This window comes from Pararobbsia silviterrae (assembly GCF_003628125.1).
Lineage (GTDB): Bacteria > Pseudomonadota > Gammaproteobacteria > Burkholderiales > Burkholderiaceae > Pararobbsia > Pararobbsia silviterrae.
The window spans coordinates 57672-115342 of the sequence record NZ_RBZU01000012.1; the positions used below are offsets into that span (position 1 = coordinate 57672).

The 57671-nt window shown below is 64.5% G+C and carries 42 protein-coding genes (2 of these 42 cut by a window edge); 18 read left to right on the forward strand and 24 right to left on the reverse strand.

The features are described from left to right. On the reverse strand, positions 1-555 hold the 5' portion of the coding sequence (locus D7S86_RS22345; RefSeq protein WP_121089506.1) for a ribonuclease T2 family protein. Its footprint begins 129 nt before the window's first position; 555 of the gene's 684 nt are visible here — the first part of the coding sequence; its start codon is at positions 553-555; its stop codon lies beyond the left edge, outside the window. 277 nt (positions 556-832) lie between these two features. On the opposite strand from D7S86_RS22345, the gene D7S86_RS22350 reads away from it, so the two are divergent. Beyond that, positions 833-1723 carry an alpha/beta hydrolase gene (locus D7S86_RS22350; RefSeq protein ID WP_420813300.1) on the forward strand — a complete coding sequence of 297 codons (891 nt, stop codon included), beginning with the start codon at positions 833-835 and terminating at the stop codon, positions 1721-1723. 148 nt (positions 1724-1871) lie between these two features. On the opposite strand, the gene D7S86_RS22355 is transcribed toward D7S86_RS22350, so the two are convergent. Further along, the gene (locus D7S86_RS22355; RefSeq protein WP_121089510.1) at positions 1872-2768 is read right to left on the reverse strand and encodes a DMT family transporter; all 897 of its coding nucleotides are present in this window, start codon (positions 2766-2768) and stop codon (positions 1872-1874) included. Positions 2769-2865: 97 nt separating this feature from the next. Between D7S86_RS22355 and D7S86_RS22360 the strand changes: the two genes are divergently transcribed. The 4 genes from D7S86_RS22360 (at position 2866) to D7S86_RS22375 (ending at position 5724) form a co-directional block, all read left to right on the forward strand. After that, positions 2866-3651 (forward strand): AraC family transcriptional regulator, encoded by a 786-nt coding sequence (locus D7S86_RS22360; protein WP_121089512.1) that lies wholly within the window; start codon positions 2866-2868, stop codon positions 3649-3651. 101 nt (positions 3652-3752) lie between these two features. Continuing rightward, positions 3753-4229, forward strand: coding sequence for a VOC family protein (locus tag D7S86_RS22365; protein ID WP_121089514.1), 477 nt, complete (start codon positions 3753-3755; stop codon positions 4227-4229). A 252-nt stretch (positions 4230-4481) separates the two neighbouring features. Continuing rightward, complete coding sequence (locus tag D7S86_RS22370; RefSeq protein ID WP_121089516.1) at positions 4482-4778, forward strand: hypothetical protein; 297 nt, start codon at positions 4482-4484, stop codon at positions 4776-4778. A 457-nt stretch (positions 4779-5235) separates the two neighbouring features. Then, entirely contained in the window at positions 5236-5724 is a 489-nt protein-coding gene (locus tag D7S86_RS22375) for a VOC family protein (protein WP_205962870.1), read from the forward strand. 84 nt (positions 5725-5808) lie between these two features. Here D7S86_RS22375 and D7S86_RS22380 read toward each other — a convergent pair whose 3' ends face one another. The 7 genes from D7S86_RS22380 to D7S86_RS22410 all read right to left on the reverse strand — a co-directional run bounded on the left by D7S86_RS22380 (position 5809) and on the right by D7S86_RS22410 (position 13233). After that, complete coding sequence (locus D7S86_RS22380) at positions 5809-6714, reverse strand: DMT family transporter (RefSeq protein ID WP_121089521.1); 906 nt, start codon at positions 6712-6714, stop codon at positions 5809-5811. A gap of 264 nt (positions 6715-6978) precedes the next feature. Then, positions 6979-8163: a GAF domain-containing sensor histidine kinase gene (locus D7S86_RS22385; RefSeq protein ID WP_121089523.1), complete on the reverse strand. Its 1185-nt coding sequence runs from the start codon at positions 8161-8163 to the stop codon at positions 6979-6981. 266 nt (positions 8164-8429) lie between these two features. After that, positions 8430-9488, reverse strand: a complete 1059-nt coding sequence (locus D7S86_RS22390; RefSeq protein ID WP_121089525.1) for an alkene reductase — start codon at positions 9486-9488, stop codon at positions 8430-8432. 47 nt (positions 9489-9535) lie between these two features. Further along, positions 9536-9832, reverse strand: coding sequence for an ArsR/SmtB family transcription factor (locus tag D7S86_RS22395; RefSeq protein ID WP_121089527.1), 297 nt, complete (start codon positions 9830-9832; stop codon positions 9536-9538). A gap of 196 nt (positions 9833-10028) precedes the next feature. Then, positions 10029-11264 (reverse strand): ferritin-like domain-containing protein, encoded by a 1236-nt coding sequence (locus D7S86_RS22400; protein WP_121089529.1) that lies wholly within the window; start codon positions 11262-11264, stop codon positions 10029-10031. Continuing rightward, a complete protein-coding gene (locus D7S86_RS22405; protein WP_121089531.1) occupies positions 11221-12087 on the reverse strand; it encodes a phosphate/phosphite/phosphonate ABC transporter substrate-binding protein in 867 nt (288 codons plus the stop codon). Before D7S86_RS22405 ends, D7S86_RS22400 begins: the two co-directional genes overlap by 44 nt. Positions 12088-12114: 27 nt before the next feature. After that, positions 12115-13233: an acyl-CoA dehydrogenase family protein gene (locus D7S86_RS22410; RefSeq protein WP_121089533.1), complete on the reverse strand. Its 1119-nt coding sequence runs from the start codon at positions 13231-13233 to the stop codon at positions 12115-12117. Positions 13234-13704: 471 nt separating this feature from the next. Here D7S86_RS22410 and D7S86_RS22415 point away from each other — a divergent pair, with 471 nt between their 5' ends. Continuing rightward, positions 13705-15003, forward strand: a complete 1299-nt coding sequence (locus D7S86_RS22415; protein WP_121089748.1) for an NAD(P)/FAD-dependent oxidoreductase — start codon at positions 13705-13707, stop codon at positions 15001-15003. A gap of 169 nt (positions 15004-15172) precedes the next feature. Here D7S86_RS22415 and D7S86_RS22420 read toward each other — a convergent pair whose 3' ends face one another. From D7S86_RS22420 to D7S86_RS22435, 4 genes are all read right to left on the reverse strand, one after another. Next, entirely contained in the window at positions 15173-16702 is a 1530-nt protein-coding gene (locus D7S86_RS22420) for a sensor domain-containing diguanylate cyclase (protein ID WP_121089750.1), read from the reverse strand. 290 nt (positions 16703-16992) lie between these two features. Continuing rightward, positions 16993-18270 (reverse strand): capsule biosynthesis protein, encoded by a 1278-nt coding sequence (locus tag D7S86_RS22425; RefSeq protein WP_121089535.1) that lies wholly within the window; start codon positions 18268-18270, stop codon positions 16993-16995. A gap of 91 nt (positions 18271-18361) precedes the next feature. Next, positions 18362-19792, reverse strand: a complete 1431-nt coding sequence (locus tag D7S86_RS22430) for a mannose-1-phosphate guanylyltransferase/mannose-6-phosphate isomerase (protein WP_121089537.1) — start codon at positions 19790-19792, stop codon at positions 18362-18364. Between the two features lie 152 nt (positions 19793-19944). Then, a complete protein-coding gene (locus D7S86_RS22435; protein ID WP_121089539.1) occupies positions 19945-21096 on the reverse strand; it encodes a glycosyltransferase family 4 protein in 1152 nt (383 codons plus the stop codon). Positions 21097-21239: 143 nt separating this feature from the next. Here D7S86_RS22435 and D7S86_RS22440 point away from each other — a divergent pair, with 143 nt between their 5' ends. Both D7S86_RS22440 and D7S86_RS22445 read left to right on the forward strand, forming a co-directional pair. Further along, complete coding sequence (locus D7S86_RS22440; RefSeq protein ID WP_121089541.1) at positions 21240-22415, forward strand: polysaccharide biosynthesis/export family protein; 1176 nt, start codon at positions 21240-21242, stop codon at positions 22413-22415. Positions 22416-22448: 33 nt separating this feature from the next. Next, positions 22449-23747, forward strand: coding sequence for a glycosyltransferase family 4 protein (locus D7S86_RS22445; RefSeq protein ID WP_121089544.1), 1299 nt, complete (start codon positions 22449-22451; stop codon positions 23745-23747). A 28-nt stretch (positions 23748-23775) separates the two neighbouring features. On the opposite strand, the gene D7S86_RS22450 is transcribed toward D7S86_RS22445, so the two are convergent. The 5 genes from D7S86_RS22450 to D7S86_RS22470 all read right to left on the reverse strand — a co-directional run bounded on the left by D7S86_RS22450 (position 23776) and on the right by D7S86_RS22470 (position 28913). Beyond that, on the reverse strand, positions 23776-25893 hold the full coding sequence (locus D7S86_RS22450) for a glycosyltransferase family 4 protein (protein ID WP_121089546.1): 2118 nt from the start codon (positions 25891-25893) through the stop codon (positions 23776-23778). A 36-nt stretch (positions 25894-25929) separates the two neighbouring features. Further along, the gene (locus D7S86_RS22455; protein ID WP_121089752.1) at positions 25930-26589 is read right to left on the reverse strand and encodes an ABC transporter ATP-binding protein; all 660 of its coding nucleotides are present in this window, start codon (positions 26587-26589) and stop codon (positions 25930-25932) included. 61 nt (positions 26590-26650) lie between these two features. After that, positions 26651-27445: an ABC transporter permease gene (locus D7S86_RS22460; protein ID WP_121089548.1), complete on the reverse strand. Its 795-nt coding sequence runs from the start codon at positions 27443-27445 to the stop codon at positions 26651-26653. A gap of 4 nt (positions 27446-27449) precedes the next feature. Further along, the gene (locus tag D7S86_RS22465) at positions 27450-28607 is read right to left on the reverse strand and encodes a KpsE/RkpR family capsule polysaccharide export protein (protein ID WP_121089550.1); all 1158 of its coding nucleotides are present in this window, start codon (positions 28605-28607) and stop codon (positions 27450-27452) included. A 51-nt stretch (positions 28608-28658) separates the two neighbouring features. Next, positions 28659-28913, reverse strand: coding sequence for a hypothetical protein (locus tag D7S86_RS22470; RefSeq protein ID WP_147432425.1), 255 nt, complete (start codon positions 28911-28913; stop codon positions 28659-28661). A gap of 77 nt (positions 28914-28990) precedes the next feature. On the opposite strand from D7S86_RS22470, the gene D7S86_RS22475 reads away from it, so the two are divergent. From D7S86_RS22475 to D7S86_RS22485, 3 genes are all read left to right on the forward strand, one after another. Then, entirely contained in the window at positions 28991-29776 is a 786-nt protein-coding gene (locus D7S86_RS22475; protein ID WP_121089554.1) for an SDR family NAD(P)-dependent oxidoreductase, read from the forward strand. A 157-nt stretch (positions 29777-29933) separates the two neighbouring features. After that, positions 29934-37748, forward strand: a complete 7815-nt coding sequence (locus D7S86_RS22480; RefSeq protein WP_121089556.1) for a type I polyketide synthase — start codon at positions 29934-29936, stop codon at positions 37746-37748. 108 nt (positions 37749-37856) lie between these two features. After that, positions 37857-39206 (forward strand): aminotransferase class I/II-fold pyridoxal phosphate-dependent enzyme, encoded by a 1350-nt coding sequence (locus D7S86_RS22485; RefSeq protein ID WP_420813301.1) that lies wholly within the window; start codon positions 37857-37859, stop codon positions 39204-39206. 24 nt (positions 39207-39230) lie between these two features. Here D7S86_RS22485 and D7S86_RS22490 read toward each other — a convergent pair whose 3' ends face one another. Next, positions 39231-40055, reverse strand: coding sequence for a formyltransferase family protein (locus D7S86_RS22490; RefSeq protein WP_121089560.1), 825 nt, complete (start codon positions 40053-40055; stop codon positions 39231-39233). A 94-nt stretch (positions 40056-40149) separates the two neighbouring features. After that, positions 40150-41970, reverse strand: coding sequence for a capsular polysaccharide export protein, LipB/KpsS family (locus D7S86_RS22495; protein ID WP_158602052.1), 1821 nt, complete (start codon positions 41968-41970; stop codon positions 40150-40152). 227 nt (positions 41971-42197) lie between these two features. Between D7S86_RS22495 and D7S86_RS22500 the strand changes: the two genes are divergently transcribed. Then, a complete protein-coding gene (locus D7S86_RS22500) occupies positions 42198-43184 on the forward strand; it encodes a DUF1796 family putative cysteine peptidase (RefSeq protein WP_121089564.1) in 987 nt (328 codons plus the stop codon). Between the two features lie 56 nt (positions 43185-43240). Here the strand turns inward: D7S86_RS22500 and D7S86_RS22505 are convergent, their stop codons facing one another. The 4 genes from D7S86_RS22505 to D7S86_RS22520 all read right to left on the reverse strand — a co-directional run bounded on the left by D7S86_RS22505 (position 43241) and on the right by D7S86_RS22520 (position 47130). After that, a complete protein-coding gene (locus tag D7S86_RS22505) occupies positions 43241-44332 on the reverse strand; it encodes an ornithine cyclodeaminase (protein ID WP_147432426.1) in 1092 nt (363 codons plus the stop codon). A gap of 225 nt (positions 44333-44557) precedes the next feature. Beyond that, a complete protein-coding gene (locus D7S86_RS22510; RefSeq protein ID WP_121089568.1) occupies positions 44558-45250 on the reverse strand; it encodes an alpha/beta hydrolase in 693 nt (230 codons plus the stop codon). A 378-nt stretch (positions 45251-45628) separates the two neighbouring features. Beyond that, complete coding sequence (locus D7S86_RS22515; protein WP_121089570.1) at positions 45629-46015, reverse strand: hypothetical protein; 387 nt, start codon at positions 46013-46015, stop codon at positions 45629-45631. 188 nt (positions 46016-46203) lie between these two features. Continuing rightward, a complete protein-coding gene (locus D7S86_RS22520) occupies positions 46204-47130 on the reverse strand; it encodes a LysR family transcriptional regulator (RefSeq protein ID WP_121089572.1) in 927 nt (308 codons plus the stop codon). Between the two features lie 172 nt (positions 47131-47302). On the opposite strand from D7S86_RS22520, the gene D7S86_RS22525 reads away from it, so the two are divergent. The 6 genes from D7S86_RS22525 to D7S86_RS22550 all read left to right on the forward strand — a co-directional run. Beyond that, a complete protein-coding gene (locus D7S86_RS22525; RefSeq protein ID WP_121089754.1) occupies positions 47303-47563 on the forward strand; it encodes a type II toxin-antitoxin system Phd/YefM family antitoxin in 261 nt (86 codons plus the stop codon). Next, on the forward strand, positions 47560-47823 hold the full coding sequence (locus tag D7S86_RS22530; protein ID WP_121089574.1) for a Txe/YoeB family addiction module toxin: 264 nt from the start codon (positions 47560-47562) through the stop codon (positions 47821-47823). The genes D7S86_RS22525 and D7S86_RS22530 overlap by 4 nt, the downstream gene beginning before the upstream one ends. Before the next feature lie 757 nt (positions 47824-48580). Continuing rightward, positions 48581-49864: an efflux RND transporter periplasmic adaptor subunit gene (locus D7S86_RS22535; protein ID WP_121089576.1), complete on the forward strand. Its 1284-nt coding sequence runs from the start codon at positions 48581-48583 to the stop codon at positions 49862-49864. An 18-nt stretch (positions 49865-49882) separates the two neighbouring features. Next, complete coding sequence (locus tag D7S86_RS22540) at positions 49883-53020, forward strand: efflux RND transporter permease subunit (protein WP_121089578.1); 3138 nt, start codon at positions 49883-49885, stop codon at positions 53018-53020. After that, positions 53017-56343 (forward strand): efflux RND transporter permease subunit, encoded by a 3327-nt coding sequence (locus D7S86_RS22545; RefSeq protein WP_121089756.1) that lies wholly within the window; start codon positions 53017-53019, stop codon positions 56341-56343. Before D7S86_RS22540 ends, D7S86_RS22545 begins: the two co-directional genes overlap by 4 nt. 78 nt (positions 56344-56421) lie before the next feature. After that, a protein-coding gene (locus D7S86_RS22550; RefSeq protein WP_420813302.1) for an efflux transporter outer membrane subunit crosses the window boundary here: on the forward strand, positions 56422-57671 show its 5' portion. It continues 247 nt past the right edge of the window; 1250 of the gene's 1497 nt are visible here — the first part of the coding sequence; the start codon lies at positions 56422-56424; the stop codon falls past the right edge of the window.

The window sequence follows — 57671 nt, forward strand, 5'->3', positions numbered from 1 at the left end:
GCCCGAGCCCGAGCATGTCATCGTGATCGAATCGGGCGTCATCGACGGATTCGCTTGCGCGATGTCGTGCTGCAGTTCCGTGATCGTCGTCCTGAACGGCTGCGCGGGTGCTTGATAGCGCGGCGGAAACTGCACGCTGTCCTTGAGCCGTTTCGACAACGCGAGATAGGCATCGGGCGCGAGTCCCGAACACGTGCCGTGCTTCGGCCATTCATGTGCCATGAGTTTGGGGCTCGGATAGAGGTCCGCATACTGGCGCGCGACGGCCGCGGGCATCGGCGCGTCCGAACACGATTGCGGATAGCCCCTCGAATATTGCGGCCAGAGTCCGTGCAGCACGAAACCATAGCGGCGCGCCCCGCATTGCTGCGTATCGTTCGGATGGGCGTCGCAATAGTCGGGCGACCAGCTCAGCGAAAGCAGGTAATAGTCGAAATCGCCGGGGGTGCCGCTTTGCGACGCATCGTCGTCTGAATGGCGCGGATGTCTCGCGTCGGCCGCATGGGCGGACAGGAGCACGAGGACGGCAACGAGCAGGCGTGCGAACAACTTCATCGGAGACTCCCGTGTCGGTGAAGGGGGGGCGTGCATCGAGTGCGAGGATTGTATAGCGCACGCATATGACAATGGCCGTCGGTTCCGACGCGACGGTATCGCTCGCTCCTTGCCTGTCGTTCATCGCCAAACGCCCATCGCCCATCGCCCATCGCCCATCGCGTCGCGCGCCGATATTCGAGCGCGGCCTCTACGCTCGGGCGTCTCCCTATCTTCAGCGTCGCACGTGTGGACTATGATGCGTGCGACCCATGACGCTGGAGCGCGTGCGATGCAGATGACTCAAGAATCCCCGCAAGCGGTGAAGCACGACGCGCCCGGCGATGTGCCGCGCGCCTGGACGTCGACGATCCGCACGAAGGACGGGATCGATCTCGCGATTTACCACTGGCCCGCGCACGGCGTCGCGCGCGCGACCGTCGCGCTCGTGCATGGCCTTGCCGAGCATTCGGGCCGTTATGCGCCGCTGGCCGAGCGTCTGAACGCGGCGGGCATCGAGCTGATGAGCGTCGATTTGCGCGGACACGGGAAATCGCCGGGCCGGCGTGTCTGGATCGAACGATTCGACGACTATCTCGACGATGCGCAAGCGCTCGTGAATTTCGCGTCGAAGCGCAGCACGCCGCTGTTTCTCATGGGGCACAGCATGGGCGGCGCGATTGCCGCGCTCTATGCGGTCGAGCGGCTCGAACCGAGCGGCGCGCCGTGCGCGGGACTGATTCTATCGAGCGCGGCGCTGGCGCCAGGACGCGACGTGCCGAAATGGATGCTCACGTTGAGCCATGTGATCAGCCGTCTGATGCCTTCGTTTCCGGCGCTCAAGCTCGACGAGTCGGTGTTGTCGCGCGATCCGGTCGCGGTCGACGCGAATCGCAACGATCCGCTCGTGTATCACAAGCCAATTCCCGCGCGCACGGGCGCGGGCATTCTCGGGGCCATGACGCGGATCGCGAACAAACGCGCCGAGCTGCGCCTGCCGGTGTTCGTCTTTCACGGCACGGCCGACAAACTCACTGAACCCGAGGGCAGTCGCGAGTTCGCGCGGGACGTCGGATCGGCGGATCGCACGCTGACGCTTTATGAGGGCGCATATCACGAGACGATGAACGATCTCGACCGCGATCGCGTGATCGATGCATTGATCGCGTGGATTGTCGCGCGAAGCTAAGGCGCGGACGCCGTGGCGCGCACCTTGTGTGGCCTCGACATGTTTCCAGCATGCGCCTAGCACGCCGCGAGCACCCCCTTAGCGAGTGCTCGCACGCGTGCCGTCGTGCTTCCAAGCGAGTCTTAGCGCTTTGCCTTTGCGCTTTTCGTTAGCGCACCCCGGCGAGCGCACGCCGTCCGAACAGCATCTTGACCGTGCCTTGCGTGAGGCTCACGCCGAGCAGGATCAGGCCGCCGCCGATCCAGTGATGAGACTGGATGGTTTCACCGAGCAGGACGCTCGCGAACAACGCCGTGAACAATGGGAGCAGATTCATGAGCACGGCGGTGCGTTCGCTGCCGATTCGCTCGATGCCGTGCATCCAGAAGTACGACGCGACGATCGACGACGCGATGCCTGCGAACAGCACGAGTCCGACGCCGGCCGCCGGCACGGCGAGACTGTGTGCCGTGAACGCGAGCGGGATCAGCATGACGACGGCGATCAATACCTGCACGTAGAGATTGATCCAGAGCCCGAACGGCGGCGCCCAACGTCGGTAGAGCACGCCGTAGAGCGCATAGGCCGTGGCCGCGACGAGCATCAGCATGTCGCCGCGCCCGATGCCCGACGCGAGCAGACTCGCGGGATGGCCTTTGCTGAGCAGCCAGACCACGCCGACGAGCGAAATGGCGACGCCGATCATGGCCATGCCCGTCACGCGTTGCCGGAAGACGACGCCATTGATGACGAGCACGAGCAACGGGATCAGCGCGCAAATCACGCCGATATTGGTCGCGCTCGTGCTATGCGCGGCGTAATACGCGATGCATTGATAGAGCACCATGCCCATGGCCGAGAGCACGGCATAGCGTCCGAGCCAGGGACGCACGGCGGCGCGTTTGCGCCAGAGCGGACGCGCGCAGAACGGCGTGAGCACGATCGCCGCGACGACCCAGCGATAGATCGAAATCGCGGCCGGATCGAGCACGCCCGCGGCGGCTTTCGACACGATCGTGTTAAGGGCCCAGATCAGGACCGCGAGCAAAGGCAGCAATACCGACATCTTCGAACACCGGCGGATAGGATGAGATCAGTGTAGAACTGTCCGTTCCGATTTATATAATGCAAATCGGACATTCCCATGAGTCAAAGGCGACAACGTGACGTATCGCGATCTGGAACTCGACCGGCGCCTGCCCGAGCCCAAGCCCGTGCATTTCCGCTATGACCAATTCGAACCCGATACGGATTTCGAATTTCACATTCATCCTTGGGGCCAGTTGAGCCGTATCAATCTGGGCTTGATGCAGGTCGATCTTGAAGACCGCAAGCTCACGGCGCCCGCCGAATATCTGATCTGGGTTCCCGCGCGGACGGCGCATTCGGCGTTTATCCGGCAGTCCGCCGAGTATGTGTCGGTCTACGTGTGCGACGCGCTTGCGCACCGCTTGCCGTCCGAAGGTTGCCTGATCGTCCAGTCGCCGCTTGCGCGTGCGCTCTTCGACGATTTTTGCGCGCGGCGCGTATCGGTCATGAGCGACGAATGGGATGTGCGTCAGGCCGAATTGTTGATTGAACATCTTGCGCGCGCGGGGCGCGCGGACAGTTATCTGCCCGACAGCGAGGACCGCCAGCTCGAACCGATCCTCAAGGCGCTGCGTCTCGATCCGTCCGATACGACACCGCTTGCCGAATGGGCGCGGCGTGTGCATGGCACCGAACGCACGCTCGCGCGGCGCTTCCAGGCCGAACTCGGTATGAGCTTCATACAGTGGCGCAATCGCGTGCGGATGCTGCGCGCGCTCGCGTGGCTCAAAGAGGAGGTGCCCGTTCACGAAATTGCCGCGCGGCTCAACTACTCGACCCCGTCCGCGTTTATTGCGATGTTTCGCAAACAGACGGGCTGTTCGCCGCAGCGCTATCGCCTGCAAAGCACGGATGTTTAGCGCTCGCATGCAGGTTTGCGCGCGCGCAATATGCGAAGCGCCAGGCTAAAGACAATCGGAGCACGCGAGCACGATGCACCGCGTCAAGCCAAGGAGGCAGCATGCAGACGATGTCGACGTTTCTCTGGTTCAACGGGCAGGCCGAGGAGGCCGCGACGTTCTACACACGCATTTTTCGTGACGCGCGAGTGAAAAGCGTCATGCGATACGGCGATGCCGGTCCCGGACCGAAGGGCGCCGTCATGACGGTCGAGTTCGAAGCATTCGGGCAGCGTTTCGTGGCGTTGAACGGCGGTCCCGCATTTTCCTTTACGCCGGCCGTGTCGTTCATGATCCACTGCGATTCGCAAACGGAAATCGATGCCCTTTGGGACGCGCTGCTCGAAGGCGGCGGCGTTCCGGTCCAATGCGGCTGGCTCAGGGATCGCTTCGGCGTGTCATGGCAAGTCGTGCCGCATGCGCTGTTCGATATGCTCAACGATGCCGATGCGGCAAAAACGACACGCGTGACGCGCGCGATGCTTCGGATGGTCAAACTTGACTTGCCGGCGCTCGAGCGCGCGTATCGAGGCGATTGACAGCGATGGCCGGTTCGCGAATTGTTACGGCGCTTTTCATTGTGCCGACAGTCATTGCCCGTGTCAGCTTTGCGTAATCCATTGCCGTTCAAGGCTTTAGCGTAAATCGTCGCGGCTAGCGTTTACCCGTGCCCGTGTAAGGTTCACTTACAAGCCCTCACGTCTTTGAACGAGGCCGATCGATAGAGTGGGTTCCAGCAGCAGGGCACACAGGTTCTGACCTCTGCAACGAACCCTTCAAGGAGATCGGCAATGAAGACAATGAAAAAGATCCCGCGCGTTTTGATCGCAACGTTCGTCGCGGGTGCGGCTTTGGCGGCAACGGGTAGCGCATTCGCGCAAGTCGACCGGATCGTCATCAGCGATGCCCCGGCGGTCCAGTACGGCGCGCCTCAAATGGTTCCCGTCGGCATCTCGATCTCGATCGGCTGGCATGGCGATCGCTATTGGGACGGTCACCGCTATTGGGCGCATGACGACTGGATGCGCCATCATCCGCATGACCCGGGTCCTCGTGGCCACGATCACGACGACCATCACGATCATTGATGCGTCGCGTGTGAGGCCGACGTAAGCGCGCCCGAGCGCGCCTGCGTCGCCAGTTTCCGACTCGACGCGTGAGCGATTCAATCGCACATGTGGACGACACCGAGCCCCTGACCGCGTAGTATCGGCAGGGGCTTTTTGTTGTGCGTCGAACGCGGCGCGGCGGCCCGAAGCGCATCGGGTTCCGCGTTGTTTCGCGCATCGTGCGGCGTGCACTGTCGTGCGGCGGGTTGCGTACCCGGCGATCGATCCGGTTCCGCGCCTCGCTGGGCGTCCGACTCCGCGGCTGACGACGCACCTGACTTAGCAGCCCATGGCAGACCCGGTCGAAATCGACGCACGTCGATCGTCGTCAGTCCGGGGACACCGATGCGCGCGCCCGCCCGCATCCACGCGTTCCCGAGCCGGTGCGCGTGCGCCGGCCCAGATCGTTGCGCGAACCTACTGAGGAGCTTCAATCATGGCGAACGCTGTCCAGTCCATTCCCGATGGCATGCATACCGTCACACCGCACCTGGTCGTCGATGGCGCGGCCAAGGCCATCGAGTTCTACAAAAAAGCCTTCGATGCCGTCGAGCTTTCGCGGCTGCCGGGACCCGACGGAAAAATCATGCATGCGTCGATCCGGATCGGCGATTCCGTCGTCATGCTCGTCGACGAAGGGCCGCATTGGCAGTCGTTCGGGCCGTTGACGCTCAAGGGATCGCCGGTCACGTTGCATCTCTATGTACCCGATACCGATGCGACGTTCGCGCAGGCCGTGTCGGCCGGCGCGAAAGCCACGATGGAGCCGGCCGATATGTTCTGGGGCGATCGCTTCGGCCAGCTTCAAGACCCGTTCGGCCATAAATGGTCGATCGCGACGCATCAACGCGATATGACGCCGCAGGAGATGCAAGCGGGGATGCAAGAGGCGGCGCGCAATATGCAGGCCTCGCAATCGTCGTAGGCCGACCGTGGGCCGATGAGGCGAATGCGCCTGGATGCGCGCGGCGCGGTTGCGGGATCCGTCCGTGCCGCGCGCATCGCATGCTTATGCCGCGCGTTTGTTCCGCATGACGAGGAACAGGCCCGCGGCGGCGAGCGCCATACCGGGCCAGACGAGCAGCGGCATCGGCTCGCCGAGCACGAGGCGCGCGATGATCGCCGTCGCGGGCGGCACGAGAAAGAACAGCGCCGAGACACGCGACGCTTCGCCGTAGCGGATCATCGCGAGCAGCAAGGTGATCGCGATGATCGAATTGAAAATCACGAGATAGACGAGCGAGACGAACAGCCCGGGTGCCCATTGAATCCGCATGGGTTCCAGCGCATATGCAAGCGGCGCCGTGACCGCGAACCCGACGACGTACTGGACGAGATTCGCCGTCACGGGGTGCGTATGCGTGCCGAAGCGCTTTTCCCAGAGCGTGCCCGCCGTCATCGACGCGAGCGCGAGCACGCAGAACACGAGGCCGAGCGTCGACGTGACATCGATCGACGAGCGCGCGACGACGACCCAGACCGCGCCCGCGACGCCGAGCGCGAGTCCGATCCAGCGCGTGAGGTCGACGCGTTCCTTCGCAATCGCGGGTGCGAGCAGGCCGACGAGAATCGGTTGTTGCGACGTGATCAGCGCCGCCGCGCCGGCCGATACGCCGAGCTTGAGGCTCAGGTAGATAAACGCGAAGTAGCATGCCTGGATCAGCAATCCGACGATCGCGAGATGCAGCCACGCGCGCGGCGAGCTTGGCGGCGGAGGCCTAACCCAGAGCGCCGCGATCGCGAGCAGGCCGATCACGCACGCATACCGTAACGCGAGGAACGTCAGCGGGTCCGCATATTGAAGACCGAGCTTGAGAAACACGAAGCCGCTTGCCCAAAGCAGCAGAAATAAGGCGGGGGCGGGCTTGAGCCAGCGCGGGTGTGCCGCGGGCGTCAGCGCGGTTGCGGTCGACATGAGACGGATTGGAATCGGTGTTGCGTGTGTTCTACCACCGAGCGTGCAATTGCGAAAGAGGTGAATCACGTGGCGACGCGCGCGTTTTTTACCGATTATCGCGATGCCGAATCGATATGCAACAGCGCTCGGCACGTATCGGATGCGCACGGCATAAGGGGCGCACGCGCATCGGACAGGGACGTGTCGCGCCCCGCGCCTGCGTTGAGTTGCATTGCACAACGATCGATCGGGTGCGGAAAGAGCGGACGGCGACGCGCGGATTTATTTGCCGATCGGCAGCAGCGCGACAAAACAGGTGCCGTGTTCGGCGGACGAGCTTACCTGGAGCGATCCCGCGTGGGCATTGACGATTTGGCCGCAGACATAGAGTCCGAGGCCGAGTCCCTTGCCGCGCGGATGGTTCACATCGCGCGCATGCGGCTCAAAAATCCGCACGAGCGCGTGCTGCGGAATCGGGCGGCCGCTGTTGCACACGCGGATCAGCAGCATGCCGCGTTCGATATGGGCTTCGACGGTCACGCGCGTGTCGGCGGGGCCGTACGTGAGCGCATTGTCGAGCAGATTCGAGAGCAACTGGCGCACGCGGGCGCGATCGCAGACGACGGGCCGGTCGATCGTGACGGCCGTGTCGAGCACGCGGCCGGGATGCTGTGCGCGATGCTCCGCGATGATCGCCTCGAATACCGTGCCGAGATCGTCGACGGGACGCTTGTCGATCTCGATGCCCGAGCCGAGTCGTCCGCTCGTGAAGTCGATCATATGGTCGACCGTGCGCGCCATGCGTTCGCGCGTCGCTTCGAGTTGTGCGCCGAGCGCGCGTGCGTGAGGTTCCGACGTCTGCAGCGCGAGCGCGATCGATCCGATCGATTCGACGGGATCGCGCAGATCGTGGCCGAGCAGCGTCAGATAGTGTTCGCGGAGTTCCGCTGCCGATCGTTGCGCGCGCCGCTCCGTTTCCGGCGCATGCATGCGGTCTTCGTTGTCGAGTTGCAGCGCGATTAGTTCGGCGAAGAGCGTGAACATCGAGATCGTGCGCGAATCGGAGACGACCGCGGGACGCGGATCGACTGCGCAGAGATTGCCGAAGTATTCGCCGCTCGGCAGGATGATCGGCACCGAGATATAGCTCTCGATGTGATAGATGCGCGGCGTCGGATGATCGCGGTAGATGGGGTCGTTCGATGCATGATCGATGACGACGGGGCGGCGCGCGGTGCGCGATTCGAGGCAGAGCGTCGTGCGAATGTCGAGCGAGCCGCCGGGGCGCAATCCGAAGTTGATGTTGTCCTGTACGGCGCACGCGGTCCATGAATCGTCGGTCACGCGTGCGACGGCGGCGAAGCCGAGACCCGTGTGCTTGCAGATGACGCGAAGCATCGCCGGAATGACGCTGATGCGATTCACGGCGGCCACAACATCGGCAATGGCTTCGTCACGTTCGCTCATATCGGGTGGCAGCCTTCGGGTCGCGCGTTTGAATCGATGGAGATCATGCTAACGCACAACGTCGAACCGCGCGGGCCGGCAAAGATTGCGTGACGCACGCAAACGATGCGCTTCGATATTCATACGAATGAGCCCGTGCCGCATGAAGCGCACGGGCCCGTTCAGGCACGCTTGTGGTGCGCGATGCGTGAAGACGGTGAAGGCTTCGGCGCATCGTCATGACGCCTGATGCGCGGTTTGCATCACGCGTCATATCAGGCGTCGCGTCAGGCGGTTTCGAGCGACGGATAGTCCGTATAACCGAGCGAACCTTCGGCATAAAACGTTTCCGCTACCCAGCGATTCAACGGCGCGTTGCGTTCGAAGCGCACGGGCAGGTCCGGGTTCGAAATAAACAGCTTGCCGAACGCGATGGCATCCGCGTCGCCGCGATCGAGCACCGCTTGCGCCGATTCCTGGTTCAACGATTCGTTCGCGATATAGACGCCGCCGAACAGCTTCTTGAGTTGCGGCCCGAGACTGTCTTCGCCGACGGCTTCGCGTGCGCAGATAAACGCGATCTTGCGCTTGCCGAGTTCCTTGGCGACATAGCCGAAGGTGCCGAGCGGATCGGAGTCGCCCATCGAGTGTGCGTCGCGGCGCGGCGCGAGATGCATGCCGACGCGATCGGCGCCCCAGACTTCGATGACCGCGTCGGTGACTTCGAGCATCAGGCGTGCGCGGTTTTCGATCGAGCCGCCGTAGGCGTCGGTGCGCTGATTCGTGCTGTCCTGGAGGAATTGATCGAGCAGGTAACCGTTTGCGCCATGGATTTCGACGCCGTCGAAGCCCGCTTTCTTCGCATTTTCGGCGCCTTTGCGATAGGCGGCGACGATGCCGGGAATTTCGCTAAGATCGAGCGCGCGCGGCGTGACATAGGGTTTTGCCGGCCGCACGAGGCTCACATGGCCTTGGGCTGCGATCGCGCTCGGTGCGACGGGCAATGCACCGTCGAGGAACAGCGGATCGGAAATACGGCCGACGTGCCAGAGCTGCATGAAGATTTTGCCGCCGGCGGCGTGCACGGCTTGCGTCGTGAGTTTCCAGCCTTCGACTTGCTCGTCGGACCAGATGCCCGGCGTTTCGGCGTAGCCGACGCCTTGCGGCGTGACCGAGGTGGCTTCGGACAGGATCAGGCCTGCCGATGCGCGTTCACCGTAGTACTGCGCCATCAATGCATTGGGCGTGCGGGATTCGCCGGCGCGAGCGCGCGTGAGCGGCGCCATGATGATGCGGTTCTTGAGCGTCAGATCGCCGATCTGGACCGGGTCGAGAAGATGAGGCATGGATCAATCCTTGGAAAACGTGAAGCCGCGTTCGGAGCGGAGGCGAATCAGAGTCCTTCGTTGAGTTGCGTGAGGAAGGCCTGGATCGTCTCTTCGTTTCGCTTGAAATAGACCCATTGTCCGATGCGTTGCGTGGTTACGAGGCCCGCGCGCTGGAGTGTCGCGAGATGCGCGGAGACCGTCGATTGCGAAAGTCCGCAGCGGCCGTCGATTGCGCCGGCGCAGACCCCGTTCGCGACGGAATGCGTCTGTTCGGGGAAAAAGCACTGCGGCTCCTTGAGCCAGTGCAGGATTTCGCGGCGAACCGGATTTGCGAGCGCCTTGTGAATCGCGTCAATGTCCATCGGAGTGGAACGTCGGTGCATGCGGCCGGGCGAGGGGCGTTCGGGCCGCGGGGGGTTTCCCGTTGGGAAAAGTGCGCGGACATGCCGTCGGACTCGCCGATGCATGCATCGGTCTATATCGTCGAAGTCCGAATTTTATATCGGGAAAAGACGATATATGATTTGGCCTTGATGCGATTATGGATTTGTTGTTTCCCTACATGAAATTCCGCGTATGCAACCACGCAAGCTCGCGCGCGAGCGGCCGTTCGAACCCGAGCCGCACGAGCCTCGCATACCGTCCGTCGGCCATATCGGTCATCAACTGCTGCACGAGCGCATAGCCGCGCGTGATCGCCGACAACGTCGGCTCGCCCGCGGCGATCAGGATCAACGCATCGAAGACCTCTTCATTGAGCCCGCTCGTCGCCGCAAGCGCTTCGTGCCGATGTTCGATCGCCTGCGCAAGCCGCATCCGCAACACCGGCTCGCGTTCGAGCCGATACAGCAGATGCGACATCCCGAGCGCGACATGACGCGCCTCGTCACGCGCGGCGAGCTGCGCGATGCGCCGCGTCAAAGGATCCGGCCCATGGTTCTGAAGAAACTGCAGCAGCGTGACGAACGTCCCTTCGCCGAGCACGGACAGCAGAAAACTCGCGATCGAGAAATCGGGTTCGTCGAGCAACGTCTTCAGCGACGCCTGCCCGCCCGCGGTCGATAGCGACGGCTCGTACCCGTTATGACGAATGCGGCGCGTGAACACCTCGACATGACGCGCTTCGTCGGCCACCTGTATCGCGAGCGCGGCTTGGAGTTCGCGATAGTGCGGATGCAATTGCCCAAGAAAACGCGCGGGCACGACGAGCGCCGCGTTTTCGTTTTCGACCATATACGTCATGACCTGCACGACAGCCGCCTCGACCGCGGGCGGATTGTCGAACGGCACATGCCAGTCGATCGCGTCGTCGGGATCCCACTGCGCCGCGACGGCCTGCTTGTAGAGATCGGCGACGTTGTCCGCCCAGACCTCATGCTTGCTCGCGAGCCGGAACGCATACGCCGGCGAACCCGCTTCGACGTGCGCGCCGCGCGCCGCGAGTCCCCAATCGGGCCGCGCATGCTCGGCGACGGCATTCGCGCCGCGCGGATCGCTTCGCCCGGTCTGCATCGCATCGCGCCACCGACCCCACTGCGTATCGCGCGCAATCGACGCAACACGACGCGTGCCGTTCAACGGTCCCGGCTCGATCGCCCATTCGAGCGCATACCCTTGCCGTCGACACCAGTCCTGCAACTGAACCTCGAATCCCGGCGCGCATCCCACGACACGCAGCCGTTGACCCGGTTCGAGCGCGGCCAACGCATGCTTGACGAACACATGCGCGCCCGCGTCGAAGCCCACCGACTCAATATCGATAAGCGGACTCGATGATGCGTCCTTGTTCGTCATAGAAACCTTGTTCGGTCGCGGCGCGCTCAAGCAGCGCATAGCCGCTCGAACGCCCCGGCTGCCATGCCTTCAGACCTTCGAGTTCGAGCAGCGGGCGCACGCGCGCGTCGTTCCAGTCCATCGCGAGCAGCAGATCGCCGAACCGGCGCGCATCGTCGTCGGACACGCCGGGGCTCACGGTCATATTGCAGTGATCGAACGCATGCGTCGTCGCGAGAATGCGCGTCGATCCCGCGGGCAAGGTGCCCTCGTTCGCGAACGCGTGATAGTTGCCCGCGATCATCCACGTCGCGTCGATCTCGCCGCGCACAAGCGCGCTCGCGGCATCGCGTTCGCCTCCGATGTGATCGCCATGCTTGCCGCCGAGCACGTCGAAACGACGCGCCGCGTAGTCGCGCCCGGCCACGAGATGCCCTTCATGGCGGAGATGGTCGAGCGGAATCAACGTGGCTTGCGGCGAGTCAATCGCGCCGAAGCCGATCGTTTTACCGCGTAGATCGTCAAGCGCGCGGATCGGGCTCGCATCCGAGACGACGAGCACCGATTGCAGATCGAGGTCGCTATCGCGCATCGCGAGCGGCCACACGCGCAGGCCCTTCGCACGCGCGATGCGATCGGCGCGCACCCATGCGAGCGGCGAATTCCACGCGAATGCGATATCGCCCGAGAATTGCGCTTCGACCTGGCGTTCGTAGTTCGAATACAGCAGATAGTCGAACGCGACGCCACGTTCGGCAAACCAGGCTTTGAAACCTTCCCAGATCGTGACGACTTTGGGCGCGTATGCGACGGCGCCGAGCATCAACGGGGCATTGGCGGGCATGGTCGAGGTCCGGGGTCGAGAGGTGGGTCAGGCGAGCGGCATGCCGCAGAGCACGCGGCCGATGAATTCGTAGAGCACATCGGACGTCGGCGCCATGATCGACGATGCGCGCGCATCGCGAAACAGGCGCTCGATGCCGACATCCTTGCGAAATGCCGCACCCCCGCAGATCCGCATGGCCGTGTCGGTCACGTCGAGCGATGCCTCGGCCGCGACGGCCTTGACTTCGAGCACGCGCAACATCGCATCGGCCCGACTCGCGTTCATGGCGGCCAGCGTGTCGTCGCGCAGCGCGCGCGCCTGATCCGCGCGCAGACGCGCACGCGCGAGATAGGCGCGAATCGTCGGCAAGTCGGCCAGCGTGCTGCCGCTTTCGGCGAAGCGGCTCGCGGTGATGTGCGCGGTCGCGCGTTCGAGCGCACTGTCCATCAGGCCGATCGAACTCGACGCGACGAGCGTCGCGAAGACGGGCAGCGCATCGCCGGTCATGATGTCGAAACCCGAACCGTCGGCGCCGAGCCGCGTGCCGGCCGGCACGCGCACGGTGTCCGCGCTCAGCGGCGCGGACGCGTTGCCGCGCAGACCGAGTCCGTCGAACGGCTTGGGACTCGAGAGTCCGGCCGACGCGCGATCGACGAGCCACAAGGTGCTCGCGCCCTGCGCGGCGGGCGTCGGCTGCGACGACCAGATATAGGAATCGGCTTCCTGCGCGGATGTGACCATGCTCTTGCTGCCGTTCAGCACGATCGCGTCGCCATCCGGCTGCGCGGTCCCCGTCGATGCCCAGAAGTGACTTCGCGTCCCGGTCTCGGACCACGCTAGCGTCGTCAGATGCTTGCCTTGAGCGATGGCGCTCCGGATCTCGGGAGAGCCGTACTTTTCGACGAGCGCCGTGGCCGTGTAGTGCATCGTCACGACCATCGCGGTTGACGGACACGCGTGCGCGATGCGCTCGACGACGCGGCACGCATCGGTCAATCCCAAGCCCATGCCGCCGTGCGCTGGGGCGCTGAGCAAGCCGAGCAGACCGGCTTCGCCGAGCGCCTCGACGGCGGCGCGCGGAAAGCGCGCGTCGCGATCCGTTTCGGGAGCTGCGGGAAGAACCACCGTTTGAACAACGCGATCGAGCGCTTCAGCGTAGGACATCGAACCGGCTCCCTATGGTGAGGCGGGAGTCTGTCGATGCAGCGTGCAGACACGACGGATCGCGGGCTCGGCGCGGCGCGGCCCGATACGGGCGCGCCGGCGTGCTTTCGTCGCATGCAGACCTGCAACAACGACTCTCGCACTGAAAAAAGGCCCGGCGATGCCAAGCGCATTCACGGGCGCGACGATTATTGCACCGTGAACGAATCTGTTCAGAGCGGGGGCGGATCGCGCGTGGCGACGTCGAACGGGTGCGTGCTGTCGCGCGGCGCGTGCGGTTTCAAACGCATTGACGCAGTGCCGCATGATCGACTCCGTGCGCGGCGTGCACGCGTCATCGCATGCGTCGTCCCGCGTGCCGTCCGGCGGCCGCTACGGTCCGCGATGGTATGCTCGCGCTCAATCTCACGAGCGGCGTGTCGACCGGGCATGCCGCGTGCTCACGCCATTCGGCGCTTCGGAATCCGGCCCATGAATCCAACGACAAACGATCCCACCCAGCCTGACGTTCTCGTCATCGGCGGCGGTCCCGCAGGTGCGACGGCGGCGGCTTTTCTCGCGAAGAAAGGGCGGCGTGTCGTGCTCGTCGAAAAAGAGGCGCATCCGCGCTTCCATATCGGCGAAAGCCTGTTGCCGCGTAATCTCGATATCTTCGAGCGCCTTGGCGTGCTCGAACAGGTTCGCTCGATCGGTGTCCACAAGCCCGGCGCTGAATTCGTCTCGGACCGCACGGGCCGAAGCTGCGCATTCCCGTTCGCTCACGCGCTCGATCGCGATCGCACGCATGCGTGGCAGGTGCGACGCGCCGATCTCGATGCCTTGTTGTTCAAGCATGCCGCCGCGCAGGGCGCCGAGTGTGTCGAACAGACGCAGGTCGTCGACGTCCGTCTTGGCGACGGCGGCGCGCGTCATCAGGTCACCGCGCGCGATGCGTCGGGCGTCGAGCGGACCTGGCACCCGCGCTATGTGCTCGACGCATCGGGCCGCGATACGTTTCTCGCGTCGCGCATGAAGGTCAAGACGTCGAACAAGTACAACAATACGGCGGCGGTTTACGCGCATTTCACGGGCGTCACGCGCCGCGAAGGCGACCTCGAGGGCTACATCAGCATTCATCTCGCCGAGGACGGCTGGTTCTGGCTGATCCCGTTGCCCGACGACACGATGAGCATCGGCTTCGTCGGCAATCAGTCGGCCTGGAAGGGACGCACGGGGACGCCGACCGATCTGCTCATGGCGCGTATCGCGTCGAGCCCGACTGTCGCCGCGCGCGTCGCGGGCGCACAGCGCGTATCGGATGTGCATAGCACCGCGAACTACAGCTATCGCGCGCGCGAGGGTCATGGCGACGGCTTTCTGATGATCGGCGACGCCTACGGGTTCGTCGATCCGATGTTCTCGACGGGCGTGCTGATGGCGATGACCGGCGGCGAACTCGGCGCGCAAGCGGCCGATGCGTGGCTCGACGATCCGGCGCGCGGCAGGCAGCTCGCGGACGCGGCCAATCATGAATTGTCCGAGGCGATGGACCGGATCAGCTGGCTCATCTATCGCGTCAACGACCCGGTGATGCGTACGCTGTTCATGGCGCCGTCGAACCGGCTCTGGATGCGCGACGGCATTGTGAACATGCTGGCCGGCAATCTGCGCGGAAGCTGGCGCGCGGCATTGCCCATCCTCTGCTTCAAGGCCATTTATCACGTGATGTCGGCGCTGCATCGGCGCGGCATCTCGATCGATCTGCCCGAGATGCCCACGCCGCGCGTGTGACGCCTAATGCGTCACGCATGCGCAGGCGGCCGCTTGATCAGCCGCTAAGCCGCCATTTGCTTTAGCGGCTTAGGAGGCTAAAGCCGACAAAGCCGACAAAGGCGCTAAAGCGGCTAAAGCCGCTAAGGCCATGCATCGCGTGCGATGCGGGTTCGCTCGGGCCGATCGCTCAGACCTCCGCGACTTCTTCGACTTCAACTTCGGGCGTTTCGGCGACGACGACGCGATTGCGCCCGGTGGTTTTTGCGCGATACAAGGCTTCGTCGGCACTTTTGATCACGGCGCCGATCTCGCGCGGCGCGGTCGGCACCAGCGTCGAGACGCCGATGCTCACGGTCACGTGTTCGTGCACGCTGCCGGTATGCGGGATGCGGAGCGCGTCGATCGCGGTGCGGATTTTTTGCGCGACCGCCGTCGCGCCTTCGGCGTTCGTATTCGGCAAGACCACGATGAACTCCTCGCCGCCGTAGCGCGCCGCGCAGTCGGTCGGCCGATGCACGTGATCGCTGATGCAACGCGCGACGGCCGTCAGCGCATCGTCGCCGGCCTGATGCCCGTATGTGTCGTTATACGACTTGAACCAGTCGAGGTCGACGAACAGCAGCGACAACGCATTGCGTGTGCGGCGCGCACGCCGCCATTCGCGCCCGAGAATCTCGTCGAGCATATGTCGGTTGCTCAATCCTGTGAGCCCGTCCGTTTTGGCGAGCAACGACAAATCGGCCTCCGCGCGCATTCTGCGTTGAAGCTGAAGACTCAAGGCCAGCGCGAGTGAAAACAAGCCGACGATGAGCAAGGCCATCAACGAGCCGATCATCGTCGCGCGACGTTTCCATTGCGTATAAATATGTTGCTCGGTTTCGCCGACGATGATGATGAACGGCAAATCCGCGAGGCTCTTGAAGCAGTGATAGCGGCGCACACCGTCGAGCTTCGAATCGACCCAAAAGCATCCTTCCTGCTCCGTATTGAACCGATGCATGACGTCATCGTCCTGCACATTGGTCCCGATGACGTCCTCGGAATACGGGTAGCGCATCGTGACGGTGCCGTCTCGATTGAGCAAGGCGACGAGACCGTTCGGGCCGAGCGAGAGCGAGCCGAACAGCTTGCGGAAATACTGGAGATCGATGCCGATCAGCGCGACGCCCTTGAACGAGCCGTCCGGCGCGGAAATGCGGCGACTGAGCACGAGCGTGTGCGAGCCTGGATGCAAACGCGTCGGATAGGGACCGCTGATATAGAGGCCGACGTTCGGATTGTCGCGATGCACGGCGAAATACTTGCGTTCCGAGAAATTGACTTTCGGCGGCGTTTCGCTCTCGGCGTCCATCGTGACATTGCCCTTGGCGTCGAGCACGACCATGGCGCCGATATTGATCTTCGACGTGGCGCGGTCGAACACGAGATCCCGGCGCATCGACCACGGCAGCTTGGCGACCTCGGGGTCGTTGACGCGATCGACGATCATCTGGAGCGCGACGCCGTAGATTTCGAAATTGCGTTCGATATCGTGTTCCGCGACGCTGACGAGATTACGCGAGGTATCGCGTGCGCGGCTTACAGCGTCGTCGCGCGTCTGGAGCAGGATCAATGCGCAAATGACGACCGTGAACAGCGCAAACACGATCACGGTGCCCGCGATCGCTTGAGGCGATGCCAGCTTTTGGTAAAAACGCGCCGACCAGCGTCGCGCGATCCGCGACGCCTTCGTATAGCTGACGGCCGTCCCTGTGTGTCTTACGCTCGGATGCACCTGACCCTTCCGATGGAAGTCCTGCGCCAAGTGTCTTAACGACAAATCCGCGCGATGCTTGAGTCATCCTTTGGTTTATTTGACGCGCTTGAGGCTTAGGAAAAAAATACCCGAATCGTATGCGCGACGCGCACATGCGGGTATGTCATATCTTCTGAAAGGCAGGGTGTTCGGTACGCACGACGCATGACGTGGGCCGACTTTGGCAGACGATCGTGTCGGCGATCACTCGCTCACACGATCGTCGCGTGCGGCGCTTTGGCGTTCAACTGGGCATGCGGTTCGAGCAAGGCTCGCAAGCGCGTCTGTGCATCCGCGTCGAGACGCTTCGCGGCTTCCTTGACCGCGGCGGTCAGACCGGGATCGCGGTAATAGACGCCGCGCATCTGAATCGTGCCGGCAAGCGCGCGCACGAATGCGTCGACGAGCGTGGGGTCGGGCGGCGTCGCGTGCCGCCAGAATGCATCGAGCGCACCGTCCCACGCGAGGCCGCGCACGTCGAAAATCGCCGCACCGAGCGCCATCGTCGGAATGCCCGCGCGAATCGACCAGACGCCGACTGTACTGTTGACCGTGACGACGCCGCGCGCGCCGTCGAGCAAGCGGTCCAATGCGCCGCCGTCGAGGAACCGGACACGATCGGCGACGCCATGCGTCTGCGCGATCCGCGCGATGATGCGGTGCCATCGACGCACGCCCGGATCGAGCGGATGCAGTTTCGTTACGAGCACGGCGTCGGCGGGCGCATGCCGCGCGAACGAGCCAATGACGGTCTCCAATGCCGCGACGCCGTTCGGATAGGTCGAGTACGCGCGCAGGCTATAGTCGACCTCCATCTGCATCGGAAACACGAACCACGGATGCGTGCCCGCCTTGAGCGCGGCGATCTCGTGATCGGCATGCGCGCCGCGTCGCCCTCGCATCAGCAGCCGCCATCCGGTCGCGAGGTAGTTGAGCACCGGATGGTGAATCTGGTGACTCCGGAATCCCGGGTATCGAAACGCGAGCAACCACGACAGGATGGCGTGCGTGACTTCAAGCGCCGCTTGTTTAGGGAAACTGTCGGTGAAGACCGCGCGCAGATCGGCGGCGGGAACGGCTTGAGCCAGATGATGGATCGCTTGAGGCGTTCTCGGAAAACGCGACAGCGCAGAGAGGCCATCGGGTTCGAGCGTGATCCAGTCGGGTCGCAGATAGCCGAAGTCGGTGGCCGTCACGCGAATATTCCGCTTTGTCGCCGCAGCGATCGCGACACGATGGAACGGACGTTGTTCGGCAAGCAGCACGAGGTCCGTGACCTGCTCGCGGTCCATCAGGTCTTCGATAAACGCGGGCCAGCGCGCGGCGCTGCCGCGATAGGCGATCGCGCCGCGTCCGCGCCACAACAACGCGTCGCCGGCGCACAGATTGACTCGGACCACACGATGACCTTCCGCGCTCAGCGCGTCGCCGAGTTTGCGAAAGAACGTCGAAATCGGTCCCTGTAGAAACAGAAAGCATTGCTTGGCCACGCGTCGGTCCCCGTGCGTCCGGCGGTTATATTTTCTGAGTATCGCGGCGAGTCGTCATGTGTCGTCGTTCATCTCGCACATGCCGTGCGCCTCAAGCCTGTCCCACGCGTCCATACGTATCCTCGAAGCGGACGATGTCGTCTTCGCCGAGATAGGCACCCGACTGGACTTCGATCAATTCGAGCGGAATCCGGCCGGGATTCGCGAGCCGGTGCGTGACGCCGAGCGGAATATACGTCGATTGATTTTCGGTCAGGATCAATTGCGAGTCGCCGTTGGTCACGTGCGCGGTGCCCTTGACGACGATCCAGTGCTCGGCGCGATGGTGGTGCATCTGCAGGCTCAATTGCGCGCCGGGGTTCACGACGATGCGCTTGACCTGGAAGCGCTCGCCTTGATCGATGCCCTCGTACGATCCCCACGGACGCACGACGCGGCGATGCGTGACCGATTCCTGACGTCCCGATGCGTTGAGCTTCTCGACGATATGCTTGACGTTCTGCACCTTGTCACGATGTACGACGAGCACGGCGTCCGCGGTCTCGACGATGACGACGTTGTCGAGACCGATGGCGGCCACCATCCGATGTTCGGCGCGGATATACGAATTCGACATCGCGTCGGCCATCACGTCGCCGAGCAGCGTGTTGCCGTCGGCATCGCCGTCGCTGAGCGCCGCCAGCGCGCTCCATGAGCCGATATCGCTCCAGCCGAGATCGGATGTCGCGATGACGGCCGCGCGATCGGTGTGCTCCATGACCGCGTAGTCGATCGATACGTTCGGGCACGCGGCGAATTCGGGTGCGTCGAGCCGCAGAAAATCGTGGTCCTGTTCGGCGGCATCGAGCGCACGCTCGGCATGCTCGACGATCTCGGCGCCGTAGCGGCGCAATTCGTCGAGATACGCGGACGCGGAGAACATGAACATGCCGCTGTTCCAGTAGTAGCCGCCTTCATCGACGAAGCGTTGCGCGGTCGGCGCGTCGGGTTTCTCGACGAACGAATCGACGATGTGCGCCGACGCGGCTTCGGCAAGCGCCGCACCCGCGCGGATATAGCCGTAGCCCGTATTCGGTTCGGTCGGCGTGATGCCGAACGTCACGAGATAGCGCTCGCGCGCGAGTCGCGCGGCGGCGCCGACGCCCTCGGCGAACGCGGCTTCGTTCGCGATGACATGATCGGACGGCAAGACGAGCAGCAGCGCGTCGGGCGATTGACGCAATGCGAGCATTGCGGCGACGGCGATTGCGGGCGCCGTATTGCGGCCGACGGGTTCGAGCACGATCGACGACGGCTTCACGTGGATCTGCCGAAGTTGTTCCGCCACGAGAAAGCGCTGCGCGTTGTTGGTCAGCACGATCGGCGGCGCGATATCGGCGATGCCGTGCAGGCGAAGCGCCGTTTGCTGGACGAGCGAGTCGTCGCCCGTGAGCTTCAGGTATTGCTTGGGAAATCCGCCGCGCGACATCGGCCACAGACGCGTGCCGCTTCCCCCACACAGAATGACCGGAAAAATATCCATGGTTCTCGATTCAAACGCTCAAATTATCCGGCGATCCAGGCGTACGAGCGATCGCTCGGTCCCGCGTCCTGAATCGTGCATCGACTTGCGAAAAGCGGTCTGCGAACCGCTTGTTTTCTTCTGTCCTGCGACCGCGCATGCGTTCTATCCGTTCAAGCGAGCGTCTCGAGAAATCGATCGACATGCGCGAAATGCTCGTGCCACGTCGGCGTGCGAAACGCCGCGATTCTCGCGCGCTGTGCATCGCGTTCGATGCTCTCATGTTTTGCATAGGCCTCGATGCGCGCGAGCCATCCGGGACCGTCGAGCGGATCGAGAAAGTCGGGCGTATCGCCGGCAATTTCCCTAAAGACCGGGATATCGCTTGCGATGACGGGCACATGCATCGCGAGCGCTTCGATGATGGGCATGCCATAGCCTTCGACAAACGACGGAAACAGCAGCGCGCGCGCATGATGCAGCCATGCGGCGAGCCGCTCGTCCGAGCAATCCGATTCCTCGATCACGGTGTCCTGCAGGTGCATGCAACGGTCGAGCATGTCGAACGTGTTCTCGGACTCCCAGCCGCGATGTCCGATCACGACGAGCTTGGGGGCCGCGGCGCCGAGCCGTTCGACGAGCCGGCGCCAGACGTGAAGCATAAACCAGTGATTCTTGCGCGGCTCGATCGTGCCGAGCATGACGAAGTAGGGCGCGTCGATCGGACGCGCGCCCGGTGCGTGAGGGGTATTGCCCGGTGCGAGATGCGCGACGACGCCCGGCGGCACGCGCAGATCCGCGCGGTGGGCCTCGTCGGTCAGCGTATCGAGCGTCGCCGTGGAATTCATGATCAGGCCGTCCGCAAGCCGAAGCGCGGTATGAATACGCTTGCGGTGCGCGGCGTCGATACCGGGACGGCAATATTCGGCATGGGTCATCGGGATCAGGTCGTGGACCATGAAGACCGAACGAATTTGGCGCTTGGCCATCGCGCCGTAATAGCGCGGATATTCCATGCCGTTATGGCTCGTGTGCAGCAGAATACTGCGTTTGTCGTATTGACCGCGCATGCCGTTGATGCAGGCGCGCATCGCAATGCGACGCAGTGCATCTCGCTTGCGTGTCGATGCGAGCAACAGATCGAAGGCGTGTTGCGACTCGCTTGGCGACAAGGATCCGGAAAACCCGCGCAGACTCACGATCGCGCGTGCGCGCTCGCGATAGCGCTCGATATACGCGAGGCCGACCCGATCGATGCCCGTCGGACGCAGCCCCGAATGCAAGCGCAACACCAGCCGCGAAATATCCAGAAAGAGCGTCGACACGGATTCGAAAGATAGAAGGAATGACCGTCTGTGTAACGCGTGGAAAATGCGGTGCGTCGCACGCGGGCTTTTTCTCTCGCGGCATTCTATTTTATCTTCCGGCATGCGACAATTTGCGCCGGTCTCGTACATTACTCAAAGAAATGTCGCGTTCATGGCGGGGTGCGTTAGGAACAGCAATCGGGACCGCAATGGTCGCTGGCGCAAGTGTTCTGGCGGGTTGCGGATCGATTCCGACTTCCGGGCCGAGCACCGGACAAGTCGACAAGGTCGGGCAGACGCCGACGACCGAAGGCATCCAGATCGTCGATGTGACGGACGACGTGGCGCGCAAGCTCTTTACCGAGCGCGAGCGGTCGAGTTTCTCCGAAGTGCTCGGCACGAGCGCGACGTTCCAGCAGCAGCTCGGCATCGGCGACACGATCGACGTCTCGATCTGGGAGGCGCCGCCCGCGACCTTGTTCGGCGCGCAGAGCGGCGGCAAGGTGGGGCCGGGCAATGCGAGCACGACGCTGCTGCCTGACCAGACGGTCGACGCCGACGGTACGATCAATGTCCCCTTCATCGGCGCGGTCAAAGCGGCCGGCCGCACGCCGACGCAATTGCAACGCGATATCGCGGCCCGTCTCAAGGGCATCGCGCACGACCCGCAAGTGCTCGTCAAGCTCTCGAAGAATTCGACCTCTTATGTGACGGTCGTCGGCGACATGTCGAACGTCGCGCATATGCCGCTGTCGCCGCGCGGCGAGCGCGTGCTCGACGCGATCGCGAGCGCGGGCGGCATCAAGCAGTCGATCGACAAGATCACGATTCAAGTCACGCGCGGCACGACCGTCACGTCGCTGCCGCTGCAGACCGTGATTCAAGACCCGCGCCAGAATGTGCCGCTGCACGCGGGCGACGTCGTCGCGGCGTTATACCAGCCGTACAGCTTCATGTCGCTTGGCGCGACGGGCAAGAATCAGGAAGTCAACTTCGAGGCGCAAGGCATCACGCTCGCGCAGGCTATCGCGCGCTCGGGCGGTCTCGAGGATTCGCGTTCGGATGCGCGCGGCGTGTTTGTCTTCCGGTTCGAGGATCCCGATGCGTTGCCCTGGCCGAACAAGCCGGTGCGCACGACCGTCGACGGCCGCGTCCCCGTGATCTATCGATTCGATCTGCACGACCCCAACACGTTTTTCGTCGCGCAAAGCTTCATGATCGAAAATCGCGATGTGCTCTACGTCTCCAATGCCCCGGTCACCGAGATGCAGAAGGTGTTGAATCTCGTGTTCTCGGTCGTCTATCCGATCGTGACCGGCGTCCAGTCGTTCAAGTAGCCAACGAGATCGAAGATCCGAGAGGCATCCGCGATGCGCACGATAGGCATAGACGGCAGAAATCTGGCGCTGCCGCAGGGGACCGGCGTCGCGACGTATGCGCGCAATCTCGCGAATACGCTGCATGACATGGGGTGGGGCGTATCGACGCTCTACGGTGCGCCGATTCGCAGCGGCGTGCCGCCGCTGTTGCGCGAGGTTCAGTTTTTCGATTATCTCGGCGGCGAGCAGGGTAAAAAGAGCGTGCGCGTCATCGCGGGCGATGCGATCAAGGAAGTCGTCCGCTCGCCTTTCGGATTTCGCGCGGTCGACGTCGTGCAAAGCGGCATCGTCGAAACGCGGCGCTTCGCCGACCGCTTGCCGAGCGAGTCGGCGATTTTCAACGTCGATAATCTGTTCAATGTCGCGCGCCGTCATTTCAAGCGGCACGGTACGTTTCTGCGCGTCTCGCTGCCCACGCCGCCCGACGTCATGCATTGGACGTATCCGCTGCCGGTGACGGTCGCGGGCGCCGTGAACATCTATACGATTCACGATCTCGTTCCGCTGCGGCTGCCCTATACGACGCTCGACAATAAAAAATACTATTACCGGCTTATCAAGCAGTGTCTCGAGACGGCCGATCATGTGTGTACGGTGTCCGAGCGTTCCAAGACCGATATCGTCGATTTCTTCGGAACGCCCGGGCAGAAGATCTCGAACACCTATCAAAGCGTCGATGCGTCGTCGTGGGCGACGCACGATCGCGCGGTCGCGGAGTCGGAGGTCGAAGGCATTTTCGGCTTGCCGCCGCAAGGCTATTTTCTGTTTTTCGGCGCGATCGAGCCGAAGAAGAATGTCCGGCGTCTCGTCGAAGCATTTCTGTCGGCGCGCCTCGATGCGCGCCTTGTCATCGTCGGTGCGCAGGCCTGGAAAGCCGATGAGGAACTCAAGCTCGTGCATGCGTTGCACAAGGACGGCGCGGGATCGCGATCGCGGATCAGCTTGTTCGACTATGTTCCGCGCGCGTTGCTCGTGAGTCTGATTCGCGCGGCCAAGGCGGTCGTGTTTCCTTCGCTTTACGAAGGCTTCGGTCTGCCGGTCGTCGAGGCCATGCAGCTCGGCACGCCGACGCTCTGTTCGACGGGCGGGTCCTTGCCCGAGATCGCGGCCGATGCAAGTCTTTGTGTCGATCCCTACGATGTCGCCGATATTGCGCGCGGATTGCGTATGCTCGATCAGGATCCGGATCTGCGCCGGCAGCTGAGTGAAAAGGGCATCGAACGCGCGCGGGACTTCAATTCGGATGCCTATAAAGCGCGCTTGAACGCGATGTACGACCGCGTGCTTTAGCGTCGGAGGCGGGGGGCCTGCGCGTCGCTTAGTCGGTGCCGGTCAACAGACTCGTCGCGTGCTGCGGTTTCGCGAAGTACGCAATCGCGGTGAGCGCGATGAAGCCCACGCCGACATCCGCGTCCGAGCCTCGGCGCCGGACATTGAGTTCGATGCGGATCCGGCGATCGGCGTCGACGACACCGCTGAAGGCAATGAACGTGTCGTGCACGGCGAGGCGAAACGACTCGACGGTGTCCGCGCAGCGGACCGTGAGCCGCGTCGATGTCTTGCCCGCGGGTCGTCGAAGGCGCAGATAGATTTGAATGTCCGAACCGGCCTCGAGATCGCTGCCGAATTCGAGTGTCGCGACGGAATTCACGCTCCAGACGCCCCACTTTTCCATTTGCGACCACCCCGTGCAGCGCGCGGCGTCGAACGTGACGATACGCGCGCGCGTTGCCGCGAGATGGGCAATCGCCGATTCGCCGCCGCGCACGATCTTCGCGCTGGGCAGCACACAGTTCAAAGCCGCGGGCGCGCCTTCGAATTCGGCATGGAAGGTTTCGACGCACCGATAAAAATCGGCGCAGAACGCGTTCCATGTGCGGGGCGAGAAATGTTGGCGAATATCGTCGCGCCATGCTTCGAGGCCCGTCCGATCGGCGAGTGTCTGTTCGAATACGCGGAAGCCGTCGTCGAGATCGTACGGATCGACATAGCGCGCGAAGCGGCCGCCGACCTCGGGCATCGACGTCGTGCTCGACGCGATGCAGGGCTTGCCGTGCACGAGACTTTCGCCGATCGGCAAGCCGAAACCTTCGGCGAAGCTCACATAGGCGGTGAACAGGCAGCGCTCATACAGGTATTCGAGCGCGCCGTCCGAGATCCCGTTGAATATGTGCAGCCAATCGTCGAGGCATCCGAGCGTTTCGAGGTAGAGCTGCAGTTCCTCGACGTCCCAGCCCCATTTGCCGACGAAGACGAGCTTCGGCGCGTTCTCGCCGAAGCGCTCGCGCAAGCGCTGCCAGACCTTGACGAGGTAAAGATGATTCTTGCGGACTTCGAGCGTGCAGACACAGAGCACGAACGGATGCCGGCAGACGTCGACGATCGCGGGGTCGACGATGTCGGGGCTCGCGGTGCGTTCACGCAATTCGGTCGCGAGCGGCACGGCCTTGACGGGGACGTCGAACGTCAAGGTGTCGTTGAGGTAAGCCTTGACTTCGCTCGCGACGTATTCGGAATTCGTCAAAACGAAGTCCGTCACGCCGAGGACCTCGACCCACTTGTTCTGGAAATCGACGATCGCGCCGTGATGCACGTACTCGGGATACTTGATCGGAATCAGGTCGTGCACGAAGACGCCGAATCGCACGCCGTTCTTCCGGAGCCGCGCGATCACGTCGTAGTGCGGATAAATCCAGAACGCGCCGGCGATGACGACGGCGTCCCTGGCGGTCGGCACGACCTTGTATCGGCTCGTATAGACGGCGAGGATCGCCTTGTCGATCGTCTTGCGCTCGACGCGAGGCGTGTCGAATAGATCGATCAAGGCCTGGACGCGCTCGATCGGCACGGCCAGCACGCGCAAGCGTGCATAGTCGGGCACGACGGGGACCACACGGAAGGCGCCCGGCGCCTGCTGCGCGGCGAATCGCACGAGATTGGCCACCACGCGTTGAATGCCGCTGAAGCTGCGATTGTGCTTCGCGTACTCAATGAGGTCCGTGATATCGAGCCAGATCGTGTTGACGGCCTCATCCGTCGTCACGGTGTCGTCGATGGGCAGATCGTCGTACTCGCCCATGCCGAGTAATTCACGGAACGCGTGCGGGTTGTCCGCGTCGTGTTTGAGCGCGGTACGGTAGCTCGCGAGCGCATCCGCGCGGCGATTCATGAGCTTGAACAGATGCCCGCGCTGGAGAAACACATCGGCATCGGTCGGGCTGAGCTCGATCGCGCGTTCGTAGAACGACAGCGACTTTGCGTGTTCGCCGGCTTCCTTGAGGCAGTTCGCAAGCTGAACGACGACCGCGACGTCGCGCGGCCGGCGCTTCACATGGGCTTCGTATAGCGCGGCCGCCTGAGCCCAGAGGCGCGCGTCGCGTGCCTGGTTCGCTTCTCGAATGCGCCTGCGTCCTCGAATCCGGAACGTGAATGTCATGTGTTCGGCTCGGCGATGTCGTGCGATCGCGGGGCGTCAAAAAGTCGCATTGACGCGCGCATAAAACTCATAGGCCTCGTTGATGTCCGGAATCTGATGGAGCGTGCCTTCGTGGAGCACGTAGACGCTCGTGCAGTACTGCCTCATCAGATGCGGATCGTGCGATACGAGGATGCCGGTCCGATCGGCGCGTTTGTCGAAAATCTCCATGCGGCACTTGCGCTGGAAATCGGCATCGCCGACGGCGATGACTTCGTCGATCAGGAAGCAGTCGAAATCGATGGCCATCGAGATCGCGAACGCGAGCCGTGCGGTCATGCCGCTCGAATACGTCTTGACGGGTTCCTTCAAATACGTGCCGAGGCCCGAGAATTCCTCGACGAACGGCAACGCGGACAGATAGTCGACTTCGTAGATCCGGCAGATGAAGCGCAGATTGTCGAGACCCGTCAGACTGCCCTGGAAACCGCCCGAAAACGCGATCGGCCACGAGACGCTCATCGAGCGCCGGATCGTGCCGCTCGTCGGAAGTTCGGACCCCGCGAGCAAGCGGATCAGCGTCGACTTGCCCGCGCCGTTGCGGCCGAGGATGCCGATATGCTCGCCTTTTTCGATCGACAGGTCGATCTCGCGAAGGATGGTTCTGCGCCCATGCCTTTGCGCATACTCCTTCGTCACGCGGTTGAGTTCGATCATCGTGGTCGTCAGCAAACTAAGAGCCAGGCGCCAAGCGCGGTCGTCTCGCGAACACGGTTCGCTAAGCGAGGCGTCGCGCGGCGCCGCGTACGGCAAGCAGGCCGAGCCACGTCAGGACGAGACAGATCGTCGCGACATAGCCGGCGTCGTAGTAGGACTTGATCGCATCGCCGAAATAGCCGTCGCGGACGATTTCGGCGCAATTGGCCGCGGGAAACAGCAGCACGACTTTCCGGAGCGGCGTCGGCAGCCAGCTCGCCATCGCGAACGCCCCCGAGACGGGCAACTGAAAATAGGCGAGCGGATGCCAGATGCGTTCGACGAGTTCGTCGTACTGGCAGAGCGCGCCGATCAGCAGCCCCATCGCTATCGAATACCAGGCGAGCAGGATCCAGCCGCCGATCATCGTCAGCACGTCCGCCGGCGGCGGGATCAAACCCGTGATGAGCAGTGCGAGGAAAAGCACGGCCGTCGAGAACGTCACGCCCGAAATTTCGAGGATGATGCGCGCGAAAAAGAAATCGATGATCTTGACGTTGCGATGGAACAGCAGCGACTGATTGGGCACGACCGCGTGCGTGCAGTTGCCGATCGTGTTGCGCCACATGAGGACCGTCGTGTAGCTCGTGATCGCGAACGCGATGATGTTGATGTGGTGGCCGCCCGCGTTTTCCTTCGCGACCGACCAGAGCACCGTGATCCCGATCGTAAAGAGCATCGGCTCGGCGAACAGCCAGGCGAAGCCGATATTGTTGCGCCCATATCGCGTGATGATCTCGCGCATGATCAACGCGAAGATCACGCGCCGCTGAATCGCGAACGAGCGGCCGAAGCGGTGCCATGCCCCCGAGTTCATCGCGTCAATCCCGGTGCTCGCGCACGCTCGCGAGCAGCAGACTGATCGATCCCCATGCGATCAGCGAGAGCACGAACACGCTGAGGATGCCGCGCAGGCGTCGCGGTTCGATCGCGATGTCCGGCGTGTTCGGTTGAACGAGCCGTTCGAGATAGAGCTGCTGGCGATCGGCTTCGGCACGCGCGGTGTCGAGACCCGTCATCGCGGTCGCAAGCTGTTTGTCGGCGAATTGCGACTCGAGTTGCAGCCGGGCGTAGGCGGCCGCCTTCTGCGACAGCGAACCGCTGTCTCCGCTGACATGGCCCGTGGCCGCCTGGATTTGCCGCTGCAGCGTGTCGATATTCGTCTTGAGCACCGGGATCTGCGGGTTCTGCGGCGAGATCGATTGAAGCTGCGTGAGTTCGGTCTGCGCTTCGAACAATTGCGTCTGCAATCCCGTCACTTGCTGCAATTGCAGCGCCGACTGGCGTTCGGGGTCGAACACGAGATTCGTGTTCCGATAGGCGGCGAGCGCGGCGGCGGCGTCCTTGGCCTGCGCCGCGGCGAGATCGACCTCGTGCTGCGCGAACTGGATGGCGTCGACGGCCGCGCGCGCGTTCATGCGATTGATCAGACGCTCGCTCATGCCGAGCAGCGTGTCGTTGAGCCGCGCGGCGTCGTCGGCCGTATAGGCGCGCACCTGGAGCGTCGTGATGCCCGTCGTCGCGTCGAGGTCGGCCGACACGATGTTGCGGACATAGTATTTGAACAACGCCTCGAAGCTGTCGTCGAAGCGCGTATGAAACCGGCTGATGAAGTCGCCGCGTTTCGAATATTCGTCGACGATGAAGTGGCCGCGGTCGAGCTCGCGTAGCGCGTCGCGCGACTGGATATAGTCGATGACCGGATACGTGTCGTCCTGCGTGCGCGAGAAACCCGTGCCTTGCAGCAGCGCGCCCATGACGCTCGCTTGTGCCTGCTTTTGCGGCGAGCGCACGACGAAACGTGACTCGGACACGTACACATCGGACGCGATGAGACCGTAGTACAGCACGGAAGCGATCGTCGGGACGAGCACCGTGACGGCGAAGAGCCGATTGATGCGTCGCAGGCGCGTGACGATTCCGTGCGAGTTCCCCGTCGACGGCCCCGCTGCCGTCACGCTGCCAGTGGTGTGTTCCAACTTTTTCAAGGTCCAGGTATTCCCTGCACTCGGGGCCGTACGCACGAACCCTCAGGCAAGGACGCAGAAATCGAAAACCTGCGAGCCGGGCATCGTCAACCGCATGCCTTGACCCGCACACCGCCATCGTGAAGCGACCGATTGATCGAGCGCCGCATCGCTTCGCGCATCGATCGCGATGCGCATGCGATTGTGCCAAGCGAAAAATAAATCGGTTGGCGCTGGATTATAGCGATGCGATATGAATCCCGCCATCGCTTGAATGTCAGCGCGTGAAAGCTTCGATTTTTTACGCGCGATATTCAATTTCGTCGTTATGAAGTATGCTCCCCGAACGCTGAGTCTGGCTAAGGGATCAAAACATACATTCATTACATTGACTGATGCTTAGGATCGCAGCCCGCCACATTGTCATTACCGGTGCGAGCGCCGGTATCGGCTTAGCGCTGGCGTTGGCGTATGCGCAGCCGGGCGTCGTGTTGGGACTCATGGGGCGCAATGCGCAGCGGCTTGACGCGTGCGCGCGCGCCTGCGAGGCGCGCGGCGCACGGGTTGTCGTTGCGGAGATCGATGTCCGCGATGCCGACGCGATGGGGACGTGGCTCGACGCGTTCGACGACGCGCATCCGATCGATTTGCTGATCGCGAACGCGGGTGCGTCGAGCACGCTTGCGACGACGCGCGATTGGGAAGACCGCGCACGGATGGCCTTCATGCTCGACGTCAATTTCCACGGCGCGCTGCATGCGGCGCTGCCTGTGATCGAGCGCATGCGCGCGCGCCGGCGCGGCCAGTTGGCCCTGGTGAGCTCGCTTGCCGCGTTGCGCGGCATGGCGATTTCACCGGCCTATTGCGCGAGCAAGGCGGCGTTGAAGGCCTGGGGCGACGCCGTGCGTCCGATGCTGACGCGCGACGGGATCCGCCTGTCCGTCGTCATGCCGGGCTTCGTCAAGACCGCGATGAGCGATGGTTTTCCGGGCGACAAGCCGATGCTCTGGTCGGCGGACCGGGCCGCGCGTCACATTCGCGACAAGCTTGCCGCGGGGCGCGCCGATATCGCGTTTCCGGGCGCGCTTGCGCTTGGCATGCGCGTGCTGGGCGTGCTGCCGGCACGCTTGGCCGACGCGATTCTTAGCCGATTTTCTTATGTGCCGGGACGAGAGAATTGATGTCGATTATTAGAATATAAATGCGCTTATATATTCGAACAACGACTACTCAGTTTTGAGTATGCGCGAACCCATGCCTACTAAATATGTAGTAGATGTGAATGGGTGATTACCGAATATGTAGTAGATGTAAAAGTGCGGGAACGACAAAGCAGCCATGAATAAACGCAAGATCGCGATTGTCGGCATGTCGTGCCGATTTCCGGGCGGGGTGTCCGGACCGGAAGAGTTCTGGCGTGTGCTCGAAGCCGAACGTGACGCGGTGACCCAGGTGCCCGCGGACCGGTTCGGCACCGCGTTCTATTCGCATCCGTCCAAGAGCGAGCCCGGCAAGAGCTATACGTTCGCGGCCGGCGTGCTTGACGATATCGCGGGGTTCGATGCGGGCTTTTTCGGCATTTCGCCGCGCGAAGCCACGCAGATGGACCCGCAGCAGCGGCTCTTGCTCGAACTGACCTGGGAAGCGTTCGAGCACGCGGGCATCGTGCCGCGCGACATGCGCGGCCGGAATTGCGGCGTTTATATCGGCGTGGCAGGGACCGACTACGCGAACCGCAGCATGGACGACCTGAACTCGGTCGATCCGTATTCGGCGACCGGCAACACGCTGAGCATCGCATCGAATCGGATTTCCTATCTCTTCGACCTGCGCGGACCGAGTCTCTCGATCGATACGGCCTGTTCGTCGTCGCTCGTCGCGCTGCATCAGGCGGTCAGCGCGCTGCAGTCGGGCGAGGTCGAGACCGCGCTTGCGGGTGGCGTGAATCTGCTCATGCATCCGTTCGGCTTCGTCGGCTTTTCGAAAGCCTCGATGCTGTCGCCGCGCGGACGATGCCGCGCGTTCGATGCGAGCGGGGACGGCTATGTACGCGCCGAAGGCGGCGCGGTCGTCGTACTCAAGCCGCTCGACCGCGCGCTCGCGGACGGCGACGTCATTCATGCGGTCATCGAAGGGACGGGCGTCAATTCGGACGGCTATTCGCCGGGCGGCATCAGTGTGCCGGGCGCGGTCACACAGGCCGCGCTGCTGCGCACCGTGTATGCGCGCGCCGAGATCGATCCGCTTACGCTCGATTACGTCGAAGCGCACGGCACGGGTACGGCAGTCGGCGATCCGATCGAGGCGCGCGCGCTGATCGAAGTCGCGGGCGCGGGCCGGTCCGCCGACGCGCCGTTGCTGATCGGCTCGGTCAAGACCAATATCGGCCACCTCGAAACGGCATCGGGCATGGCAGGGCTCTTCAAGGCCGTGCTGTGCCTCAAGCATCGCGCGGTGCCGCGCACGCTGCATTTCGAGCAACCGAACCCGAATATCGATTTCGAGGGCGGGCGGCTGCGCGTCGTGGATCGCCTCACGCCGATCGGCGAGGACGGGCATCGACTCGTGATCGGTGTCAATTCGTTCGGTTTTGGCGGGACGAACGCGCACGTCGCGCTCGGCGAGGGACCGCGCGCCGCGCCGCAGGGGGGAGACGGACGTGAGCCGCGTGTGCAGGCATCGGCATCGCGGAGCTCGACATTACACATTCCTTCGCATCGCGTGCACGTCCGCGCGATCGGTGACGCGGATGACGTTGCAGGCGACGTTGCGGCGCCGGCCCTCGCGCCTCTCGTGCTGTCCGCGCGCTCGCGCGCGGCGCTTGCCGCGCTGGCGGCCGAATACGAGGCGCGGCTTGCCGCGGGCGTGTCGTGGCACGCGCTCGCAAGCGCTGCCGCGCATCGGCGGCAATGGCTCGAACAGCGCGCGATCGTCGCGCCGTCGGACCTCGACGACGCGCACGCGGGGCTCATCGCGCTCGCGTCGCCGGACGGCGACAGCGCATCCGTCGTGCGCGGCGAGATCATCGAGACGGATTCGCGTCTCGCGCTTGTTTTTTCGGGGAACGGCGCGCAGTGGGCCGGCATGGCGCAGCGGCTCATCGTCGAAGACCCGCTGTTTCGCGCGGCCGTCGACGACGTCGACGCATTCTGGTGCGCGGACGGCAGTCCTTCGCTGCGGGCCGCGCTCGAAGCGGGCGTCGATGCGGATGCGATCGCCGCGACCGAACACGCGCAGCCGCTGCTGTTTGCAATCCAGGTCGGCATCGTACGCGCGCTCGAAGCGCGCGGCGTGGCTTTCGAGGCCTGTGTCGGGCATAGCGTCGGCGAGGTCGCCGCGGCCTGGGCCGCGCACGCGTTGACGCTGCGCGACGCCGTGCATGTCGTCAAAGAGCGCAGTCGCGCGCAGGCGATGACGCGCGGGCGGGGCCGCATGGCCGCGGCGGGTATCGGCGAGGCACAGGCGCGTGAACTCGTCGCACGCCTCGATCTCGCGCACGATATCGAAATCGCGGGCGTCAACAGTCCCGAGTCCGTCACGCTCGCCGGGTCGCTTGCGGGACTGCATGCGATTCGCGATGCGTTGCGCGCCCACGGTACGTTCTTCCAGGTGCTCGAACTCGACTACGCGTTCCATAGCCGTCAGATGGACACGGTCGAATCGACGATCCGCGAACGTCTCGCCGACCTCGCGCCGCGCGACGGCGAACGCCGTTTCGTTTCGACGGTGACTGGCGCGACGCTCGTGGGCTCCGCGCTCGACGCGCGTTACTGGTGGCGCAATATTCGCGAACCCGTGCGGTTCGGCGACGCGATCGCGCGTCTCGTCGACGACGGCGTGCGCATGTTCGTCGAGATCGGTCCGCATTCGATCTTGCGTACCTACGTCAAGCAGTCGCTCGACGCGCTCAAGGTGCAGGGCACCGCGCTCGCGACGCTCAAGCGTCAGCAGGACAGCGCGGCGACGCTGCAGCGCGCGATCCTGTCCGCGATCGCGCACGGCGCGCCTGTCGATCGAACGCGTTTTGTCGCATCGGCGGGCAATTCGGCGGCCACCTTGACGGCCTCCGCGCTGCCGCGCTATCCGTGGCAGCGCGAGCCCTATCTCGTCGTGCCGACGGCCGAAGGCTACGGGCTTACGCATCGGCATCGCGTGCATCCCTTGCTCGGGTATCGGCTCCCGGAGCATGCGTGGGCATGGGAAAACCAGATCGATCCGGTACGTCTGCCGTTTCTTGCGGACCATATCGTCGACGGCGGCGTGACATTTCCCGGCGCGGGTTTCGTCGAGATGGCGCTTGCCGCGGCGACCGCGTTCTTCGGCACCGAGACCTGCGCGCTCGAACATGTCGAGATTCGCCAGCCCGTCGTGTTCCAGGCCTCCCATGCGAAGCGCTTCCGACTGACGATCGACGCGCGTACGGCGGCCTTCACGATCGAGACGCGCGATCGCATGAGCGAGGATCCGTGGGCGACGAACGTGGTCGGCCGGCTCCTCGCGAGCGGCACGACGCTTGAGGCGCGCGAGGAGCGGGTGTCGTCCGAGACGCTGATGCGTTTGCGCGCGTCGCCCGTGCTCGACGCCGATACGCTTTACGCGCGCACCGAGATGATCGGACTCCGCTATGGGCCGGCGTTCCGTCGCATGCGCGTCGTGCATGCGACACGTGATGCCGCGCTCGGCGAGTTTGTCGATGTCGCCGAACTCGATGCGGCGTTGTCACTGGCTTCGACATCGACATCGACATCGACATCGTCGGCCGAGGATCGCTCGATCTATCGCTTGCATCCCGCGCTGATGGACGCGGGCTTTCATCCGCTGTTCGCGCTGCTTGCGAACGATGCGTCGGAGACGGATCGCGCCGCCTACGTGCCCGTACAGATCGCGCGCATCGACTACCTGCGCGGCGACGCCATCGAGCGCGTGCTCGCGACAGTGAATCGCCGCAGTCCGCATTCGATCGTCGCGTCGTTCGATTTCCTCGATGCGCGGGGACGCGTCGTCGCGCGGCTCGGCGCGTGTCGCTTCCGGCGCGTCGATCTGCTGTCGCGGCGCTATGTCGCGCCCGCGCGCTATGCGTATCGTCTCGAAGCGCGGCCGCTGGCGGACGGCTTCGACGCGACCCCGCTGCCCGCGATGTCGGTCTTGCTTGCCGATGCCTCGCGCGTGCTGGCCGAGACCGACCCGCACGCGCGGCGCACGATGCACTTGACCGAAGTGCTGCCGCTGCTCGACGTACTCGCGAGCGCCTACGCGCTGCGTGCGTTCGACGCGACCGGCGCATTCGATGCGCCCGCGCTGCACGGCCCGCATGCGGATCGTGTCGCGCGACTCGCGCGCATGCTCGTCGAAGACGGTCTCGCGCGTTGGGACGGCTCGCGTCTCGTGCGCGAGTCCGAAGCCTGCGATGCGTGGCCGGATGCCGACGCGTTGTGGCGCAGCGTGCTCGAATTGTCTCCCGCGCATGTCGCCGAACTGACGCTGCTTGCGCAGGGCGGCGCGTCATTGCCGGCCTTGTGGCAGGTGCCGCGCGGACCGGAGACGACGGTGTCGGCGACACATCGCAGTCTCGTCGAACACTATTTCGACGCATCGCCGACGTGGTCGCATGCGCGTGCATTGGCCGGCGCGTTCGCGGCGCGCGCCGTCGAGGCGTGGCGCGCGCCGCGCCGCTTGCGCGTGCTCGAAATCGTGCCCGCCGATATCGACGTGCCGCAGCCGCTCGATATCGCGTTGCCCGCCGCGCGTTGCGATCGCGCATTGGCGTGCACGGCACAGCAACATGCGGCGCTCGCGGCCGAGGATCCGGACATCGGACGCTTCGTGGCCATCGGCCTATCGGAGCGTTCGACGCTGACGATCGACGACGCGACGCCTTACGACATCGTGATCGCCGATCGCTTGCTCGCGCGGCAACGCGATCCGCTTGCGGTGCTGTCGGCCGTGCGCGGCTGGCTCGCGCCGGGCGCATACCTCGTGCTTGCCGAATCGCGGCACAGCCGCTTCGCGGATATCGCATTCGCCTCGCATGAGGTTACGGATGCGATGTATTCGACAGCGCATCTCGTGCGTGTGCTCGAAGAGGCCGGGTTCGACGACATCACGCCGGTCGCGGAGCAGGGTCTTGAACTCGAAGGCACGCCGGCGCTGGTGATCGCGCGCGCGCCGGCTCGCGTGGCCTCGCCCGCGTCGCCGATGCTCTCGATGGCGTCGATGTCGCTCGATGACGCGGCATCGTCGGCCGCGCCGTGGCTGTTGGTGCCCGCCGACAAGGACGCGGACGCCTTCGCCGCCGCGCTCGCCGCGGCGTTGCGCGAACGCGATTCGGACGCCGAGGTAGCCATCGTGGCGCGCGATGTCGTGAGCGAGGTCCTCGATGCCGCCGCTTCGGCGCATGAACGCACGTCGCGGCCGCGGCTCGTGTTTGTCGCGCCCGAGACGATGCTGCGCGCGGATGCCGAAGGCGCCGATCTCATGCGCGCGCAGCACGCGACATCGATTTCGCTCGCGCGGCGCGTGCGCGAGATCGACGGCGTGCGCGCGCAGATCCATATCGTCACGCGTGACGGCGCGCCGTTCGCGTTCGAGCCCGTTGCGCGCGATGTGCACGACGAGCACAACGAACGCAAAGCACCGGCACGACGTCCGGAACAGGCCACGCTCTGGGGGCTCGGACGCGTGCTCGCTAACGAGCATCCCGCATTCGACTGGCGTCTCATCGACGTCGCCTCGGCGCATGACTGTGCGGCCCAGGCGCTCGCGGCCGAATTGCTTGCCGCCGACGTCGAGGAGGAGGTGGTCCTCGCACCGTCAGGCCGGTTCGTGCCGCGCCTGTTCGATGCCGACGAAGCGCGTCGTCGCGCGCCTGCATCGACGCATGCGGTCCTTGCCTTCGATGCGCCCGGATCGCTTCGCAACCTCGAATGGTTCGCGCCGCCCGCCCGCATGCCGGCCGACGACGAGGTCGAAATCGAACCCGTCGCAACGGGCCTGAATTTCCGCGACGTGATGTACGCGATGGGATTGCTGTCTGACGAGGCCGTCGAAACGGGCTTCGCGGGCGCGACGGTCGGCATGGAATTCAGCGGACGCGTGACGCGCGTCGGCGCGCGCGTCACGGCTTTCGCGCCCGGCGACGCGGTGCTCGGATTCGCGCCCGCATCGTTCGCGACGCGCGCATGGACGCGTGCGACCGCGATCGCGCACAAGCCCGCCTCGATGACGTTCGAAGAAGCCGCGACGATCCCCACGACGTTCTTCACGGTCTGGTACGCGCTCGTCGAACTCGCGCGCGTGCGGCGTGGCGAACGCGTGCTCGTCCATGGCGGCGCGGGCGGCGTCGGCGTGGCGGCGATCCAGCTCGCGCGTCATCTCGGAGCCCAGGTCTTCGCCACGGCCGGCAGCGACGAGAAGCGCGAATTCGTGCGTCTGCTCGGCGCCGATCGCGTGTTCGATTCGCGGAGTCTCGGGTTTGCCGACGCGATCCGGGAGGCGACGGGCGGCGCGGGCGTCGACATCGTGCTGAATTCGCTCGCGGGCGAGGCGATGGTGCGCAGCATCGATACCTTGCGCCCGTTCGGCCGCTTCCTCGAACTCGGCAAGCGCGACTTCTATGAGAACACCGCGATCGGCCTGCGGCCGTTTCGCAACAACATCAGCTATTTCGGCATCGATGCGGACCAGTTGATGGGCGCATTGCCCGAGCTCACGACGCGCCTGTTTGCCGATGTCATGCAGGCCTTCGAAGACGGCGCCTTGCATCCGTTGCCGTATCGCGTGTTTGCGGCGAGGCGTGTCAAGCAGGCGTTCCGGTATATGCAGCAGGCTCGTCAGATCGGCAAAGTGCTCGTCGGGTACGCGTCGGGTGTGCCCGCGCCGACACGTGGCCGGGCGTCGCAGAACGTCTTGACGCTCGATGCGCGCGGCGCATACCTCGTCGTGGGCGGCACCGGGGGACTCGGATTCGCGACCGCGCGCCGGATGATCGAGCGCGGCGCGCGCGATGTGACGCTGGCGAGTCGCGGCGCCACGCTGGTCGATTCGGCCCATGAGGAACTCGCGCGCTGGCGCACACAGTTCGGTGCGCGGGTCGACGTCGTATCGTGCGACGTGACCGACGGCGTGGCCGTCGATGCGCTCGTCGCGTCGATCGCGGCGCGCGGTGCGCTGCTTAAAGGCGTGTTGCATTCGGCGATGCATATCGATGACGGCCTGGTCCGCAATCTCGACGACGCGCGTTTCGAAGCCGTGCTCGAACCGAAGGTCGCGGGCGCGTGGAATCTGCATCGCGCGACGATCGGGCATGCGCTCGATTTCTTTATCGTCTATTCGTCGGCGACGACGGCGTTCGGCAATCCCGGGCAGTCGAGTTATGTCGCCGCGAACAGTTTCGTCGAAGCGCTCGTCGAGATGCGTCGCGCAGCGGGGTTGCCCGGCACCGCGATGGCTTGGGGGCCGCTCGACGACGTGGGCTTTCTCGCGCGCCACGCGAAAACACGCGACGCGCTGCAGACCCGCATTGGCGGCGCATCGATTTCGTCGCAGGAAGCGCTCGACGCGCTCGAACGCGTACTGCTCGCGGGCGAGGCCGGCGAGACCGTCGTGCGTCTCGACTGGCAGGCGCTCGCGCGCGGCATGCCGGCCGCGCACGCGCGACGCTATGCGTCGATCCGGTCGCATGCGGCGGATGAAGCGCCGAGCGACGGCGCGCATCGCGCGCGCGACTGCATTCGGACCTTGCCGCGACACGAGGCGCTCGCCTTCGTCGAGACGACTTTGCGCATGCAGATCGCGCGCATTCTTCATCTCGCGCCCGAGCGCGTCGAACGCGATCACGCCCTGCTCGATATGGGCATGGACTCGCTGATGGGCATGGAACTTGGCATGGCCGTCGAGGAACGATTCGAGGTCAAGCTGTCGGTCATGGCGATCGCCGAAGGCGTCAGCGTGCGTTCGCTCGCGGAACGCATCGTCGATTCGGTCGCGTCGGTCGAAGCGGATGAGGCCGGCGCCGTCGGCGATGCGTTGCCCGCGCGTGACGCGGCGATCGCGCAGCTCGCGAGCGCGCATGCGCTCGATCGCGAACAATCGACGCGCGCCCGCGGCGCCGCGGGCGTCGCGCTGTCCGTCGATCAAACGGAAGCCGTTGAATGAGCGCGCACGTCGCACCGCACACCGGGTGGGGGGCGCGGATAGGCGGAGGCACGATACGTGTCCGTGCACCACACACATCGTCGATCAGGGACAGGCGCACCGATGGTAATGGGTGACTCAATCCGCAAGCAGCTCGCGGCCGCCGCGCTCAAGCGTCAGCTCGAACGCGTGTCGAACGACGCGCAACGCGACGAGGCGGGATGCGAGCAGGCGATGCCGAAGGGGCAGGCCTCGCGCACGGACGGCGATGCCCGGTGGGATGCGCGTGCGCGCTTCGAGGCCATGCCGCAGTATCAGCAGGTCAGTCTGATCCGCCAGATGGGCGACGCCCTGCAGGTCGAGTCGCCGTTCTTTCGCGTGCACGAGGGCGCCGCCGGCGCGACGACGCGTATCGGCGGGCGCGAGTACATCAACTTCGCGAATTACAACTACCTCGGGCTGTCGTCCGATCCCACGGTGGTCGATCAGGCGAAGGCGGCGATCGACCGATACGGCGTGTCGGCATCGGCAAGCCGCATGGTCGCGGGCGAGCGACCGATTCAACGCGATCTCGAACGTGCGCTTGCGGACCTCTATGGCACGGAAGATTGCGTGGCCTTCGTCAGCGGACATGCGACGAACGTGACCGTCATCGGCGCCTTGTTCGGACCGGGCGACCTGATCGTCCACGATGCGCTCGCGCACAACAGCGTCGTGCAAGGCGCGCAACTGAGCGGCGCGAAGCGGCTTTCGTTCGCGCACAACGACTGGCGTGAACTCGACGCCTTGCTCGCGCGCACGCGCGGCGACTATCGCAACGTGCTCGTCGTCATCGAAGGGCTGTACAGCATGGATGGCGATCTGCCGGATCTCGCGCGCTTCGTCGATATCCGCGCGCGGCACGGCGTGTTCCTGATGGTCGACGAAGCGCATTCGCTCGGCGTACTCGGCGAGCGGGGGCTCGGTATTCGCGAGCACAGCGGCGTCGCTTCGGATGACGTCGATCTCTGGATGGGGACGATGAGCAAGACACTCGCGGGCTGCGGCGGGTTTATCGCGGGATGTCAGCCGCTTGTCGACATGCTGCGTCATCTGGCGCCGGGCTTTCTGTACAGCGTCGGCCTCGCGCCCGCGCTGGCGGCGGGCTCGCTCGCGGCGCTCACGCGCATGCTCGCGGAGCCGCAGCGCGTCGCGATGCTGCAAGCGCGCGGCCGCCAGTTCCTGCGCGAAGCGCGCGCCGCGGGATTCGATACGGGGTCGAGCGCGGGCTATGCGGTCGTGCCGATCATGACGCGCAGTTCGTTAAAGGCCGCACAGTGGGCGAACGCGTTGTTCGAGGAAGGGATCAATGTGCAGCCGATCTTCTATCCGGCCGTCGAGGAGCGCGCGGCACGCCTGCGTTTCTTTATCTGCGCGATGCACGAGCCCGCACAGATCACGCGGACGATCGAGACGCTTGCGCGGATCGCGAAGCGTTAAACGGCGCGTGTCGCCGGGTACGTGTCATCGGATCGACAGCTTCAGCGCCGCACAGATATCCGCCCAATCGGCGGCGCTGAGGCCGCGCTTCGATACGTCGCGCAATTGCGATCGTGTCGGGAACGGACAATACGGCAGCGTCGCTGCGTGCGACTCGTGCGCCGTGCCCGATGCGATCGCGGGCAATACGGCGTCGAGCAGTTCGCCGCCGCGTTCGTGCAGCAGACTCGCGGCGCGCAGCGCCGTCGTGCGTTCGGGCAACGTAACGGGCGCCTGCGCGAGGATCGGCCCCGCATCGATCTGCGGCACGAGCCGGTGCACGGTCACGCCGAAACGCGGCGGGTGTTCGAGCAGCGCGTGGAGCGTCGGCACGGGGCCGCGATGCTGAGGCAACAACGACGGATGGACGTTGACGCCGCCGAGTCGCGCAATGCCGAGCGTCTGCGCGTCGAAGATCTGGTCGAAATGAAACGAGATCAGCAGATCGACATCGAGACTGCGAAGCCGATCGCGAATGTCCGTGTCGTTGACGTCGCTGACGACGATCGCCGGAATGTCGAGCGCGGCGCAGAGATCGCGAAGGGGCTGGTCTTCGGCGTCGCGGTTCGCGCGTCGCGCGGGCAGTGCGCCGCGCAGACGCGGCAAACTGAAGTTGGCTGCGAGATAGGGCAGAAAACGCGGACCCGAGCGCTTCAGATGGCGCCAGGTCTGTCCGAGCGAGCCGCCCATCGATTGCCGAAACGGGTCCGAGAGGCCGACGAGCACGAGATCGTGTCCGTGCGATGCGACGAAGCGGCGCACGGCTGTGGCATTGGCGAGGCTTTCGAGCGTGAACAGAGCGAGGCGCAAGACAAGGTTTCCTTTCGCGATGAGATGGCCTATCGGTTCGGCTTGCGCAAGTGTAGGGGGATCTCGCACGTTTGTCGCGCAGCCCGCGCCTGCACTAGCGCAACCCAAGCGCGCGACGCAGGCGCCCATAGGCCTGCCGGGCGACGATGCGCGGGCCGTTGACCCACAGCGACGGATCATCGAGCCGTTCGAGCAGGATTTCGACAGGGCACGGCAAATGCGTGACGGGATCGAGGTAGTGCGGATAGAGCAGCAGCGTGCCCGCGACGAGTTCGTCGAGCGACAGGATCCGGTTGCGGCGCGGCGTGGCCACCTTGTCGTTGGTCAGGCCCCAACCCGCGTAAAAAGGCTGGCCGTGGACGACGACGCGGCGTCCGCGCAGCAGCGCCTCGAAACCGGTCAGCGATGTCAGTGCATGAACCTCGTCGACGTCGTCGAGGAGCACGGGCATCGAGAGATCGCGCACGATCTCGTTTGCGAACCGGTATGCGTCCGCGTCGCGCACGAGGCCCGCGCGCTGGCCCGCTTCGACATCGGGATGGGGTTTGTAGATGATCCACGCGTCGGGCGCGGCCGCGCGCGCCTGCGCGAGCAAGGCGAGGTTGTCGCGAATCGCGCCGCCGCCGAGCATGACCGAGCGGTCGTCGGTGACCTGGCCCGGCACGAGCGCGATCCGTTGTCCGGCGGCCGCGCGCCGCGTGTAGGGACGATGCGCGCCCGTGTTGTATTTGCTGATGCGGCGCGCGATGAGCGCATGCCGCAACGACGCGGCGCGTGCGAGCAGGGCCGGCGAAAACACGGTGTGTTGCAGAATCGATTCGAGTTCGCTCGGGCGCGTGGGATCGAAATAGATGCCCTTGCGATCGACGACGAGCGAGTGCGGCGGCGTGGCGTTCGCGCCGAGGCCGACGGAGCGTACGAAACCGTCTTCGACTTGCCAGACCTCGACGTCGGCCTCGCGCGCGTGCCGCGTGAGTTCGGTCGAGATCTGCGACGACCAGGCCAGCACGGCGCCCTTGCGCGCGCCCGCCTTCGCGACGGCCGATTGCGGCGCGTTGTCGAGCGGGTGCGCGTGGCGCGCGGTCAGCAGCGCCATGACTTCGCGCCGTTTCCACCATGCGATGCCGAATACGCTGCCGATGCCGCGCGTCGTCTCCGCAAGGCGGCGCCATTCCGCGAGGTAGTCGATCGCTTGCTCGGCCGAGCATGGACGGCCCAGGAACGGATCGGCGTAGCGCGCGGCGCGCAGGAGCGCGGCTGCCGCAAGCGCACCGATCGACCGCGTGCCGCGTCGCGGCACGCCGGGTTCGTCGTCGCTCACGCCCCAGCCGCTGTATGCGATCGGTGCGTGGCAGACGAGACGTTTGCCGGCCGCGAGCGCGAGCAATGCATAGGGGGTCTCGGCACCGACATGCACGGTGTCGACCTGGTCGAGAAGCGGCCACGGGTCGCAGGGTTCGGCGGTTGCGACGCAGCCTGTACGGTGTGCGCGTGCCGCGAGCGCGGAGGTCGGCGCGAGGGCGAAGACACGCGTCGCGTCGTGCCGCGCGGCGATGTCTTCGAGCATGTGCGTCGCCGCCGCGGCGTCGTCGGGCAGACACAGCAGCGTGTCGATGGGGCGAGAAACGGCCGGCGCATCGGCCCAGAAGGTCCCGCCGACGCGCGCATCGGCGAGTTGGGCGAGCAAGCGCAGGCCGCGCGCTTCGTCCGCGTCGGTGATGTCGACCGCATCGCGGACCGTGGCGTCGAGGCGCGAGTGGATGCGCGCGCTGATCCACGGCGATCGGAGACGAAAGGGCGGCGTTTCGAGTTCGGTCTCGACGATGTCCGCGCGATTCAAGCCGGGATCGCGCGCGGCCGAGGACGCAAGCTCGGGAAACAGTATGTGCAGATTGTCTGGTTGCCTGACGGCCATCCCCTGTCCTTGTTCTCGTGGCGCGTGCCTGATGGCGGTTTCTGATCCGTGCACGCGGCGTGCGACGTCTGAATGCCTCGATCTGCGCAACGCAAACATGCCGGCACGCATGCGTCGGGCGACGCGCCATCATAGCGAGCCTCGAACAGGAATTGAAACGGGTTTTGTCTCTAAGGTAGACTCAGCGCCGACAACACCGGTCCGATGATCGGTCAACGAGGACACGAATGCTGAATCGCATGTTCAGTCGGGGGGTGAGCCAGGTCGTCGCCGACGCGCCGGTTGCCGAAGTCGCGTCATCCGAGCATGAGCGGCTTGCGCGCGCGGGACTGCGCGCCGCGTATCTCGGCATCCTGGGCCGTGAGCCCGATGCGCCCGGATTCAAGGACAATCTGCGCCAGTTTGCCGACGCGTCGTTCGAGGACGGGATGACGCGCATCGTGAACGGCTTCGTGCAAAGCCCCGAGGCGTTGCCGATCTTGATGTCGCATGTCGTCCACCATATGCGGCCGGAAGCGGCCCGACATCGCGTATCGAAGGGGCCGACCTACCATCACGCCGTGAGCCTCGGTTTCAATTGCATGCCGAGCCGCGTGTTCAAGCAATACGGTCTCAAGCGCTATTCGCTGCCGTTCGACTGGATCTTCAGCGGTCCGCGCGCGGTCGATCATATGATCCGCGACGATTTCGGCGAGATGATGTCGCCGCGTCACTATGTGCCGATTCCCGTCGAGGCGCGCGGGTCGTCGAACCTCGGCATATGCGACCACCGGTTTTATCTCGACGCATTCGGCGTCAAGGACATGTTCAATCACCACGATCCGTCGAAAGCCGAGGATCGCGGTTATCTCGGGCGTTGCGTCTATCGTTTCAAGAAGCTCTACGAACTCGACGAGCCGAAGCTCTACGTCGCGACGGTCGAGGACGATGCGTACGTGCCGCACGAAGCGAGCAGTCTGAACGATGCGATTCACGCACGGTCGCGCAAGGCGAAGCTGCTGTTCGTGCGGCTCGGCAACGCGCCTGAAGGATCGCTTGCGCCGATCGTGACGTCGGAGCAGCACGGCGAGGATTTCGAGGTCGTGCGCTTTCTCGGGGTCGGGCGCGTCGACGATGTCGTGTTCCCGAATATGCTCGACGAGATCGCGTTCATGTGGATGCTGTTGCGGCACGACATCGTGCCGTCGAACACGATCCCGGGCGGGGCGCGCTGAGGGCGTTCGTTGTTCGCTGCGATCGGCGCGCGGGTGTCGCGCATGCCATGCGTTCGCTACAGTCCGAGGACTCGGCGTTGCTTCCAGAGCCAGACGGCGAAGGGGACGACGAGCGCGCCCCACGCCCACTCGCCATGCGCCGTGATAAAGCGCTTGATTCTGCCGACCGGCGTGACCGTGACTTCGAGCGGCTTGTCGAACGTCACGACTCCCACGGGCGCCGACTGTCCTTGAATGTCGACGTTCGCGAAGATGACGAGGTGCAGTGTGTGACGTCCCCAGTTGTTCGGCGTCACGAGCCACGACCATTTGGCCGGCGATTGGAGTCCGACCGCCTGTTCCTGATCGCCCTTCGGATCGACCGTGAAATCGTCGGGGTCCGCCGAGAGACGCGCGGTCATTCTGTCGGACATCTTGATGGATGCGCTTTGAAAATCCGTCGCGTCGGGATTGCTGGCCGCGATCTGGGCACGGAGCGTCGCGACACCGACGTTTGGGCTCAGAATCGCATCGATGCGGCACGGACAGGAGTCGTCGACGTCGATGGGCGTCGGTACGTTGAACACCAGATTGCCCGAGATCATGTCCGAGATCGCCTTGTCGACGGACGCGAAGCCCGAGGGGATGGTGGCACTCGAAGCCGGCTGGGTGTCGGCCGCGCGGGCGTCGCTCGTGGCGAGCGCCGGTGGCGCGGCGCCACCGGCAAGAGGTCCCGGGCCGTGCGCGGCTGGCGGTGGCGCCGGCAGCGCCGGGCTCACGATATCGGCCTGTAAGTCGTGACCCGGGAGGTGAGGCCGCAGTTCGAAGGCGGGCGCGGCGGCGGCGGCCGATGCCCCGACGTCGGATGCGGCTGGCGCGAGGGCTGCATGATTCTCCGTGATCGGCGCCGCGCCGGCGTCCGACGCTTCGGCCGTGGCCGATGCCTGCGCATCCGACGCGGCGGCGGCGACTGAAGGCCCGGATGTGACTGCTTGCGCCGCCGCTGCGGGAGCCGATGCGAAGTCTGCCGCGGGCGCGGATGCCGCCGCGGCGTCGCTGGCGGGCGCCGCGTTTTGATCGCTATGCGGGCTACATGCCGCAACGAAGAGCGGCGCGCACGAGAAGACGAGGAATCGTTTGACGCCGGGGGCCTTGAAGGTGGGGTTCATCGCGTGTTCCCGATCGTCGTTCGCATTGAGCGCGTGGCGATGCGCGTGCGATTCCATTTTGTCGGGCATTGCGTTCAGTTGCCCGAATTTCGACGATCACACTAAGAAAGCGCGATGGCAGACGAGGCGATGCGTAAGGTGCAGGCCGTTACGCCGCCGGCGCGAGCTCGACGTGCCACGAGGCCCAGGTGAGGGGACCCCTTCGCACGCGATGCGATCGTTCACTTAGGCATGCGCGCGTCCGGATGCGTCGATCGCGACCCGTGCGTCGAGCCATTGGGAGAAATCGCGTACGACGTCCGCGCTCAGCGCATGCCCGATCGGGTAACGATGCAAGGCGTGCGGCACGCCTAGACGCGTCAGCCACGCATCGGCATGTTCGGCGAAAGCGATCCGCAGTTTGTCGTCATGCTCGCCATGCGCGATAAACGCCGAGAGCCGCGCGAGCTGCTCGCGCGATGCGAGATGCGGCTCGATTTCGGGCAGGATCCGCCCGCTCAGAATCGCAAAGCCCGCGACGTCGTCAGGCGACGTAAGCGCGACGCTCGCGCTCAGGATGCCGCCCTGGCTGAACCCTGCCATCAGCGCGGGAACGGCGGCTCCTGCGTCGCTTTCGCGTAGCGAGCGCACGAGCGCGCGCAAGCGCAGGCGGCTTGCATCGGCCTGTTCGGCGTGGATGACGGGGCCTTCGGGCGTAAAGCGGACCTCGAACCACGCGTGTTGTGCGGGACCGAGCGTCAACGGGCCGCGCACGAAGATCAATTCGAATCGGTCGGACAGCGTGTCCGCGAGCGAGAGCAGGTTCGTTTCGTTGCCGCCGACGCCATGCAGCAGAAAGAGCCGGGCGGACGCGTTGCCGTTTGCGGGGCGTATGCGATAGGCGAGGCCCGAAGCGGTGTCATGGTGCAGGGTATTCATCGATCGGCGTCTGTTTGTGTGCGCGAGGGCGCTGTTTTGGGCATGCCCCGAGCGCTTGCATGGTGTGTCGAATCGTGCGTCCGCGACGGGGCATCGATCGCTGTGAATGAGCGTCGTGCGTCGTGCCGCGAGCGCGCAAAGTCCAGGCGTCGATTCTATGGATGCCCTAACGCGCGATAAACGCCGAGGCCCAGGATTATTCGTTTCGAAAATCGCGACAATATGGGCGCGGTGGGCGTCGCACGGCTCACGCGCCAGGACGTGCCTCGCGTGTGCCGCTCGCTTGGCTTGCATGTCACGCCCGCATCTCATTCCCTCATGTCATACCGGCATGGCGATCGGGATGCAGTACGCCGGCGAGCGGATGGATCGCTTTATCTACCCCTGCTTTTGCTTTTTCGCGTGCGAGAGCTCTTCGAGCATGGACCGGAGTCGGGGGAGCGCGTCGTCGGCGACGTCCATGAGTTTGAAAGCCTCGAGTTGTTTGGCGGTGTCCGCATCGAGGCCCGTGAGCTTGATGTGCTGGAGCAGCAGGACGAGGACGTCCTCGATCCGGCCGAGCTGCTTGCCGTAGCTTGCGACGCTGAGCGCGGCCTGCTCGACGGCGGGGTTCGATGAATTGCCCACATTGACCGTGTACGAGCCGACGTAACCGGCGAGCAAGGGCAAGTTGAGCATCCATGGATTGAACGACTGCGTGATCGGAACCGATCCGGACAACGGCAAATTCACGGGACCGGACGTCGATGGGAGGGCGGTATTCATCGGCTGACCTCGTTATGGAGAACGACAGCGAAGCGCGAATTCACGTTGCGCACAGTGGCACGAGTTCGGATTTTCCGCAGTGCGGCGCGGGCCGGTTGCTTTGACGATGCGCATGTCGACGGCCGTGGTAACGAGGCTGCCGACGGGGGGGCGTCAACGGGTCGCCGATGGCCGCTCGGCGAGACGGGCTAAGCGAGTGCGCCGCGCGTCTTCGGGACATCGTGCGCATCGAGGTCCGCGCATGTCGTGGCGAGCAGCGCGCGCGCCCAGCCATGCGCGGGCGAATGATGTGTGCGCTCGTGCCATGCGACGGTCTTTGTGAATCCCGGGATCGCCAGCGGCGGTTCGAGAATCGCGAGGCCGCGCGCGTGCTGCGCGAGCCGCGAGGGGACGACGGCGATCAGATCGCTCGTCAGCAGGATCTCGGGCAACACGAGGAAGCTCGTCACGGATACCGTGACGCGCCGCGTGCGGCCGAGCTGCGCGAGTGCATCGTCGGTCACGCCCGTGAGGCTGCCGCCCGCATACGAGACCAAGGCATGATCGAGTTCGCAGAACGCGTCGAGCGTGAGCGTGCCGCGCGCGGCGTAAGGATGGTCGTCGCGCATCACGCAGACGTAGCGCTCGTCGAAGAGGTGGCGTGCATGGAGGCCGGGCGGAGACATATCGGGCGTGATCAGCGCGAAGTCGATATCGCCGCGCTGCATGTGTTCGTAGAGGCGTTCGTGCTGCACCGGGACCACGACGACGCGCATACGCGGCGCGCGCGTTCTGAGCGCGGCAAGGAAGGGGACGACGACGGTGCGCAGCGCGTAGTCGGTCGATGCGATCGAGAGCGTCATTTCAGCGCTCGACGCATCGAAGGTCGCGGGCTGGAGCATCGCATCGACTTCGGCGAGCACGCGCTTGAGCGGGCCTTCGAGTTCGAGCGCGCGCTCGGTCGGAATGATGCCGCGTTGCGTGCGGACGAACAGGGGGTCCTGAAAGCTTTCGCGCAAACGCGTGAGCATGCCGCTCACGGCCGGTTGGGTCAGCGAGAGCCGCTCGGCGGCACGCGTCACGTTGCGCTCGTCGAGCAGTGCGTCGAGGGCTCTCAGCAGATTCAGATCGATCATCGTGTCATCGTCGGACCGTATATCAAAATGGATGATAATCGATGGATGTGATGTCTGGGCGGCCATCGTCATCATCGTTTTGGACTGGACATGTACGAATAGCTGTACATGTTGGAGGGCGCCGGGCTACACTGCGCAGGTTGCGGTACAGATAGGCGATTCAGGAGGTCCAATGCGTACAATCCCCTTCACTGATGCCCGCGCGAATCTGAAGCGGGTCATCGACCAAGTCGTGGATGATGTCGACGTGACGGTCATTACGCGGCGTGATGCGCCCAATGCGGTCGTGATGTCTCAAGAACATTACGAAAGTTTGATGGAGACCGTTCATCTGCTCCGGTCTCCGGCAAATGTGGCCCATCTGGAGCGGTCTATCAAGCAACTGCGGGCGGGCAAGGTCAAGGCGCGGAAACTCGTTGAAGACAGCGAATGAGTGTTCTGAACGTGATGTGGACCGCCGAAGCGTGGGATGACTACGTGTATTGGCAGGGGCAAGACAAAAAGACCCTGAAACGGATCAATCAACTCATCAAGGATGCGCAACGGACGCCTTTCGAGGGAATCGGTAAGCCCGAGCCACTGAAAGCGAACCTGACGGGTTTCTGGTCACGCCGCATTGATGATACGCATCGCCTCGTCTATGAAGTGGCCGACACGCAACTCAATATCGTGTCGTGCCGCTATCACTACTAAGGCGACAGCAGAGGGTGCGGTCAGAAGGGCCGCGCCCTTCGCTCAACCCCAGCCTTCGCGCTCGATCCCCCAAACCCTCAATTAAATGGATCGCCGTTTAGCGGACTCCGATCGTGCGAGCCGGTACGCGTATTGTTCGGGCAATGGCGATAGCGTCTTCTCGGCATTGAGTACGCGCTGCGACGCCGTGTCCTCCCGCTTGCGTATGCATCGTCGTCTCGACACCCCGTGTGGCTGATAGACGTTGAGCATCGCCGACGTGGGCCGCGCGGTAGCGGCGCGGCATCGCGACAGCGTTCAGTAATAAGAAAAATGACGTATTGCGATAAGTGCCATCACTCAAATTGATATTAAACGGGAGAGCGATCGTGAGGATCGCGGTCGCGTATGCATTTGCGTCCGGAATCTGCCCCGTCATTGTTCGATATCCGAACGCACACTTAGCGTAAATTCGTGTCTGGGCACGCGATGTGCACAGTGGGCTCGCGCACGTATTACATAAGGTTTAGGCGCAAATCGCGCGCAAACGCGGGGTCAAGCAGCCTAAAAGCGTGCCGGATCGTTGTGATGAAATCGTAAGAAATAATCCGAAGAGCCCCCATTCGCGTAACACACAGGAACAGTTTTATCGGCAAGGCCAATACGATCAGGGCGTTTGAGCCGATAAACTCTGGACTCTTGGCGAATCCTCGCGCCGTGCCGCATGCGCAAGGATGCAAGTCACTATTACCGATGCCCGTCGAGGCGAACTTACCGCATGAGCGAGTCCACTACCCCTGCCACCCCTTCCCATCGCCCGCGCCGATTCGGCCGTTGGATCGTCATCATTGTGCTGATCATCGTCGTCGTGCTGATCGCGCTGCATGTGATGCACGGCAAGAAGCCGCAACGCCAGACACCTCCGCAGGTCGTGTCCGTGGCGACCGCGCATGCGGGCGATATGCCCGTGATCCTCAAGGAGCTCGGTACGGTGACGCCCGTCGCCACGGTCACCGTGCTCCCGCAATTGAGCGGCTACCTGACGCAAGTCGGCTATCGCGAAGGGGAGGAAGTCGAGAAAGGGCAGTTCCTCGCGCAGATCGATCCGCGCCAGTACGAGATCAGCAAGCAGCAGGAGCAGGCCCAACTCGCGAAGGATCAGGCGTCGCTCGCGCAGGCTCGCTCCGATCTCGCGCGCTACGCCGAACTCGCGCAGAACAAGTCGATCGCCGCGCAGACCTATGAAGATCAGAAATTCACGGTCGCGCAGGACGAAGCCGCGGTCAAGGCCGATCTGGCCGCGATCGCGCAGTACGACCTCGATCTCGCGTATTGCCGCATCACGGCGCCCGTCTCGGGCCGCGTCGGTCTGCGACTCGTCGACCCGGGCAACTACGTGACGGCGTCGAGCACGACCGGCATCGTCGTGATCACGCAAATGAAACCGACGACGGTTCAATTCACCGTCGCGCAGAACGCGTTGTCCTCGGTGATCCAGCGCGTCGGCGCGGGCGCGAAGCTCCCCGTCGCGATCTATACGAGCGACAACGACAAGCTCATCACGAAGGGCACGCTCTACGCGATCAGCAACCAGATGGCGACCTCCACGGGCACCGTCACGCTGCGCGCGATGTTCGCGAACGACGACGAGGCGCTGTTCCCGAACGAGTTCGTCAACGTGCAGCTCACGGTCGACACGCTGCACGACGCGGTCATCGTGCCGACGGCATCGGTTCAGACGGGCGCCCCCGGCGACTACGTCTACCTCGTCAACGCGAACCACACGGTCTCGGTCCACAAGGTCAAGCTCGGGCCGAGCGACGGCGCGAACACGGTCATCACGTCGGGCCTCGACGTCGGTCAGCAGGTCGTGACCGACGGCGTCGACCGGCTCAGCGACGGCGCCGCGATTCGCGTCGCGCCGCCGCGCGCGGCGAGCGGCGCGAGCGCGTCGTCCGCCCCGGACGCATCGGATGCATCGAACGCTTCGGGTGCGGCGGCCGCATCCGGCGCGTCGAGCCCCTCAGGCCGGCACGGCGGTCATCATCACGCCAGCGAGTAAGGCGGGCATCACGCGCTTATGAATATTTCCCGCCCCTTCATCCTGCGGCCGGTCGCGACGATGTTGCTGATGATCGCGCTCGTGCTGGTCGGCGCGGTCGCCGTACGATTCCTGCCGGTTTCGTCGCTGCCCGATGTCGACTATCCGACCATCCAGGTCCAGACCTTCTATCCGGGCGCGAGCCCGCAGGTCATGGCCACGACGGTCACCGCGCCGCTCGAAGTCCAGCTCGGCGAGATCCCCGGGCTGCAGCAGATGATCTCGTACAGCTCGGAAGGCGCGTCGGTCATCACGCTCCAGTTCGATCTGTCGCTGAACCTCGACGTCGCCGAGCAGAACGTCCAGCAGGCGATCAACGCCTCGAACAGCTACCTGCCGACGGGCCTGCCCGCGCCGCCGACCTACGCGAAGGTCAATCCCGCGGATCAGCCGATCCTGACGCTCGCGGTCACGTCGAAATCGATGTCGCTCACGCAGCTTCAGGACATCGCGAACAACCGCCTCGGCACCAAGATCTCGGAAACGGCCGGCGTCGGTCTCGTGACGACCGCGGGCGGCAACGTGCCCGCGATCCGCGTCGAAGCCGATCCGCACAAGCTCGCGGGCTACGGACTCAATATCGACGACTTGCGCACGCTGATCGCAAACGTCAACGTGAGCCAGCCCAAGGGCAATTTCGACGGCCCCGATCTCGACTACACGATCAACTCGAACGATCAGATCACCGATCCGAAGGACTACCTCGACACGGTCATCGCGTATCAGAACGGCGCGCCCGTGATGCTCAAGGACGTCGCGCGCGTGTCGCAGGCGCCGCAGGACGTCGAACGCGGCGCGTGGATCAATCGCAATCCCGCGATCATCCTGAGCATCCAGCGCCAGCCCGGCGCGAACGTCATCGCGACGGTCGACCAGATCAAGAAGCAACTGCCGATGCTCGAGGCGACGCTGCCCGCGGGCATGGAAGTGCGTATCGTCAGCGACAGCACGGGCGTGATCCGCGCGTCGGTGTTCGACGCCGCGACCGAACTCGTGCTCGCGATCGCGCTCGTCGTGATGGTGATCTTCGTGTTCCTGCGCAATCTGCCCGCGACGATCATCCCGAGCATCGCGGTGCCGGTGTCGCTCGTCGGCACGTTCGCGATCATGTATCAGCTTCACTACTCGATCGACAATCTGTCGCTGATGGCGCTGATCATCGCGACGGGTTTCGTCGTCGACGACTCGATCGTGATGATCGAGAACATCGTCCGGTATCTCGAAGAGGGCATGAGCCCGCTCGAAGCGGCGCTCGAAGGCGCGGGCCAGATCGGCTTCACGATCATGTCGCTGACGATCTCGCTGATCGCCGTGCTGATTCCGCTGCTGTTCATGGGCGGCGTGATCGGCCGTCTGTTCAGCGAGTTCGCGGTCACGCTCGCGGTCACGATCGTGCTGTCGGCGATCGTCTCGCTGACGGTCGTGCCGATGCTTTGCGCGCGGATCCTGCGCGCGCAGGAACATCGTCATCCGAGCCGCTTCGAACGCATCAGCGAAGGCCTGTTCGACCGCACGCTCAAGGCCTACGAACGCGGGCTGCGTTGGGTGCTCCAGCATCAGACGCTGACGCTCGTCGTCGCGCTCGGCACGTTCGCGCTGACGTTCGTGCTCTACGTCGTCATTCCGAAGGGCTTGTTCCCGACGCAGGACGTCGGCGTGATCCAGGGCATCAGCGTCGCCGACACATCGGTGTCGTACGACACGATGGTCAACCGACAGGCGGCGCTCGCCGACGCGGTCCTCAAGGATCCCGACGTCGAATCGCTGACGTCGTATGTCGGCATCGACGGCATCAACGCGACGCTCAACAACGGCCGCTTCCTGATCAATCTGCGCGCGCACGACGATCGCTCGGATACGGCCGCCGCGATCGCGCGGCGTCTGCAGGGCGAGGTCGCGTCGGTGCCGGGCGTCAAGCTGTTCCTGCAGCCGTCGCAGGATCTGACGCTCGACACGACCGTGTCGCCGAACCAGTATCGGATCGTGCTGCGCGGACCGAGCCGGCAGGCGTTGCAGAGCGTCGTGCCGACGCTGATCGAGAAGATGCGCGCGATCTCGTCGATCACCGACGTGCAGAGCGATCTCGACAACGATGGTCTCGGCGTCGACGTCGAGGTCAATCGTCAGCTCGCCGCGCGCTACGGGATCACGGCCGCGACGATCGATAATGCGCTCTACGACGCGCTCGGCCAGCGCATCGTCTCGACCATCTTCGAGCAGTCGGATCAATACCGCGTGATCCTCGTCGCGAAGCCCGAATCGATGCCCAACATCCAGTCGCTCGGCGATATCTATCTGCCGAGCCAGACGAGCAGCACGGGCCAGGTGCCGTTAAGCCAGATCGCGACGATCCGTCTCGTCAAGACGCCGCTCTCGGTCAACCACCTCGCGCAGTTCCCGTCGGTCACGATCTCGTTCAACGTCGCGAACGGCGCATCGCTGAGCACGGCGGTCAAGCAGATCCGCGAAGCCGAGACGGAGGCCAAGATGCCGGCGTCGATCGCGGCGTCGTTCCAGGGGGCGGCCGCCGCGTTCGAGGATGCGCTGTCGAGCGAGGTCTATCTGCTGATCGCGGCGCTCGCGGCCGTCTATATCGTGCTCGGCGTGCTCTACGAGAGCTTCGTGCATCCCGTCACGATTCTGTCGACGCTGCCGTCGGCGGGCATCGGCGCGCTGCTCGCGCTGATGGTCGCGGGCAGCGATCTCGACGTGATCGGCATCATCGGGATCGTGTTGCTGATCGGCATCGTCAAGAAGAACGCGATCATGATCGTCGACTTCGCGCTCGAAGCCGAACGCGTGCACGGCAAGGCGCCGTTCGACGCGATCTTCGAAGCGTCGCTGCTGCGCTTCCGTCCGATTCTGATGACGACGTTCGCCGCGATGCTCGGTGCGCTGCCGATGCTGCTCGGCACGGGTACGGGTTCGGAACTGCGGCGTCCGCTGGGCCTCGCGATCATCGGCGGGCTCACGCTGAGCCAGTTGCTGACGCTGTTCACGACGCCCGTCATCTATCTGATGTTTGATCGCATCGCGCTGCGCGTGCGCGAATGGCGCCGCTCGCGCGCCGCCGAGCGCGGCATGGCGCCCGACGGCGACGGGGAGGCCGGCGCGTGAACCCGTGTGCGATCTTCATCAAGCGGCCGGTCGCGACGACGCTGTTCGCGATCGCGCTGCTGATCTCGGGCATGCTCGCGTACTTCCAGATGCCGGTCGCGCCGTTGCCGAACGTCGCGTTCCCGGTGATCGTGGTGCAGGCGAACATGGCCGGCGCGAGCCCCGACATCATGGCGTCGACCGTCGCCGAACCGCTCGAAAAGCGGCTCGCGACGATCGCCGACGTCAACGAGCTGACCTCGATGAGCTACGTCGGATCGTCGATGATCGTCGTCCAGTTCGGGCTCGATCGCGACATCAACGGCGCGGCGCGCGATGTCGAAGCCGCGATCCAGGCCGCGCGCGCGGACCTGCCGACGACATTGCGTTCGAACCCGACCTATCGTCAGTACAACCCGGCCGACGCGCCGGTCATGGTGCTCTCGATGACGTCGGATACGCTGACGACAGCGCAGCTCTACGACTCGGCCGACTCGATCATTCAGCAGCAGCTCTCGCAGATCCAGGGCGTCGGACAGATCACGCTGGGCGGCGGCGCCTTGCCGTCGGTGCGTGTCGAACTCAATCCGAACAAGCTCAACAGCTACGGCATCGGGCTTGAAGACGTCCGCGCGTCGCTGAGCGCCGCGAACGCGAACAGCCCGAAGGGGCATCTCGATCAAGGCGGGCATCGGTACGAGATTCTGTCGAACGATCAGATCGGACAGGCCAAGCCGTACAAGGACATCGTCGTCGCGTATCGCAACGATGCGCCCGTGATGCTGCGCGATGTCGCGCAGGTGCTCGATTCGAACGAGAACATCCGCAACGCGGGGCTTTCGAACGGCAAGGCCGCGGTGCTCGTGATCGTGTTCCCCGAGCCGGGCAGCAACATCGTCAACACCGTGACGCAGATTCGCGAGCGCTTGCCGGTGATCCAGGCCGCATTGCCGAGCTCGATTCATATCGGCGTCGTGGTCGACCACTCGCAATCGATCCGGGCTTCGGTCGGCGATACGGAGCGCACGCTCGGCATCGCGGTCATTCTCGTGATCGGCGTCGTGTTCGTGTTCCTGCTGTCGCCGCGCGCGACGCTGATTCCGGCCGTCGCGTTGCCGCTGTCGATCGTCGGTACGTTCGGGCCGATGTATTTGCTCGGCTACAGCATCGACAATCTCTCGATGATGGCGCTCACGATCGGCACGGGCTTCGTCGTCGACGATGCGGTCGTCGTGCTCGAGAACATCATGCGCTACGTCGAGGCCGGGATGGATCCGAAGGAGGCCGCGCTCAAGGGGAGCGGCGAGGTCGGGTTCACGGTCGTTTCGATGAGCGTGTCGCTGATCGCGGTGTTCCTGCCGATCCTGCTGATGCCGGGCATCCTGGGTTTGCTGTTCCATGAGTTCGCGGTCACGCTGTCGGTCGCGATCCTGCTGTCGATGGTCATCTCGCTGACGATCACGCCGACGATGTGCGCCTACGTGCTGAGCCGTCACCATCTCGAACACAAGCCCACGAAAATCGGCAGCTGGATCTCGAAGCAGATCGACCGAATGCATCATGCGTATTCGCGCTCGCTCGATGCCGTGCTCGATCGCTCGCTACTCGTGATCGGCGTCATGTTCCTGCTGCTGGTCGGCAATGCGCTGCTGATCCGGCTCGTGCCGGCCACATTCTTCCCCGAGCAAGACAACGGCACGTTGATGGGGCAGATCATCGCGGACCAGAGCATCTCGTTCACCGCGATGAAGAGCAAGCTCGCGCAGCTTCAGCAGATCGTTCAGAAGGATCCGGCAGTCTCCGCGGTCGCGGGCTTCACGGGTGGCCGCGCGCTCAATACGGCCAACGTGTTCGTCGGGCTCAAGCCGCTCAACGAACGGCACGCGAGCGCGCAGGAAGTCGTGAACCGCTTGCGGCCGAAGCTCGAAGCCGTCGCGGGCGCGCGGCTGTTCCTGCAGGCCCAGCAGGATCTGCGCATCGGCGGACGGCAATCGGCGGCCGAGTATCAGTACACGCTGACGAGCGACGATCCGCAAATGCTCTACAAATGGGTGCCGCTGCTCGTGACCGAGCTCAGCAAGCATCGCGATACGATGACCGACGTCAATTCCGATCTGCAACAGAACGGGTTACAGACGATGCTCACGTATAGCCGAGCCACCGCGAAGCGTTACGGTTTCGATCCGAACCAGATCGACAACGTGCTGTACGACGCGTTCGGGCAGCGCAGTGTCTCGACGATCTACAACGAGCTCAACCAGTATTTCGTCGTGATGGAAGTCGCGCCGACGTATTGGCAATATCCGCAGTCGCTCGATCGGATCTTCGCGAGCACGGCGGCGGGCAACGCGAACGGCACGGCGTCGACGCAATACTCGTCGGGCATCGTCGGCACGCAGTCGACCGCGCTGCAAACGGGCGCGACCGTCGGCGTTTCGACGACGTCGAGCACGAGCGGCACGAACGCGTTGAATTCGAATGCGGAGTCGAACGCGACGACGAACAGCATCTCGAACAGCAAGGGCGGCAGCTCGACGGGGAGCGCCGACAGCACGTCGGCCGAGACGATGGTGCCGGTTTCGGCGCTCTCGACCTGGACCAACAGCCATACGGCGACGCAGGTCAATCACCAGAGCGGCATGGTCGCCGCGACGATCTCGTTCAATCTCGCGGGCAACGGCTCGTTGAGCGAGGCCGGCAACGCGATCAAGGAAGCCGAGGAAGCGATCGGCATGCCCGCCGCGGTGCACGGCGCGTTCGCGGGAGCGGCGCAGGCCTTCGTGAGTTCGACGAGCTCGGGTCCGCTGCTGATCCTTGCGGCGCTCGTGGTCGTCTATATCGTGCTCGGCGTGCTGTACGAGAACACGATCCACCCGCTCACGATTCTGTCGACGTTGCCGTCGGCGGGGATCGGCGCGATTCTCGCGTTGCTCGTGTTCGGCGTGCCGCTGTCGGTGATTTCGGCGATCGGCTTTATTCTGCTGATCGGGATCGTGAAGAAGAACGGGATCATGATGGTCGACGTCGCGATCCAGCTTCAACGCGACGAAAAGCTCGATGCGCGCCGCGCGATTCACGAAGCCGCGCTCAAGCGCCTGCGCCCGATCATGATGACGACGGCCGCGGCCGTGCTGGGCGCGTTACCGCTCGCGGTCGGCATCGGGCAGGGCGCGTCGCTGCGCCAGCCGCTCGGCGTGACCGTCATGGGCGGCTTGCTGATCAGTCAGGTGTTCACGCTGTACACGACACCGGTGATTTATTTGTATCTCGATCGTCTGCGCGCTCGCCTGGCGGCCTGGTCTTCGCGCCAGCCGTGGAGCCGCGGTACGCAGACGAGGACTTGATCGATGACGATGATGGATAAAGACATGGAAAGCGTGCCGGCGAACGAGACGGCACGGATCGGCAAAACCTCGGATCGCATGCCGGCGCAAGGCGTGAGGATGCGCCGCGTGGCGGCCGCCGCCGCGCTCTGCGCGCTGGCGGCGGGTTGCACGGTCGGCCCCGACTATCAGAAGCCGGCGGTCGCGGTGCCCGCGACATACAAGGAACTGCCGGGCTGGACGCAGGCGATTCCCGATGCGAGCGGACCGAAGGGCGAATGGTGGAAGGCGTTCAACGATCCGCTGCTCGACGAACTCGAGCCGCAGGTCAGCGTCTCGAATCAGACGGTTCAGCAGGACTACTACAACTACCAGGAAGCCGTCGCGTTGATTCGCGAGGCGCGTTCGGGTCTGTTTCCGACGATCGGCGTAACGGGTTCGGGCACGCGTTCGCGTGCGTCGAGCACGATCGGCAATAGCACGAACGTCGCGAATTCGGCCTCGCTCGAAGGCACGCTCGATTGGTCTCCCGACTTCTGGGGGCAAGTGCGCCGGCTCGTCGAGGAACGCAAGGCCGGCGCCGAAGCGAGCGCCGCGACGCTCGCGAACGCGACGCTCGCCGAGCAAGTCACGCTCGCGACGACGCTCATCGATTTGCGCGTCACCGATGCGAACACGGCGCTGCTGGAGCGCACGGTCAAGGCCTACGAGGAGTACCTGCGTGTCGTCGAGAATCAGGATCGCGCGGGCACCGTCGCGCCGTCCGACGTGATCACCGCGCGCACGCAGCTCGAAAGCGCGCGTTCGAGCCTGATCGCGCTCGGCGTGTCGCGCGCCGAATACGAGCACGCGATCGCCGTGCTCGTGGGGCGCAATCCCGAGTCGCTGTCGATTCCGTCGACGGCCGCGCTGCCGACCTTGCCCGACATGCCCGTGGGCGTGCCGTCGACCTTGCTCGAACGGCGGCCCGACATCGCGGTCGCCGAGCGGCAGATGGCCGAGGAGAACGCGGCGATCGGCGTGGCGATCTCGGCGTACTACCCGACGATCTCGCTGTCGGGCGCGGCCGGCTTCACGCAATCGCCGGTGTCGGGGCTGCTGCATGTCGCGAACTATGTGTGGTCGTTGGGCGCGAGCGCATCGGAGACGATATTCGACGGCGGCGAGCGCAGCGGCGAGGTCGCGGCCGCGCGTGCGACGTATAACGCGGCGGTCGCGAACTACCGGAACACGGTGCTCGGCGCGTTCCAGAACGTCGAGGACGATCTGTCGAGCCTGCGGATTCTCTCGCAGCAGGCGCAGACGCTCGATCGCGCGGTGACCGAGGCGACGCGCGGCACGCAGATCGC

Bases quoted from the DNA above. Each gene is read 5' to 3' on its own strand.
- D7S86_RS22350 (WP_420813300.1), top strand. From the start codon at position 833: ATGACTCAAGAATCCCCGCAAGCGGTGAAGCACGACGCGCCCGGCGAT.
- D7S86_RS22355 (WP_121089510.1), bottom strand. From the start codon at position 2,768: ATGTCGGTATTGCTGCCTTTGCTCGCGGTCCTGATCTGGGCCCTTAAC.
- D7S86_RS22365 (WP_121089514.1), top strand. From the start codon at position 3,753: ATGCAGACGATGTCGACGTTTCTCTGGTTCAACGGGCAGGCCGAGGAG.
- D7S86_RS22370 (WP_121089516.1), top strand. From the start codon at position 4,482: ATGAAGACAATGAAAAAGATCCCGCGCGTTTTGATCGCAACGTTCGTC.
- D7S86_RS22375 (WP_205962870.1), top strand. From the start codon at position 5,236: ATGGCGAACGCTGTCCAGTCCATTCCCGATGGCATGCATACCGTCACA.
- D7S86_RS22380 (WP_121089521.1), bottom strand. From the start codon at position 6,714: ATGTCGACCGCAACCGCGCTGACGCCCGCGGCACACCCGCGCTGGCTC.
- D7S86_RS22385 (WP_121089523.1), bottom strand. From the start codon at position 8,163: ATGAGCGAACGTGACGAAGCCATTGCCGATGTTGTGGCCGCCGTGAAT.
- D7S86_RS22390 (WP_121089525.1), bottom strand. From the start codon at position 9,488: ATGCCTCATCTTCTCGACCCGGTCCAGATCGGCGATCTGACGCTCAAG.
- D7S86_RS22395 (WP_121089527.1), bottom strand. From the start codon at position 9,832: ATGGACATTGACGCGATTCACAAGGCGCTCGCAAATCCGGTTCGCCGC.
- D7S86_RS22400 (WP_121089529.1), bottom strand. From the start codon at position 11,264: ATGACGAACAAGGACGCATCATCGAGTCCGCTTATCGATATTGAGTCG.
- D7S86_RS22405 (WP_121089531.1), bottom strand. From the start codon at position 12,087: ATGCCCGCCAATGCCCCGTTGATGCTCGGCGCCGTCGCATACGCGCCC.
- D7S86_RS22410 (WP_121089533.1), bottom strand. From the start codon at position 13,233: ATGTCCTACGCTGAAGCGCTCGATCGCGTTGTTCAAACGGTGGTTCTT.
- D7S86_RS22415 (WP_121089748.1), top strand. From the start codon at position 13,705: ATGAATCCAACGACAAACGATCCCACCCAGCCTGACGTTCTCGTCATC.
- D7S86_RS22430 (WP_121089537.1), bottom strand. From the start codon at position 19,792: ATGGATATTTTTCCGGTCATTCTGTGTGGGGGAAGCGGCACGCGTCTG.
- D7S86_RS22440 (WP_121089541.1), top strand. From the start codon at position 21,240: ATGTCGCGTTCATGGCGGGGTGCGTTAGGAACAGCAATCGGGACCGCA.
- D7S86_RS22445 (WP_121089544.1), top strand. From the start codon at position 22,449: ATGCGCACGATAGGCATAGACGGCAGAAATCTGGCGCTGCCGCAGGGG.
- D7S86_RS22450 (WP_121089546.1), bottom strand. From the start codon at position 25,893: ATGACATTCACGTTCCGGATTCGAGGACGCAGGCGCATTCGAGAAGCG.
- D7S86_RS22455 (WP_121089752.1), bottom strand. From the start codon at position 26,589: ATGATCGAACTCAACCGCGTGACGAAGGAGTATGCGCAAAGGCATGGG.
- D7S86_RS22460 (WP_121089548.1), bottom strand. From the start codon at position 27,445: ATGAACTCGGGGGCATGGCACCGCTTCGGCCGCTCGTTCGCGATTCAG.
- D7S86_RS22475 (WP_121089554.1), top strand. From the start codon at position 28,991: ATGCTTAGGATCGCAGCCCGCCACATTGTCATTACCGGTGCGAGCGCC.
- D7S86_RS22480 (WP_121089556.1), top strand. From the start codon at position 29,934: ATGAATAAACGCAAGATCGCGATTGTCGGCATGTCGTGCCGATTTCCG.
- D7S86_RS22485 (WP_420813301.1), top strand. From the start codon at position 37,857: ATGGGTGACTCAATCCGCAAGCAGCTCGCGGCCGCCGCGCTCAAGCGT.
- D7S86_RS22495 (WP_158602052.1), bottom strand. From the start codon at position 41,970: ATGGCCGTCAGGCAACCAGACAATCTGCACATACTGTTTCCCGAGCTT.
- D7S86_RS22500 (WP_121089564.1), top strand. From the start codon at position 42,198: ATGCTGAATCGCATGTTCAGTCGGGGGGTGAGCCAGGTCGTCGCCGAC.
- D7S86_RS22505 (WP_147432426.1), bottom strand. From the start codon at position 44,332: ATGAACCCCACCTTCAAGGCCCCCGGCGTCAAACGATTCCTCGTCTTC.
- D7S86_RS22510 (WP_121089568.1), bottom strand. From the start codon at position 45,250: ATGAATACCCTGCACCATGACACCGCTTCGGGCCTCGCCTATCGCATA.
- D7S86_RS22515 (WP_121089570.1), bottom strand. From the start codon at position 46,015: ATGAATACCGCCCTCCCATCGACGTCCGGTCCCGTGAATTTGCCGTTG.
- D7S86_RS22520 (WP_121089572.1), bottom strand. From the start codon at position 47,130: ATGATCGATCTGAATCTGCTGAGAGCCCTCGACGCACTGCTCGACGAG.
- D7S86_RS22525 (WP_121089754.1), top strand. From the start codon at position 47,303: ATGCGTACAATCCCCTTCACTGATGCCCGCGCGAATCTGAAGCGGGTC.
- D7S86_RS22530 (WP_121089574.1), top strand. From the start codon at position 47,560: ATGAGTGTTCTGAACGTGATGTGGACCGCCGAAGCGTGGGATGACTAC.
- D7S86_RS22535 (WP_121089576.1), top strand. From the start codon at position 48,581: ATGAGCGAGTCCACTACCCCTGCCACCCCTTCCCATCGCCCGCGCCGA.
- D7S86_RS22540 (WP_121089578.1), top strand. From the start codon at position 49,883: ATGAATATTTCCCGCCCCTTCATCCTGCGGCCGGTCGCGACGATGTTG.